This window comes from Cognatishimia sp. SS12 (genome assembly GCF_028369055.1).
In the GTDB taxonomy this organism is placed as follows: domain Bacteria; phylum Pseudomonadota; class Alphaproteobacteria; order Rhodobacterales; family Rhodobacteraceae; genus Cognatishimia.
This window is the reverse complement of the sequence record NZ_JAQNCZ010000005.1, coordinates 278,059-331,797: the sequence shown is the minus strand read 5'-3', so window position 1 is coordinate 331,797 and position 53,739 is coordinate 278,059. Positions and strand designations below refer to the sequence as shown.

Here is a 53,739-nt window from a genome sequence, read left to right as displayed (position 1 = left end):
CGGTGTCGGCTTTGATGGGGCACAGGGGTTTTTGGATCAAGCGGCGCAACTGGCGCAGGCCGCAGATCAGGACATCGAATTTGTGTGCAGCGATATCTACGATATCGCGCGCCACTATAACCGTGCATTTGATCTGCTGGTGATCACAATTGGCGTGCTGGGATGGATGCCGGATATCGCGGGTTTCTTTGACCGTATCGCCAAACTTCTGCGCCCCGGCAGCGCGATTTTTATTTACGAACATCACCCGGTTCTAATGATGCTGAAGCCCGATCGTGCCGGTGCGCCGGTGGAATGGGAATTGTCCTATTTCCGCACCGCGCCCTATGTGGATGACAGCGGGCTGGATTATTATGGCGGCGAACTTTATGAAGCGACGCCCAATCAATCGTTCAGCCACAAGATGTCAGATATCATCATGGCGGGTATCGCAGCGGGCACAGAGGTCGAGCATTTTGAAGAGCTGCCGCAGCATATTTCTAATGCATGGTGGAATGTTGAGAGCGCGGATATCGGCCTGCCGATGAGCTATACGTTGATCTTGCGCAAACGTGGCTAGCGTCGATTTCGCAATCGTGGGCTGATGCTGTACACTTTTGCCCATGCAGATCGAAAAGACATATCATTTGGCCTTTCCTCGGGCGCAGGTTTTTCAGGCCTGGGTGTCGTCTGACACCGTAATTGCCCCTGCGCAGCGGATGCATGTGGAGCCTTGGGTGGGCGGCGTCTACCAGCTGTTCATGGACGCTGGTGATACCCCCAGCAACGCGGGGCGGTTTCTGCAGGTTATCCCCGACGCATTTCTAAAATATTCGTGGGAATGGTACGGTGATGGCCATGTAACCGAGATTGACGTGCGCTTCACGGATGCCCCTGGCGGAACCACCGTCACCCTGTCCCATGGTCCGTTTTCAGACCCGGATAGCTACGCTGCACATGATACCGGCTGGGACAGTTACATCGCGGGCTTTGAACGCCACCTGCAGAGCGCATAGCCCAAACAAAAACGCCGCCCCAAGGGACGGCGTTTTGCGAAAACAGTGGCAGGTGCTTAGAAGCCCAGACCTTCGTATTTCTTTTTGAACTTGGAAACACGGCCGCCCGCGTCCATCAGGCGCGAGTTGCCGCCGGTCCATGCTGGGTGCACGGAGGGGTCGATGTCCAGCGCCATGGTGTCGCCTTCTTTGCCCCAGGTGGAGCGCATTTTGACGATGGTGCCATCGGTCATTTTGACGTCGATGAAGTGGTAATCTGGGTGGGTATCTTTTTTCATGAGACCACTCCTTACGCTTTGGACTTGTAGTTGGTGTCTTCTGCGATACGCGCGGATTTACCACGACGTGTGCGCAGGTAATACAGCTTGGAGCGACGCACGCGGCCACGGCGCACGACGGTGATGCTGTCGATGTTGGTGGAGTGCAGCGGGAATACACGCTCAACGCCTTCACCAAACGAAATCTTGCGAACAGTGAACGAGCCGGCAATGCCTTTGCCGTTCTTACGGCTGATGCAAACGCCTTCGTAGTTCTGCACACGGGTGCGCGAACCTTCGGTCACTTTAAAGCCGACGCGAACAGTGTCGCCAGCTTTGAAATCAGGGATGTCTTTCCCCAGAGCGGCGATTTGTTCCGCCTCGAGTTGTGCGATCAGATCCATCTGACCTTCTCCTATTTTTGCCCGTGGTTAATCCACGAAGTTAGCTGCCGTCCCAGAACTCTGTGTCTTCATCGGGTCCGCATATGCGCCCGCCAGAGGAAGTCCGCCGTTGCTTTGCTGTGCTGCGTCGCGTGGCCAGCCCGCCGAAGAAAAGGGGCATTGCCATAACGAAACAGGTCCGCACGACTCGAACGAGCCTCGGACAGGCGGGGTTTAGGCCATATTGGCTGGGTTGACAAGCCCGGGCAGGGGGAACGGCATGTTCTTTTTGGCAGGGGCTTGAAAGGTTAGGTTGTCTAACTTAATTAAGTGCCATGACATTGACCGCTGATCAAATACACCACATCCACCGCATGGCCCATCGGGAATGGACGATGGCGGCGCGGCCGCTTGGCCTGAGCTTTAGTGAATTTGAGTATCTTTCAGCAGTCTATGCCGAAGAAGAGCGCATGCGGATCGAGGATGAGCATGGTCAGCATTTGCAAGACATCGTGTCCGCGCTGGGCGTGTCCAAAGCGTCCGCAAGCACGATGATTGCCAAGTTGGAAACCCGCGGTTTGGTGCGGCGGTTTCAATGTCAGATGGATGACCGCGCCAAGCACATCGTTCTGACAGACGAGGGACGAGATCTGATGGCCAAAGGGCAGGCGGTCTATACCCGCGTGGCAAAAGCGCTGGCGGCTGACACCCGCTGACGATGCTGCGAGAGCCGATCAGTCCGCGCCTATCACGATAACTATGTAAGTTAGTCTAACTAAAGGAAATGACATGACGGATATTCTCAACTTCTCAACGCTGCTTCTCGGCGTGTCGCTGCACATGCTGTTTTGGGAGCATCTGCCCCATTGGGGCACGTGGTTTAACAAGGCTCTGGCGGCGCTGCCGCAGCCGCTTCAGACGCTGTATGAACAATGGCGCTGCCCCTATTGCGCCGGGTTCTGGATCGGGCTTGTGCTCCATGCTGTGACCGGGGCGTGGTTCGTGCCTGCCTTTGCGGATCTGCCATCTTTCTGGGGCGCGGCGGCTTTGCCGCTCGGCTGGGTTCTGGACGCGCTGGTGTTTGCCATGATGAACAAACTGGGTGTGCTGACGCTGACCGCCTTGGCCTATCCGGCGATGCGTGGACACGAAGCAAAGGCGGCCTTTATGGCCAAGATGCAGGCCGAAGAAGCGGGCCAATCGGCATAGGGCCTGCTATTCCAGCTTGCAACTTGCATGAATTTCCGCAGGTTGCACCTCGGGGGCATCAGCCTATGCCCCCTCTGGAGGGGTTATGGATTTCGGCATTTTGACGCAGCTTGATCCGGTCACTGTGCTGCTGGCATTGGCGGTGGCGCTGGTGGCCGGGGTGGTCAAAGGGGCGATCGGCTTTGCGATGCCTCTGATCCTGGTCTCTGGCATCAGTTCACTGACCGATCCTAAACTTGCCATCGCGGCAATGCTGTTGCCCACGGTTCTCAGCAATGTGTTCCAGACCTTTCGCAAAGGCATCGCCCCTGCCATCGCCGCCGCCCGCGAATACTGGCGCTATCTTCTGGTGGTATGCATTTTCATTGCAATCTCTGCCCAGCTTGTGCCGCTGGTTTCCACGCGGATCTTTTATTTTTTGCTGGGTGTGCCTGTTGTTGCGCTGTCTGTCTTGCAATTGGCGGGCGTACAAATGCAGGTCGCCCCGGAATATCGCCGCCGCGCGGAATGGGGGCTGGGGGTCATATCCGGGGTGCTCGGCGGGTTCGCCGGCACATGGGGGCCGACAACGGTGCTGTATTTGATGGCGATCAACACCCCCAAAGCTAAGCAGATGGTGGTGCAGGGTGTGGTCTATGGGCTGGGCTCGATCACATTGATCACGGCGCATGTGCAATCGGGCATCTTCAATCGCGACACCGCACCGCTGTCCGCAGCGCTGTTGCCGATGGCAATGCTGGGTCTGTGGATCGGCTTTCGCATTCAAGACCGCTTGGACCAGGCGCTGTTTCGCAAAGTCACCCTAGTGGTGTTGATCCTTGCAGGGGTAAACCTCTTGCGCAAAGGCTTGGCCGGATAGCGCAGCTTTTGCGCTCGGGCCCGGCTGCGCCGCGCGGCAGGGGTGTTAGCCGTCGCTGTTGCTGCCTGTGTTTTTGGAGCGGCTCTGGTATTTGTCCCACATATCGGGCCGCCGCGCTTTGGTGATGTTTTCGGCTTGCTGCTGGCGCCATTCTGCGATTTTGCCGTGGTGGCCTGACATCAGGACCTCGGGGATCTCCATCCCGCGCCATTCTGCCGGGCGTGTATATTGCGGGTGCTCAAGCAGCCCGTTGCTATGGCTTTCATCTTCGATGCTGTCAGCATTGCCCAGAACCGAGGGCAAAAGCCGCACCGTCGCATCAATCATCGCCTGCGCGGCGATTTCACCGCCGGTCAGAACAAAATCGCCCAGGCTGACCTCTTGAATGTCGTAGTGATCCAAGACCCGCTGATCGACGCCCTCAAAGCGGCCACATAGCAGCGTGACGCCATCACATTGTGCCCACTGCTGCGCCATCGCCTGATCAAAGCGTCGCCCGCGCGGTGACAGGTAAACCAACGGATTGCGGCCCCGCACATCGCGCAGGGTGTGATCGAGTGCCTTGCCCAAAACGTCAGGGCGCAACACCATGCCCGCGCCGCCCCCGGCGGGCGTGTCATCCACATTGCGGTGCTTGCCGTCACCAAAGGGGCGTAAATCTGTGGTTTCCAGCTGCCACTTGCCATCCTTCAGCGCCTTGCCGGTCAGGCTTTCGCCCAGCACGCCGGGAAAGGCCTGCGGAAAGAGCGTGATAATCCGCGCCGTCCAAGCGCGCGCAAGGCGTGGATTATGCGTCATCAGCTCACGTGGTTTCAGTGAAACCGAGATGGACTTGCGGCCGTGGGATTTGTTTTCTTTAGGAGTCACTCAAACAGCCCATCTGGCGGGTCGGCGACGATGCGGCCCGTGGCCAGATCGACGGTTGGAACAACTGATTTGGAAAACGTCAGCAGCACAGTGTTCTTCAACCCCGGACCATGCACTTCAAGCATATCTTCTGCGCCATTGTTCTGCACCGATTTGACGCGGCCGAGCACGGTGCCGCCGGTGTCGCGCACCTCAAGACCGATCAGGTCGGTGTGGTAAAATTCATCTTCCGGCAATTCTGGCAGGCGGTCGCGCGGGGCATAAAGCTGCACACCCTTCAGCGCATCGGCGTCCTCTTTGGTGATGACACCAGAGAGGCGCGCGGCGATGCCGTTTTTGATGGCGCGCGTCAGCACGATGTCAAACTCGCGGCTGCCATCTTCGGTGGTAAGCGGCGCGTAATCGGCAATCGCCTCCGCCTCGGCGGTGAAGCTTTTCAAGCGCACTTCGCCGCGCACCCCGAACGCGCCAGCGATGGCTCCGACACAGATCATTTCCGTCATGCTATGTCCTTTCGGGGCAGATAAACGTGGGTTGCTTTTGGCGGAATTCGCCTGCTTAGGCAAGGCTCAGCGGCGCTCGGTTGGCAAATGCGGGCGGCGGTCTTCCCAGCCGATTTGTTCAAGTTCGGGCGTTTTGGAGACGGTTTCCGGCCAGCCCACACAAAGATAGGCCACAAGTGACCAACCATCCGGCGCGCGCAGGTCTGCGTTTAACTTGACCGGATCAAGGATCGAGACCCAGCCAACCCCCAGCCCTTTGGCGCGGGCGGTCAGCCAAAAAAGGTTAATGGCCCCAACAACCGAATAGCGGCGCATTTCCGGCATGGTGCCAGCGCCCAGCCCGGCCCCTTTGGCCGTTTCGTCGTCGCAATAGATCGCAAGCTGCACAGGGCTTTCGGCCATGCCCGACAGTTTCAACCCGGCATAAAGCTTGGCCTTGTCACCATCATAGCCGGCCAAGGCGGCGCTGTTTGCGGTTTTGAAATTCTCATAGGCTGCTGTGCGGGCAGCGTCGCTTTCCACGCGGAGGACCCGCCAGGGTTCCGAGAGCCCCACCGACGGAGCGAGGAGGAAAGCATCGAGGCACTCTTGCAAGAGTGCCTCGTCCACGGGATCGGTGCGGAAGCGGCGGACATCCCGCCGCCACCGCATCAGCCGTGCAAGCTCGTCCTGGAAAGATTGGGCGAAGGCCTCCATTCCAGAAACGCGCCGCCTTATTCTGCGGCTGCGTCTTCTGCAGGCGCAGCAGCTGCTTCGGCAGCTTCCGCCGCTTTGGCTGCTTTTTCTTCTGCGCGCTCTTGGGCTTTTTTGCCTGGAACCGCTTTCTTAGGGTTGTTGCGCTCTTTTTTCTCAACGATGCCAGCGGCTTCCAGGAAGCGGGACACACGGTCAGTGACCTGTGCACCTTCACCGATCCAGTACTGAACGCGCTCGATGTCCATTTTCACGCGCTCTTCGCTGTCTTTTGGCAGCAGCGGGTTGTAGGTGCCCAGCTTTTCGATGAAGCGACCATCGCGTGGCATGCGGGAATCCGCAGCAACGATGCGATAGAAAGGACGCTTTTTAGAACCGCCGCGGGCGAGACGAATTTTCATGGCCATGGTGTTTTCTCCTATAATGGCTTGAGCAGGGAAGGCCCCTGTTATTCCTGGTGTTTCTTGTGATGTCGGATGACTTCCTGAATGATGAAATTCAGAAAAGCCTTGGCAAAATCGGGGTCCAGGTGGGCCCGGTTTGCCAGATCTTCTAGGCGTGCAATCTGTTTGGCCTCGCGGGCCGGGTCAGAGGGCGGCAAATCATGGTCTGCTTTCAGCCGGCCAACCGCCTGCGTGTGTTTGAAACGTTCCCCCAGCGTATAGACCAGGATGGCATCCAAACGATCGATGCTTTCGCGATGCTCTTTCAGCAGCTCGGCTGCGCGGTTGATGGCGTCGGTCATAATGTGGCCTCAGCTGGGTTGGTGTGGCGATAAACAAGGCAAGGGGCGTCTGGTTTGGGTTGGGCTGCATTGGGATCAACCACCGCACCCAGACGTTCCGCCAGCGCGATGGAACGCGCATTGCCATGGTCGATGTAACTCACGGCGGTGTCCCAATCGAGCACTTCAAAGGCGTGACGCAGGGCGGCCTGCGCGGCTTCAAAAGCATAGCCCTTGCCTTCGTGCCCGCCGAGCATGAACCAACCAATTTCAGTTTCCGGCCAATCGGCGGGTGTCCAAGGGCCAATCAGGCCGATAATGCTGTCATTGTCCTTGGTGGTCACGGCCCACATGCCGTAGCCCAGCAGATCCCAATGGCCGACTTCGGCCGCGAACTGACGCCATGCCTGCCCCAACGAGTAAGGCCCGCCAATGTATTCCGCGCGTTCAGACTGAAAGAACGCGACCACAGCCTCAAGGTCGCGCGCCGCAGGCATGCGCAGGATCAAGCGATCCGTCGTTATGATCGGCGCGTCGGTCACTTATTTTTTCTTTCCAAAGCCAGAAAGGCCGGGGGGCAGGCCACCGCCGCCAAGACCAGGCAATCCAGCCATACCTTTGCCGCCCAATTGCTTGGCGGCGGCTTCCAGCGCTTTGGGGTCCATTTGGCTTGGGTCCATGCCGGCGGGCATATCGGGCATGCCGCCCTTGCCGAACATGCCTTTCATGGCTTGTTTCAGCATGCCGCCTTTGCCCATTTTGCCCATCTTCTTCATCATGTCGGCCATCTGGCGCTGCATTTTCAGCAGCTTGTTCAGGTCAGACACTTCCATGCCTGCGCCTTTGGCAATCCGTTTTTTGCGACTGGCTTGCAGGATCTGTGGGTTGGCGCGTTCTTTCTTGGTCATCGACTGAATCAGCGCGATCTGCTGCTTCAGGACTTTGTCGTCCATGCCAGCGGCGGCGGCTTGGTTTTTCATCTTGGCCATGCCGGGCATCATGCCCATCACGCCTTCCATGCCGCCCATCTTGATCATTTGCTCAAGCTGCATTTTCAGGTCATTCATGTTGAAGCGGCCCTTTTGGAAGCGCTTCATCATGCGTTCGGCTTGCTCAGCCTCGATGGTTTCCTGTGCTTTTTCAACCAGCGCAACAATGTCGCCCATACCCAGAATACGGCCAGCAATCCGGTCGGGTTCAAAGGTTTCCAGCGCGTCCATCTTTTCGCCAAGACCGACGAATTTAATCGGTTTGCCGGTCACAGCCCGCATCGACAGGGCCGCACCGCCACGGCCATCACCGTCCATCCGGGTCAGCACAACGCCGGAAATGCCGATCTTGCCGTCAAACTCTTCGGCGACTTCGACGGCGACCTGACCGGTCAGACCATCAACCACAAGCAAGGTTTCGCGCGGGTTGACCGCGTCGCGCACATCCTCGACCTCTTGCATCAGAGTCTGGTCGATCTGCAGGCGGCCCGCCGTATCCAGCATGTAGACGTCATAGCCACCCAAAGTGGCTTGTTGTTTGGCGCGCTTGGCGATCTGCACCGCGGTTTCACCGGCCACGATGGGCAGGGTATCCACGCCGATCTGCGCGCCCAGAATTTCCAACTGCTGCATCGCGGCCGGGCGATAGATATCAAGCGAGGCCATCAGGACGCGCTTGCCGTCTTTCTCTTTCAGGCGCTTGGCCAGCTTACCGGTGGTGGTGGTCTTACCAGAGCCCTGCAAGCCGACCATCAGGATCGGGGCGGGCGCATTGTCGATTTTCAGCGCGCCGGGGGTGTCTTCGTCGCCGGCCAGCACATGCTGCAGCTCGTCATGCACGATCTTAACGACCTGCTGGCCCGGTGTGACCGATTTGGTGACGGATTGACCGGTCGCCTTGTCCTGAACGGCTTTGACGAAATCACGCGCAACCGGCAGCGAGACGTCCGCCTCAAGCAGGGCAACACGCACTTCGCGCAGCGCGGTTTTCACATCATCCTCAGACAGCGCACCCTGTTTGGTCAGCCGGTCAAAGACACCGGAAAGGCGTTCGCTCAGATTTTCAAACATCGCTTTCGGCTCCTACTTTGTCCGTTTCCATATGGACCATAGATAGGCATGATCCGCACAAGTGCGACCCAAACGCAGAACAGCCCCCGTGGGCGAAACTCGCTGACGGGGGGCGATCCCGGCCTGTGGCCAAGGGACCGGAAGCTATTGGACTCCCGGAATTGGGCAGCGGTTACAGCGCCTGAAGGCCAGAGTCAAGTTTGTCGCGTTGATTTTTGCGCCAAAGAAACCGCTGCGATCGCCTTTACAGAGGCACCCGCAGAGCGCTGCTGCACCCTAGTGAGTTCCCCGAAAGGTTGACAAACGCCCGTTTTGCGTGCGGTAAAAGTATAAAAAATGCATCGCGCGTGGTGCGACATCACCGCGCCAAGTTGGAAAGACTGAATGGGCAGCAGAAACCACAGGGTATTTTGGCTTGGAGTTTACGGGCTTTCTATTTTTGTGGCCTGCGCCCTGACGCTCGGTGTTTGGCTGTTTTACGAGAAAGAAAGCCTAGAGAACGAAGACGCTTTGGCCCGTGTGCGCTTGCAACAAGAGCTGGACCATCTGGTACGGGAATTGGAGGCCGGGATTGCGCATGGCGCTGACGTTGCGACCAGCATCGCTTCGCTCACTTCGCTGGAGCCGGATATGTCTGCGGAGCGGTTTGCGGATATTGCCGAAAAGTTCCTGAATGACCACAGCCATGAAGCAGGTGAACAAGAATTTCTGGCCGTGGCCATCGCGCCCGATCTTGTTGTGCGCCATGTTTTTCCTCTGAAAGGCAACGAGGCGGTTGTCGGCCTGAATTACCGCGACCTTCCCGCCCAGTATGAGGCCGCGCGCCGGGCGGCGGAAGCGGAAGATGTCATTGTCGCGGGGCCGGTGAACCTCATTCAAGGCGGCCGGGGTTTGATTGCGCGCAAAAGCGTACATATCGAAGACCCTGTGACAGGCGCAGAGGATGTCTGGGGTATTGTTTCGCTTGTTATCAACCTGGATTTCCTGTTGGAACATGCTGGGGTGTATGACGCGAATTTCCAGATTGCGATCCGGGGCAAAGATTCGCTTGGCGCGGTTGGCGATGTGGTTATTGGTGAGCCGCGCATTTTTGCCGGGGACCCGATTACCAGTCAGGTGAAGCTGCCCTATGGGTCCTGGTGGGCCGCGGCGGTACCAAATGGCGGATGGCAAACCACCCCCGGTTTCTTGTTGAAATTGCGATTGACCTTTTTTGGCGTTGCCATTGCGCTCAGCCTATTGGTGGCCGGGGCGATCCGCTTGATCCAACAGCGCGCCCGTGCGATTGCGATTTTGGAAAACGCGATCAACAGTATCGACGACGGCTTTGCGCTTTATGATGCGGATGATCGCCTGATCACCTGCAATGACAAATACAAAGAACTTTATACGCTTTCAGCGGATCTCATGGTGCCGGGTGCGCGCTTTGCCGACATCATCCGCGTTGGTATTGAGCGCGGCCAATACGCCGAGGCCATCGGGCGCGAGCAGGAGTTTTTGTCCCAACGCCTGCAAGACCACCAGCGCGCCAATCGCTCGATTGAGCAGCAGTTGGATGACGGGCGCTGGCTGAAAATTTCCGAGGCGCGCACGCCGGATGGGGGAATCGTAGGCTTTCGGGTGGATATCACCGAGTTGAAAAATGCCCGCGAAGAGGCCGAGCGCGCCAATCAGGCCAAGTCAGATTTCCTTGACGTCATGAGCCACGAATTGCGCACGCCTTTGACTGTTGTATTGGGCGGCACGCCGTTTCTGTGCAAACCAGAGTTGTTGCCCGCCTCCAAAAAGCTGTTTGGCACGTTGGAAGCGCGCGGCGAAGAGGTCGAAGATATCAAGGTTGAGGTCGACGCTTTGCTGCTGTCGCTCAAGACGCTGGCCGGCAAAGTCGAACGCTCCGCCAAACACCTGTTGACGTTGATCAACGACGTGCTTGATTTCTCCAAGATCGACGCTGGGCGGATGGATATGGATTTTTCCGCGATTGATGCGGCGGACCTGATCGAAGATCTGGTCGAGGATTTTGCGCAAAAGGCCGAAGGTAAATCGCTGGAGCTGACCTTTGATGCCGCGCCCGATTTGATCCGCGCCGACACGGTCCGCCTGCGCCAGGTTCTGATCAATATCGTGGGCAACGCTATTAAGTTCACTGATGAGGGCGGCATTCACATCTATACCGAAGAGGAAGGCGCGTTTCTGCGGATCAACGTCAAAGATACCGGCTGCGGTATTCCGCAACATCTGCTGGCCTCAGTGTTTGATAAATTCACGCAGGCCGATTCCAGTTCTGCGCGCCGCGCTGGCGGCACCGGGCTGGGCATGGCGATTTCCAAGAAAATCGTCGAACTTCACGGCGGTGAGATTTCGGTCAGCAGCGTCGAGGGGGAAGGCAGTGTCTTTTCCTTCACCATCCCTATGGCCACGGAAGCTCTCGCGCAGGAAGGTGGGGCAGCGGTCAAGGCCGCCAGCTGACGCCGGCGGCTTTGAATTTTGGATTAGGCCGCCTGTGCAAAAGAGGCCGCGGCTTCTGCATCCAGGATTGTCACATCGGTGATCCCCAGAAAGCCCAGTGCAAATGTCAAGTAGGGCGAGGCAAAATCTGCCTCAGAGCCGATGGGTACGCCGCCGCTGGCGATGACGATAATCACTTTCTTATCTGTCAACAGGCCTTTGGGGCCGTTTTCAGTATAGGCAAACGTCACGCCGGCGCGGGCGATCTGGTCAATCCATGCCTTCAGCACCGCAGGCAGCGAGAAATTGTAAAGCGGTGTGCCGATCACAATTGTGTCGGCCGCCTGGACCTCGCGCACCAACGCATCGGAGGTTTCCAGCGCCTTGGCCTGCGTCGCGGTGCGTTGCTCTGGCGCGACGAATGTCGCCGTCACCCAGGTTTCGTCCAGGAACGGCAGCGGCGTGGCCAGGTCGCGCCGCAGCACGTCGCTTGGCGCAAGGCTTTGCACGATCGCAGAGGAATGTACCCGCGAGACGGAGTCAACGCTGCGAGGGGAGGCATCAATATGCAGAACTGTATGGGTCATCGGTGTATCCTTTCATGTCTGTCTGCAATCTGGTCACTTGCAAATTCAAACGCAATATCGCAAAATGAACCGATAATGTTTGAAAATGCACAGTAAGGGGTGTGAGGTTGGCCATGAACAATTGGGACGAAGTGCGCACGGCCTTTCAGGTTGCGCGTCTTGGCACGGTCAGCGGGGCGGCTGAGGTTCTGGGGGTGCATCACGCCACGGTCATCCGTCACATTGACGCGCTTGAGGCGCGGCTTGGCGTCAAGCTGTTTCAGCGTCATGCGCGCGGCTATACTCCGACCGAGGCGGGTGAAGATATGATGCGGGTCGGGCAGGCGACGGACGATCAGTTCAGCCAGCTAGAGGGGCGCATCAAAGGGCGCGGCGCGGATGTCAGCGGCGAGCTGGTGATCACCTCTTTGGCCAATATGTCCCATCTGCTGACGCCGGTGTTGATCGAATTTCAGGCCCGCCATCCTGATTTGATCATCCGGTACCTGACCGACGACCGGGTGTTCCGCTTGGAATATGGCGAGGCGCATGTGGCGATCCGCGCCGGTGCCGCGCCGCAGGAACCTGACAATGTGGTGCAGCATCTGGTCACAATGGAAACCGGCCTATTCGCCTCGACCGATTATGTCGAGCGCCGCGGCGTGCCTGACAGTCTGCAAAGTTTTGACCAGCATCATTTTGTCGGCCCCGACAATGAAAACAGCCGCGCCCCATTCTTTCGCTGGCTCGCGGGTGTTGTGCCGCGCGAGAATATCACATTTCGCGCCACTGATACCGTTGCTCTTGAGCTGGCGGTGCGCGAAGGGGCAGGCATCGGCTTTCTGTCGCGCCGCATCGCGCAGGCCGCGCCGGACTTGCAAGAGGTTTGGCCACCTCAAGACGAGTGGCATGGCAATGTCTGGCTGGTCACACATGTGGATTTGCATCGCACGGTCAAAGTGCAGGCATTTTTGAGCTTCCTGAAAGAACGGGCTCAGGGTTGGTCGGCAGAGGAAGCGCTGTCCTGAGCGTCAGGCCGCATCGCCGTCTGCTGGCGGCGCACTGCCGGGCAGCTCACTTTCCAAGAACCGTTCAAAGGCATCCAGATTGACAGGTTCAAACTGTCCAAAACCTTGAATCCAGACCGTGGCGTCGCGCAGCGCATCCGGTTCCAGTTTGCACCATTTCACCCGTCCGCGCTTTTCCTGACTGATCAGCCCAGCACGGGTCAGGATCGCCAGATGTTTGGAAATCGCAGCCAATGACATGTCAAAGGGTTCGGCCACATCGGTGACGGCCATGTCATCCTCTAAGAGCAGCGAGAGGATCTGGCGGCGTGTCCCATCGGCCAGCGCGGCGAATTTGCTATCGAGATCGGTCATTGGCGCGATCCTATCGCCCTTCATGACATTGCGAAAGTGGCAAGCATGATGATGGGCATCATCAAATTGAATTGGACATGCCAGCGCGGGTCTGCATAGTCGCCCCTCTGATCACGAGTGAGGCTGGCAATGGCACTGCGGTATTGGCTTTGTATTTTTGTGCTCGCCATGGGCTGGGGGGCGTCGTTTTTCTTTAACGAAATCCTGCTTCGCGAACTTGGCCCCTTGTCGGTCGGCGCGGGGCGCGTTGGCATGGGGGCGCTCGGATGTTGGCTTTGGCTCTTTGCAACCGGGCGCGCCGGCTGGGTGGATCGCGCAAGCGTCAGCGTGCTGATCATTTTTGCGGCCTTTCAATACGCCATTCCGCTGACGGTCTACCCATTGACGCAGCAGTATATCACCTCGTCCGCCGCAGGGATTGTGAACGCTTTGACGCCGGTGATGGTGGTGCTGATCAGCCATTTCTGGCCCAAGGGAGAGAAGATGACCGTCATGCGCAGCATCGGTGTCCTCTGCGGGTTTCTGGGCATTGTGCTGCTCGCGCTGCCCTCCTTTGGCGGGCGCGCCGAGTCTGATCCGATTGCGTTGCTGCTGACCATATCAGCCCCGATCTGCTATGCTTTGGCGTTGAATGTACTGCGCAAGCTCGACGCCATGGGGCGGGTGCGCCTGACGGCTTGGTCGCTGACGTTCAGCGCCATCGTGCTGTGCCCCATGGCTGTTGTGCAAGAGGGCTGGCCCGTGATCACCCAGGCTGAAACCTGGATTGCGCTGGTGGTGATCGGTTTCGTGCTGACCTCGGCGGCCTTCATCCTGCTGTTCTGGCTGATCCCAATTGTCGGCGGCACCACCGCATCCACCATCACCTTCATTGCGCCGATCTCATCGGTGTTGCTTGGGGTGCTTGTTCTCAATGAAACCCTGTTGCCAATTCAATTGGGCGGCATGGCGGTGATTTTCGTGGGCTTGCTCTTTGTGGATGGGCGCCTTTTTCGGCGCATGCGGCGGCAGGGCGGGCTTGCCGAATGATATTCAACCGATGAGTTGAATACCAACTTTCCCCTGCGCCACGCCAATCCTGCCAGTGGCAGCGCGCGTTCTGTCACATTCCATTTTTGTTTTTCTATTTATTTTCAGCACCTTAATGGTGCGTCAAAGTCGCGCCAGACTCTGATTGACTCAGGGGGCCAACGCCCGTACCTATCCGCCCAGTTCAACCGGTGGAAATGCGCGTGACCGATCCTGATGACAAAGAGCGGCTAAGGCAGCTTGAGGCGCGGATCGAGGCGGCCAAAGGCGTCCAGGCACCCAAACCCCACATGGAAGAACACCACTCGCAGGCGCAGCTGGCCTGGCGCATGGTGATTGAGCTTGTGACCGGTCTTCTGATCGGGTTTGGCATCGGATTTGGGCTGGATAGCCTGTTCGGCACAACGCCGATCTTCATGGTGCTGTTTATATTGCTGGGTTTCGCGGCCGGGGTGAACGTCATGCTCCGGAGTGCCAAAGAGATCCAAGAAAAGAAAATGGCGGCCGAAAACGATCTCGGCGCTGACAAGGATGAGAGGGACTAGACGTGGCAAGCGAAGCACACGGCGCAGAAGAGGGTGGTCTGACCTTCCACCCGATGGACCAGTTTCAGTTGGAGTCCTTTTTCGGGGACGGTCCCATTGGCATGTTCACAATCACCAACGCCACCGTCTGGATGGCCCTGGCGATTGTATGTGTTGTTGCCATGATGGTGTTTGGCTCTTCGCGCCGCGCCATTGTCCCAAGCCGCGCCCAGTCTGTGGCTGAGTTGGCTTATGGCTTTATCTACAAGATGGTCGAAGATGTCGCCGGCAAGGATGCTGTAAAATTCTTCCCATATATCATGACGCTGTTCATGTTCATCGTGTTCGCCAACTTCCTTGGCCTGATCCCGATGTCGTTTACCACCACATCACATTTTGCTGTCACAGTTGTGCTGGCGCTGCTGGTGTTTGTCACCGTGACCGTGGTTGGTTTTGTGAAAAACGGCGCGTCGTTCCTGGCGCTCTTCTGGGTCTCCTCGGCACCGCTGGCGTTGCGCCCGGTTCTGGCCGTGATCGAGATCATTTCCTACTTCGTGCGTCCTGTCAGCCACTCCATCCGTCTTGCGGGTAACGTGATGGCCGGCCACGCCGTTATCAAAGTTTTCGCAGCCTTTGCCGCCGCGCTGGTTGTCAACGAGATCCCAACTGCTGTTGGGGCCATCGTGACGCCGCTGTCGATCCTGGGCATCACCGCACTTTACGCACTTGAGGTTCTGGTGGCCTTCATTCAGGCCTATGTCTTTGCGATCCTCACATGCGTGTATCTGCGCGATGCGCTGCACCCCTCACACTAAGGGCGCGCCGGGCGCAGGCCCGGCCTCCTAAAGTCAACCGTTTCACACTTATTCCAAACTTCCAACGTAAGGAGAATTCACCATGGAAGGTCAACTCGCACACATCGGCGCAGGTCTCGCAGGTCTGGGTACTGGTCTCGCAGCACTGGGCGTTGGCAACGTCGCCGCAAACTACCTGGCTGGCGCTCTGCGCAACCCATCCGCAGCCGCATCCCAAACCGCGACCCTGTTCATCGGTATCGCGTTTGCAGAAGCACTGGGCATCTTCTCGTTCCTGGTTGCTCTGCTGCTGATGTTCGCCGTCTAATCCAGCGGAACCATCCTTACGTGCGGGTGGGATTGCCCTTTGGCATCTCACCCGTAAGACTACGGAAGTTCCCAGGAGGACGTTATGGCGACTGATACATCCGCCGCAGGCCACGCAGCAGACGCTGCCGCGGCTCCAGGTATGCCACAGCTGGATTTTTCAAACTGGGGCAACCAGATTTTCTGGCTTCTGGTCACGCTCGTCGTGATCTATTTCGTCCTGTCGCGCATCGCGCTGCCGCGCATCGCCGCGGTTCTGGCCGAGCGTCAGGGGACCATTACAAATGACATCGCTGCAGCGGAACAGCTGAAAGCGAAAGCAGCAGAAGCCGAAGAGGCCTATAACCTCGCATTGGCAAACGCGCGCACCGAGGCGCAGCGCATTGTTGCTGAAACCAAGGCTGAAATTCAGGCCGATCTGGATGCAGCCACTGCGCAAGCAGATGCTGAGATCGCGGCCAAAACCGCCGAGTCTGAAAAGGCGATTGGCGAAATCCGCGCTGGCGCTCTTGAGAGCATCCGCGAGGTGGCAACCGATACGGCCCAAGAGATCGTGACAGCCCTGGGTGGCAAGGCAGATGCCGACGCCGTCAAGGCCGCGGTTCAAGCACGGATGAAAGGCTAAGAGATATGCGCACATTGACGACTCTCCTCGCCCTGACCCTGGCCACCCCGGCACTGGCCGCATCTGGTCCGTTCTTCTCTCTGAAGAACACCGACTTTGTGGTGCTGCTGGCGTTCATTCTGTTCATTCTGGTTTTGCTGAAGTTCAAAGTGCCGTCCATGTTGACCGGCATGCTGGACAAGCGCGCTGAGGGCATCCAGTCCGATCTGGACGAAGCCCGCGCGCTGCGCGAGGAAGCCCAGACCATTCTGGCCTCCTATGAGCGCAAGCAGAAAGAAGTGCAGGAACAAGCTGACCGTATTGTTGAGCAAGCCAAGGCGGACGCCTCCGCGGCTGCTGAGCAAGCCAAGGCTGATCTGAAATCCTCGATCGCGCGCCGCCTGGTCGCAGCGGAAGAGCAGATCAAATCCGCCGAAGCCTCTGCGGTGAAAGCCGTGCGCGACGAAGCGGTTGTTGTGGCGATTGGTGCTGCCAAAGAGGTGATTGCCAAAGGCATGACCGCAGCGGACGCCAACAAGCTGATCGACGCTTCCATCGCCGAGGTGGATGCAAAGCTGCACTAAGCCTTGCACAGATTATGAAAAAAGAAACCCGGCCAAGGCCGGGTTTTTTTCTGCCTTTTTCCTGCGCCGCTGCTGAAAACCTAAGTGACGTCGCGTGCCGACCAGCGAAAGTGGGAGATTGATTGACAAGAAATAGGTCTGAATTACTGTCTCATAAATTTGACGATCGATGAGGGATTCGATGGACTTTCAGTCATTCTTTGCCACCCGCGCTTCGCGTATGAAGGCCTCCGAAATTCGCGAGCTTCTCAAGCTGCTGGAGCAGCCTGGCATCATTTCCTTCGCGGGCGGTATTCCCGATCCTGCGCTGTTTCCTTCTGCGGGGTTTGCCGATGGCTATCAGGCGGCCCTCAGCACAGAGACCGCAGGCACCGCATTGCAGTATTCGGTCTCCGAAGGCTATCGCCCCCTGCGCGAATGGATCGCTGATCAGATGCAAAAGCTGGGTGTGCCCTGCACCCTGGATAACATCCTGATCACCTCTGGGTCACAGCAGGCGCTGGATTATCTGGGCAAGCTGATGTTGTCGCCCAACGATACCGCCTTGATCAATTGGCCCACCTATCTGGGCGCGCTTGGGGCGTTTAATGCCTATGAGCCACGCTATGACCAGATCAGCGTCAATGGCAACCGTTCGGCCGCTGACTATGCCGCTGCCGCCGAAGCGGCGGGCGGGCGCGTCAAATTTGCCTACCTTTCTGCGGATTTCGCCAACCCGACCGGCGAAACCGTGGACCGGCGCGGGCGCGAAAACCTTCTGGCTCTGGCGCAGGACCTCAACTGCGCCATCATCGAGGATGCTGCCTATCAGTCGCTGCGTTATGATGGCGAGGCGATCCCGCCGATCCTTGCGCTTGAAGCGGCGCAAACCGGCGACATCAACGCTTGCCGCACCATCTATTGCGGCAGCTTTTCCAAGACACTGTCGCCGGGTCTGCGCATCGGTTGGGTCTGCGCCGCTGCGCCGGTGATTTCCCAGATGGTGCTGATCAAACAGGCCGGCGATCTGCATTGCTCGACCATCAACCAGATGGCGCTGACACATGTGGCCGAGACCCAGTTTGAGGCCCATGTCGCAAAGTTGCATGCCGCCTATTCCGCTCGCCGCGATGCCATGCTGGACGCGCTGGACGAGGTCATGCCCGACGGCGTCAGTTGGACAAAACCCGAAGGCGGCATGTTTGTCTGGATGACCCTGCCGGGGCATATGGATGGGGCTGCGCTGCTTGAGCAGGCGTTGAAAACCGCCAAGGTGGCCTTTGTGCCTGGGCGGGCGTTCTTTGCGGATGGCTCCGGTGGCAATACGCTGCGCCTCAGCTTTTCCTGCGCAGATGAGGAAACGATCCGCGAGGGCATCCGCCGTCTGGGCGAGGTGATCCGCGCCGCGCTCTGATCTCGGCGCGCGAGATTTTAGCAGGCCGCGTTTGCATGCGCTTACGCGGCCTTAATCATTTTCGGGTCAGCTGGCGACATGTGGAGATATTTTGCCATGATAGCCGTACTGGCCGCCTGCGATACGCCCAGCCGCGCCTTTTGGGGGGCAGAGCCAACGCGGCTTACGGTTGGCAGCAGCAGCTTTGATGTGCGCCAGAACGGCACACAGGCCGAAGCGATCCGCCTCAACCCGACGCTGCGGCCAAACTATGCCGTGATTTCCCGCGAGGCCGAGGCTGCGATTGAGCAGGTGACAGGATGCGCCGTGGACCGGTTGGGCGGCGATGTTGCGGTGGTGCGCGCGACATTGATCTGCACGCCGGGTGTCGACGCAAGTTGGCCAGCGCAGTATGACCCCGGCCGCAGCAGCGCGCTGAGCTGCGTGGCGGACGCATTGGGGGGCGGAACCTTCAGCCTCTACTGCGATTGAACCAGCGACTTTTCCATAAAGACCGACGCCGGGCTGTCCTGATAGCTGCCAAAGGCGCCGCAGCGGCGAAACCCGCGCCGCTCATATAGCGCCAGCGCGGCGGGCAGCTCCTCGCCGGTTTCCAGCCGCAACTTGGGCAAACCCTGCGCCAGCGCGATATCTTCTAGGGCCTGCATCAGCGCCGCAGCCGCCCCTGTGCCGCGCGCCTCTGGCGCAACAAACAGGGATTTGATTTCGCCATAGCCATCGCGCAGCGCCAGTGCGGCGCACCCGATCATATGCCCCTGCGCAGTCGCCCCCAGGAATCTGATGTCCGGCGCGGTGAGCGCAGAAATATCAAGCGCATGATTATCCTCATCCGCATAAAGCGACGCCATCAGGCTGTGGCTCTGCGCCAGAAGCTGCCGCGCTTCGCGCGCACGCGGATCTGCGGGCTCGACCGCGATCTTAGACATCTGTGTCCCTTTCCAGTTCTGCGCAGGCTGCCAAAAATGCCGCGCAGGGTCCAGCCCCGGTCACACCGCGCTGCGCCGCAATATTTTGTGGATAACTCCGCCTATTCCACCATATTCGGGGCATGCCCATTGACTTTGCCCCCCTCAGGTCCGCAGGATTGCAGGACTTAGGAATCACAGGATACAGCCATTTGCGCTTTTCCAAGCTCAGATTGACGGGGTTCAAAAGTTTCGTGGACCCCACGGACCTGATCATCGCCGACGGGCTCACTGGCGTGGTCGGGCCAAACGGCTGCGGAAAATCCAACCTTCTGGAGGCGCTGCGCTGGGTCATGGGCGAAAACCGCCCCACTGCGATGCGTGGCGGCGGGATGGAAGATGTGATTTTCGCCGGGGCTGCCACCCGGCCAGCACGCAATTTTGCCGAGGTCGCCCTGCATATCGACAACTCTGACCGGCTTGCACCGGCGGGGTTCAATGACGACGATAGTCTGGAAATCACGCGCCGCATCACCCGCGACATCGGCTCTGCCTATAAGGTCAACGTCAGGGATGTGCGGGCGCGCGACGTGCAGATGCTGTTTGCCGATGCATCAACGGGCGCGCATTCGCCCGCATTGGTGCGGCAGGGCCAGATCTCTGAGTTGATCAATTCAAAACCCAAGGCACGCCGCCGCATTCTGGAAGAGGCGGCCGGGATTTCGGGGCTTTATCAGCGTCGCCATGAGGCCGAACTGAAGCTCAAAGGCGCTGAAGCAAATCTGACTCGTGTGGATGACACGGTCGAGCAATTGGCCGGTCAATTGGCGAGCCTGGCGCGGCAGGCCAAACAGGCGGCGCGTTATAAGGCGATTGGCGCAGAGTTGCGCCAATCCGAAGGCATGTTGCTCTATCGCCGCTGGCGCGACGCAGAAGAAACCCGCATCAAGGCAGATGAAGAATTGCGCAACTGCGTGGTGATCGCGGCGCAGGCCGAAACGGCCGCCCGCATGGCTGCGAAAGCCCGCGAAGAGCAGGATGCGCTTTTGCCGCCGCTGCGCGAAGAGGAAGCCATCGCCAGTGCCATCCTGCAACGTTTGCAGGTGCAGCGTGACAGCCTGAAGGATCAGGAAGAGCACGCGCGCCAGATCATCGTGACGCTAACCAACCGCATTGAACAGCTGGCCCGCGATATGGAGCGTGAAACCGGTCTAAATCGTGACGCCGGGGAAACTATTGAGCAGTTGGAATGGGAGCAACGCGAGCTTGCCAAAGCCTCTGAAGGCCATAGCGAACTGGTAGAGGAGGCCGAAGAGGCCGCCCGCGAAGCGGCTGCGCTGTTGCAGGAACGCGAAAGCGATCTGTCAGAGCTGACCGAAGATGTGGCACGTCTGTCCGCCCGGCACCAATCTGCACAGCGCCTGTTGTCCGACACCCTGCGTCAGCAACAGAAAAGCGAAGCTGAGGCCGAAAAAGCCCGCCAGGCGGCTCAAGACAGCAAGGCTGCGCTGGCACAGGCCGAAGAAGAATTTGAACTGGCGCAGGCTGCCGAAGAAGAAGCGGTTGAGCGCGCCTCGCTGGCCGAAGAAGCCTTGGCAGAAGCCGAAGAGGACCGCGCGGAAACACAAGCGCGCGAGGCGGATGCCCGCGCTGAGCGGTCCGAGGCCGAGGGCGAGTTGAACGCGCTGCGCGCTGAGGTGACGGCGCTGGCCAAATTGCTGGAACGCGACACCGCCGAGGGCGGGCAGATCCTGGATCGCCTTCAAGTCGAGCAGGGATTTGAAAAAGCGCTCGGTGCGGCGCTGGCCGATGATTTGCGCGCCCCCGAAGTCGACGAAGATGGCCCGTCCGGCTGGCATGTTCTGCCGGCCTATGATGATGCACAACCTCTGCCCGCTGGCGTGACCTCTCTGGCGCAACACGTTTCGGTGCCCGAGGTGTTGGAACGGCGGATGAGCCAGATTGGCCTTGCCTCCCCCGAAGACGCAAGCCGCCTGCAAAGGCTGCTGAAACCGGGTCAGCGCCTTGTGTCCCCAGAGGGCGACCTATGGCGTTGGGACGGCTTTCGCAGCTGGGCCGAAGATGGCCCAAGCGCAGCGGCGCTGCGGTTGCAGCAGCTCAACCGTCTGGAAGAGCTCAAGCAAGAAATGGCCCGGGCCAGCGCGCGCTCGGACGGCGCGGTTCAGGCGCATGAAACGCTGCAGTCGCGGCTTGTCGCGCTGGCGGACGCCGACAAACGTGCCCGCGAGGCGCGCCGCGATGCGGATCGCGCCGTGGCTGATGCCGCCCGCGCACTCAGCCGCGCTGAGGCCGAGGTGAACCTGTCAGGCGGCAAGCTGGAATCGCTGGGTCTTGCGGTGCGCCGCCACGAAGAAGCCGCGATGGAAGCGCGGGGCCAGCATCAGGAGGCTGAGCGCGGTCTTGCCGATCTTGGTGATCTGGATGCGGCACGCGGGGCGGTCGAAGATATCAAGATGACCGTTGAGGCGGCGCGCATCACCATGATGTCCAAACGCTCCGCCCATGATGAACTGCGCCGCGAAGGCGAGGCGCGTCTGGCGCGCAGTCAGCAGGTGAAGAAAGAGCTTTCCGGCTGGCGGCATCGCCTTGAAACTGCCGAAAAACGCAGCGGCGAACTGGCCGAGCGTAAGCGGGCTTCGGAAGAAGAGCTGCTGGATGCGCAGATGGTGCCCGAGGACATCGCAGAAAAACGCGAAGATCTGACCGTCGCAATCGAAGACGCAGAAGCGCGGCGGCGCGGGGCGGCGGATAAGTTGGCGGAAGCGGAAAGCGCGCTGCGCACTGCGGAACAGGCCGAACGGGATGCAGAGCGCGAAGCCTCCGAAGTGCGCGAGAAACGCGCCCGCGCCGAAGCGCTGGCCGATGCCGCCCGCGAAACGGTGGCAAGCGCCGCAGAGCGTATCCATGATGAGATGGAGCAAACACCAGAGGCGCTCTTGGAAAGCCTGGATGTGGTGCCCGAAGAGATGCCCGCCAGCCAAACCATTGAAAGTGACGTCAACCGTCTGAAGCGTCAGCGCGATGCGCTCGGCGCTGTGAACCTGCGCGCCGAAGAAGATGCGCGCGAGGTCCAGGAAGAGCACAGCACTCTGGTGACGGAAAAGCAGGATTTGGAAGAGGCGATCCGCACCCTGCGTTCGGGCATTGCTAGCCTCAATTCCGAAGGGCGCGAGCGACTGCTGACAGCCTTTGAACAGGTGAACAGCAATTTTTCGATGCTGTTCAAACATCTCTTTGGCGGCGGCGAGGCCAACCTTGTGCTGGTGGAAAGCGATGATCCGCTGGACGCGGGGCTTGAGATCATGTGCCAGCCGCCGGGCAAGAAACTGTCGACGCTCTCGCTCTTGTCAGGGGGGGAGCAGACACTGACCGCCATGGCGCTGATCTTTGCGGTCTTCCTGGCCAACCCGGCCCCGATCTGTGTGCTGGATGAGGTGGACGCCCCATTGGATGACGCCAATGTCACGCGCTTCTGCGATCTTTTGGATGAAATGTGCCGTCAGACTGACACGCGCTTTTTGATCATCACCCACCATGCGGTGACGATGGCCCGGATGGATCGTCTCTTTGGTGTCACCATGCAGGAACAGGGCGTCAGCCAGCTTGTCTCGGTCGATCTGAAGGCCGCCGAAACGCTGGTTGCGTGACCTGCCAACGATTAATCTGGCGGATTGTGACAAAACATCCATTGCGAAAGGGCGTCAGCTTGTGCTCTGCATAGGGCAGCGCGTGGGCCTTATGGGCGGGCGGCAGCGATACATATAGCAAAAGGCACAGGATCACAGATGACAGCGTCAGACGAAGAGAAGGTCAAAGGGCGCCTGCATGGCGAGCAATTTGAACCAGAGGCCGCAGATTCACTTCTGATGCGCGCGATCTATATGATCTTGATTGCGGTGATGATCTCGATGGCGCAGACCGTGCTGGGTGTGGTGGCCGTGCTGCAATTCGTGGTTCTGCTGATCAGCAAACAGCCCAATGAAAGATTGGCGGATTTTGGCACGGATCTTGGTATTTGGGTCGCCAAAGCGGCGCGCTATCAGACGGCGGCCAGCAACGTGAAGCCCTGGCCGTGGACCGAGCTGGACTAAGCATGCTCTGCGTCAATTGGGCAAGAGCGTGATATGACCTCTCTGGGTTTGCTTCATTTTGCCTTGATGATCGCAGTTCTCGGACTTGGCATGACTGTGTTCTTGCAGCCCAAGGGCACCCGCCAGCATCGGCTGAAGGGGCGGGCCTTTGTCGGAATGATGCTGATTTCTAACGTCGCGGTCTTTGGGATTTACCAAGACTCCCCCAATATGGGCGTCTTTCATTATTTGGCGATCATCAGCATCGTCTCATTGGTTCTGGCGGTGGCCCTCCTGCGCGTGCCGGGGCTTTCACAGGGCCGCAGGGTTGCGCATGGTCATGTGATGCTCTGGACATTTGGGGGTGTCGTGGCCGCGGGTTTGGGGCAGGGCGCTACCGCGCTGGGCTACTCCCCATGGCCCGCCATTGTGCTGGCACTACTTTGCATTGCGCTGATCGCGGCCAAATATGATTTTGCCAAGGCCGTGCGGCGCACCCCGCGCAATTAGAGACGGCGCAGCAGATCCGGTGTTGGCCAGGCATCAGCTGGCAGGCCGAGGCGCTGCTGTTCGGCTTGCACCGCGTCGCGGGTTTTGGCGCCCAGAATACCGTCCACCTTGCCCACGTCATATCCGCGCGCCTGCAGTTTGCGCTGCAGCTCTTTCATCTGGTTGCCATTCAGCCCCTGATCCGGGCTGCCCTGATTGTAGGGTGCGGCCCCCTCAAGTCGGGTGGCGAAATACGCGGCTGTCGTCACGTAGATGAAGCTTTGGTTCCATTCAAAATAGACATTGAAATTCGGATAGGCGAGAAAAGCCGGTCCCTTGCGGCCCTGCGGCAGGACCAAGGACGCAGGCAGGTTCGCCAGACGTCCCTGACGCGGGGCAACGCCGAGCTTGGCCCAGTCCGAGGTTGATTTCGTCGTGTTCAGCCCGGATTGCGACCAATCCATATCGGCCGGAACGGTGACTTCTTGCAGCCATGGCTCGCCACTGCGCCAGCCCAGATGCTGCAGCATCTTGCCCCCGGACATCAACGCATCCACCGCAGAGGTTTTAAGGCTGACCTTGCCGTCGCCATCACCATCCACGCCGTTTTCAATGATGTCGGCAGGCAACATCTGCACCATGCCAATTTCTCCGGCCCAGGCCCCGGTGGTTTTAGTCGGCGAAAAATCTCCGGTCTCAAACAATTTCAGCGCTGCAAAGACCTGCGGGCGGAACAGTTCGGGTCGGCGACAATCATGCGCCAGCGTCACCAGTGAATTCAGGGTGTTGAAATCGCCCTGAAAGCCACCAAAATCGGTTTCAAACGCCCAGAACGCCAGCAACACGCCGCGCGATACGCCATAGTCACGTTCTATCCGGTCAAACACCGCGTCATATTGCTGGGATTTGGCCTTGCCGGTGTTCAGGCGATTGGCGCTGATGAGGCGCTGGGAAAACTCCAGAAATGGTTTCTGAAACACGCCCTGCGCCCGGTCCGCCTTGAGCGTGCGCGCATCCTGCTGGGCAGACGCAAAGAAGCGATCCACCGTGCTCGCATCATGCCCCATGGCGCGCGCTTCCTGCTTGAGGCCTTGCACAAAGCCGGAAAAAGACCCGCCACAGGGGGTGTTGGCAAGGCTGGCGGTGGCAGACAGGCACAGGCCTGCAAGGGCAAGGGCGAAACGCATGGGAAAACCTCTTATAGTGTTAAGCGCACCCTAGCAGCTTGCGCCTGATGCGCAACGCTCACAGCAGCGCAAGCGCAGCCGTCACCGCAAGCGCCACGGCCCAGACCCGCCACAGGGCTGCCGCCGCCTGATCAATGGCGTTGGGGCCGATATCTTGCGCCCCTTCTGGGTTCACATAAGGAAAGTCGCGCATCTCGCCTTCATAGCTGCGTGGCCCGCTGAGGGCGACATTGAGGCTGATGGCCATCGCGGCCTCTGGCCAGCCAGCGTTGGGGGAGCGGTGCAGCCGCGCGTCATCGCTGATATGCGCCCAATCCTTCAGGCGGCTGTGGGTGGCAGCGATCAACAGCGCGGTCAACCGCGCCGGCAGCCAATTCAGCAGATCATCGAGCTTGGCCGCGGCCCAGCCAAAATCTTCGTGCCGGGGGGTGCGGTAGCCGATCATGGAGTCCGCCGTGTTGATCGCCTTATAGGCCAGAATGCCGGGCAGGCCGAAAATCAGGAACCAGAAGGCTGGGGCAATCACCCCGTCCGAAAGGTTTTCAGCGCCACTTTCGATCGCGGCGCGGCTGACGGCGGGGCCATCCATTTCTGCCGTGTCGCGTCCGACGATTTTGGCCACGGCGATGCGGCCCTCCGCCAGGCTATTGCGCAGCGCGCTTGCCACGTCTTTCACATGGTCAACCAGAGCGCGCTGGGCCAATAAAATGGCGACGACAAGCAGTTCGGCCAGCCAGCCGATCGCTTCGATCACGCCGCCGATCAACCAGGTGCCGACCAGCAGCGCCAGCACCAGAAGCACGCCGTTGCGTTTTGCGTCCCCGGTGTTGAAGGTGTCATCCGCCCAGCTGATCAGCTTCCCGATCAGGACCGCCGGATGGCTGACGCGGTCCCAGAGCCACTTCGGTTCCCCAAAGGCGGCATCCAGCAGTAGGGCGCAGAACAAAAGCGTGGCGGTATCCATATCAGCCTCCAAGCGCGGTGGTCAGTCGATCCCAGCCTGCGGCGCTGGGCAGGCCAAGACGCAGGTAGCGATCAGAATAGGGAAAAATGCGGCTCAGAATATATGCGCGCCCGAGCCGATCTTGCCAGGCCGCGGCATCGTCAACCTCGTAAAGCTGAAACAACCCGCATCCGCCGCGCGGCGCTGCACCGTTTTGGACCATCAGCGCATCCAATCGCGCGGCGTCCTGCGCCAGTCGATTGCGCGTCTCTGCGGCCCAAGCTGGATCCGAGAGCGCCAGCGCCCCGACGCGCAGCGCGGGGCCAGAGACGGCCCAAGGGCCGATGACATCGCGCAGCTTGGCGATAATCTCGGGGGCGGCAATGGCAAAGCCTAGCCGCAGGCCGGCAAGACCCCAGAATTTGCCAAAACTTTTCAGAACCAGGCAGCGGCCGCTGCGCGCCTCAGAGATGAGGCTGCGCTCTGGGGCGACGTCGCAAAAGCTTTCGTCGATAATGGTAAATTCGGCGCTCAGATCCGCAGCGGACCAATAGTGGCCGGTGGGGTTGTTTGGGTGCACGAGCACCCGCAGTGCCGCACCTTCCGCCTCTTGCCAGCCCTGCGCTGCAAAGGCGGCTGCGTGTTCATTATAGGTCGGTTTGGGGATATCCACGCTGCCGCGCGCAAAAAGCCCAGGCATCTGCGCGATCAGGCTAGAGGCCCCGGGGGCCGCCAGAATGTCCAACGTATCCGGCACATCCCAAAATCGGCGCGCGGCAGAGATTAATTCGGCTTCGGCAGCGCTGCCTGGCAGAGCGGCCCAATCATCCGGCGTAAAATCCGGCAGAGGGTAGGGCACCGGGTTGATGCCCGTGGACAGATCCAGCCAATCTTGGCGCGCACCGCCCCAGCGGCGCATTGCGGCATCGATGCCGCCCCCGTGGTCTCGTGTCGCTTGTGGCTGTGTCTGCACGGCGCGTGCCCCTCTTGCTGTCTCGCGCTTTGTGCGCGCAAACCGGCCAGTTTGGCAAGGGGCGCGCGGTCAGCCGCGACCGTGTGGCGCGAGATAGTCCAGCACCGGGTTGATCGGTAGAATGCGATGCGGGTTAATCGACTCGTGGCTGTAATGATAATGGCGCACGATGTGCGGCAGGTTCACGGTCTCTGCCACGTCAGCGTGTTGATAGAGATCGCGGGTATAGGCCCAAAGGTTTGGGTAATCTATGAGGCGCTTGCGATTGCATTTGAAATGCAAATGATAGACCGGATCAAAGCGGATCAGTGTTGTGAACAGCCGCCAATCTGCCTCGGTCAGTTGATCGCCCATCAGGTAACGGGTTTTGCTGAGCCGCTCTTCGAGCCAGTCCAGCGTATCAAACAGCGGCGTAACTGCGTCGTCATAAGCGCTCTGGCTGGTGGCAAAGCCGCATTTGTAGACGCCGTTGTTTACGGTGTCATAGACGCGGGCATTGACCTTTTCGATGGCGTCACGCTCCGCTTCTGGCCAGAAATCCAGCGTGTTGCCGGTGAGCGCATCAAACGCGCTGTTGAACATGCGAATGATTTCAGAACTTTCGTTGGACACGATGGTGCCCTGTTTCTTGTCCCACAGGATCGGCACGGTCACGCGGCCTGAATACTCTGGGTCCGCGCGGGTATAAATCTGATGGGCAAATTCAGAGCCAAAGAGCGTATCGCCCGTTGCGCCGAACGCATCTGTTTCAAACGTCCAGCCGTTTGAGAGCATGTCAGGATGCACGACCGACACCGAAATATGATCTTCAAGCCCTTTAAGCTTGCGGAAGATCAAGGTGCGATGCGCCCAGGGGCAGGCCATGGACACATAAAGATGATAGCGGCCGCTTTCGGCTGCAAACCCGCCCTTGCCAGAAGGTCCGGCGCTGCCATCCGCGGTGATCCAATTGCGAAACTGCGATTCAGACCGTTCAAATTTTCCGCCCGATTTTTTGGTATCATACCATTTGTCGTGCCATTTACCGTCTACGAGCAGGCCCATGTCATTCTCCTGTTAAGCTTACTTCATACCTAGGGGTGTGACGGAAAAGAGCAATCAAAGCAGATGCAGAGGTGTTGCGCATTTGCGCACATGGTGCTGGTACATGCGTGGGGCATTCTTGACGGAAAACCCATTTATTGCGACCCTTTAGCTCCGATGGAGGCGGACGATGACTGATTTTCTTCCCAAAGAGGTGCAAGCCGGGCTAGATGCGGCGCGCAAGGCTGACCTGCGCAAGACCAGCCGGTTGCGCGTTGAAGCGGGGGAGCAAAGCTTTCGCATCCTGCGGTTCCGCGATGACGGGTTCACGCTGGATGTCGACGCGGCCCCGCATTTGCGCGGCCTGGTCGATGTTTATGACGGCGCGCGCCATCTCTATCAATGTCTGGTCATTGCCTCGGTCGAAGAGGATGGCGAGATGTTTTATGAATTCAAGCGCGCCACCGCCGCGTCGGACAAACCGGCGCTTGATTATTATCGCGAGGAAAACGCGCCCGTTGCATTGGTGACGGATCAGTCTAAAAAGCACTGAGCAGCTTAGACGCCGAAGGCCGTTTTCAGACGTGCGGCGGCCTCTGCCACCAATGAGCTCCGGGTGCCGAGATTAAAGCGCAGGAAATTTTCGCCGCCTCGGCCCAGGCCGACTCCGGGTGTGGCTGCGATTTTGGCCTGTTTGTAGACCCGCGTGTTCACCTCATCCATGCCAAGCCCGGTGCCGGAAAAATCCACCCACGACAGATAGGTGGATTGCATCGGCATCACAGTTGCCCCCGGAATGTCGGCCAGTTCCGCTTTGAACACTTCAAAATTGCCTGCCAGATAAGCGGTGAGCTCATCCACCCAAGCGGCCCCCTCGGGGCTGTAGGCCGCGCATGTCAGCGCCACGCCAAGGCCGTTGGCGTTGATATCAAAGCAGCCATAATAGTCGGCAAAACGTTTGCGCAGCGCCGGGTCCGGAATAATCACGCAGCCTGTGCGCGCCCCGGCGATATTAAAGGTCTTGGAGGCCGCGCATGTCACCACAAGCCGATCCAGGATTTCTGGCATCGCAAGTGCGGCGGTCTTGTGTTGATGGCCTGGAAAAACCAAATCGTGGTGGATTTCGTCGGACACCAAGATGAGGTCGTGTTTCTGGCAGAATGCGGCAAGCTTGCTGAGCTCGTCCTGCGTCCAAACGCGCCCAGCCGGATTGTGCGGCGAGCTGATCAGCAGCAGCTTTTCCTTGCCGGTCATCAACGCCTCGTAGGCGTCAAAATCCATATAATAGAGGCCAGCATCGTCCACAGCCAGCGGCAGCTGGGTGTTGATGCGGCCTGCGGCTTCGATCTTGCGCTGAAATTCATGGTAGACCGGCGTAAAGGTGGCAATGTGATCGCCGCGCTCTGTCAACGCCATCAGCGTTGTCGCAATGCCGTGGCCCAGCCCAAAGGTGACAAAGGTCCACGCGCGCTCAATCTGCCAGCCATGGCGGGTCTTCATCCACCATGCGACGGCCTCGTGAAACTCGTCCATACCGGTGAAATAGCCGTAGTTGCCGGTATCGACATAGCGCTGGGCAGCCGCGCTCAGAAACGCCGGTGCCGCAAAATCCATATCGGCGATCCACATCGCGATGCCATCGCCGGGGGCGACGCCAAAGGCGCGCTCCATCCCATCCCATTTCGCAGATTTGGTGCCCACGCGGTTCACGACTTGATCGAAATTCATTTTGCGCCTCTTCGATAATTGCCGCGCACGCTACCTGATTGATCAGAGGGTGCAAGAGCCGTTGCAGGTTTTGCAGCCATGGCCTATGTGAAACACATGTTGAGACCGATCCTGATACACCCTGATCCCCGCCTGAAAAAGCAATGTGAGGCCGTCGCTGACCTGTCAGATGAGCTGCGCGCGCTTGCCTCTGATATGCTGGAAACCATGTATGATGCGCCCGGCATCGGGCTAGCTGCGCCGCAAATCGGCGTGTTGCAGCGACTGATCGTGCTGGATTGTGTCAAAGACGGGGATCCAGACCCCGTCGTCATGTTCAACCCGGAAATCTTGCAATCGTCCGATGACACCAATGTCTACGAAGAGGGCTGCCTGTCGATCCCGGATCAGTTCGCCGAAGTTACCCGCCCGGCTGACGTGCGCGTCGGCTGGATCGATGAAAACGGCAATCCGCAGGAAAAGGACTTTGACGGTCTCTGGGCGACCTGCGTGCAGCATGAGATCGACCACCTGAATGGCAAGCTCTTCATTGATTATCTCGGCCCGATGAAACGCCAAATGATGACACGCAAATCTGCCAAGCTGAAACGGGAGCTGGCGCGCGGATGACGGTGCGCGCCTGCCTGCCATGGCCCGACAAGCGCCTGCGCACCGTTGCCGCGCCGATTACGCAGCTGTCCGATGAGGATCACGCAACCTGGCGCGATCTGATTGACACGATGGAGGCCATGCCCGGCGTCGGTATGGGGGCCAATCAGATCGGTGTGTTGCGCCGCCTGATTGTGGTTGATGCGTCCAACGAACGGGGCAAGGCCGTGAAAATGGCCAATCCGGAAATTCTGCACAAATCCATTGAGCTGCGCGCCCATGACGAAGCCAGCCCAAACTTGCCCGGTGTCTCTGCCACCATCAAACGCCCGCGTGCTGTCACCGTGCGCTATATGGATGAAACCGGCGCGCTGGTCGAAAAGGATTTTGTTGGCCTCTGGGCAACATCCGTGCAGCACCAGATCGACCATATCAATGGCAAGATGTTCTTTGACCACCTCAGCCGCACCAAACGCGACATGTTGATTAAAAAGGCAGGGAAGCTGCGATGAAAGTTGTCTTCATGGGGACGCCCGATTTTTCGGTGCCTGTTCTGGATGCGCTGGTGTCCGCAGGGCATGAGATCGTCGCGGCTTATTGTCAGCCGCCGCGGCCTGCGGGGCGAGGCAAGAAAGAACGCCCTTCGCCCGTGCAAGCGCGCGCCGAAGCTTTGGGGCTGATGGTGCGGCACCCGGTGTCGTTGAAGGATGCGGCGGCGCAGGCGGATTTTGCCGCGCTCGGCGCTGATGTGGCTGTTGTTGTGGCCTATGGGCTGATCCTGCCGCAGGCTATTCTGGACGCGCCCAAATTTGGCTGTCTGAATATCCACGCCAGCCTGCTGCCGCGCTGGCGCGGCGCGGCCCCCATCCACCGCGCGATTATGGCCGGGGATGCGGAAACCGGCGTCTGCATCATGCAGATGGAAGCGGGGCTGGATACCGGACCTGTGCTGATGCGCCAGACCACCGCGATCGGGGCCGAGGAAACCACGCAGCAGCTGCATGATCACCTCAGCCAGATCGGCGCAAAAGCCATCGTGGATGCGCTGGCGCACCTGCCTGATCTGACCGCCACGCCGCAGCCAGAGGACGGCGTGACCTACGCCGCCAAGATCGACAAGGCCGAGGCACGCATTGACTGGAGCAAACCTGCCCAAGAGGTGGATCGCCTGATCCGCGGGCTTTCGCCCTTTCCGGGGGCCTGGTGCGAAATGGATGGTCAGCGCGTCAAAGTGCTCGCTTCGCGTTTGGCGGATGGGGCGGGGGCACCTGGCACGTTGCTTGACGATGCATTGACCGTGGCCTGCGGTGGCGGTGCGGTGCAGCTCTTGCGGCTGCAGCGCGCAGGCAAAAGTGCCCAAGAGGCCGAGGTTTTCTTGCGGGGCTTTGCGTTGCAGGCGGGGCAAAGCCTCCTTTAGCGCGATCTTGTATTTGTGATTTCAATTTTTGCGCGTTAATTTCAGGCATTGAATTCTGTTTGAGCTGTTTTGATGCCTGAAATTTCTGTTGGCGCGCAGACCAAAGCGCCTAAAATCACCGTGGTCACGTCAATGAAAGACGAAGGCCCCTACATTCTGGATTGGGTCTCGCATTATCTGGCGCTGGGCGTGTCTGATTTTGTGATCTTCACCAATGATTGCAGCGATCAGACCGACCATATTCTGAGGTGCCTCAATCGCATGGGTATTGTGCACCACCGCTTCAATCGCGTTATGCGGCGGGGGCCACAGAAAAGCGCGCTGATGTGGGCCGAATATGAACCAGCCGTGCGCAATGCCAATTGGCTCATGGTGATTGATGTCGATGAATATCTGCAGATCAATACCGGCGATAAGACCCTGCCGGGCCTCATCCGCCGCCACCCCGAGGCAGACGCGATTTCCTTTGTCTGGCGCATCTATGGCAATGCGGATGTCGCGCATCTGGATCAGGCGCCCGTGCCGCTTGGCTTTACCCTGACCGAACATGAGAACAGCACCGCAGAGGACAATCGGTTCTTCAAAACCCTGTTTCGCAATTCTAGCAAGTTTGTCCGCATGGGGGTGCATCGCCCGTTTCTCAGCGAAACAGCGCGTGATCTGCACTGGGTGCTGCCCGATGGTCAGCGACTGACAGAAGAGCAAATCCAAAGCGCCTTATTCGTTTCGGAGTCTTACGGGTATGGGGCGGCACAGCTGAACCATTATGCCCTGCGCTCGATGGATTCGATGTTGAACAAACGTTTGCGTGGGCGCGCCAATCATCATCAAAAAAGGCATCGAAGGTGCCTATTGGAAGCGCTTTAACAAGAATGAAACTCAGGACGCGCGGCTTGCGCTGAATTTCCATCGCGCCCTGGAAATCAAGGCGCAGCTGCTGTGCGATGCCCAGCTGCGCGGCTATCACGAAGAGGCCTTTGAGTGGCACAGATCACAAGCGGCCCGCCTGCGCGAGAAGAGCGGGTTCAAGAAATTCCTCGACAAGATTGACGAATTTGAAATGGCACAGGCCTAGCGGCCTGCGCTTTCACTGCTGTGGCGGGCGCGCCTTATAGACAGGTAGGCTCCAGCCAAACAGCAAAGACCCGGCGCGCAGCACCCAGGTGGTGCCTGCGCAGACAGACAGCGCCGGCAGGCCGCTGAGGCCAAAATATTGCGCCACCAGCGCGGCACTGGCCCCGGCGAAGGCGGCGGTCGCGTAGATTTCGCCCTGTTTCAGCAATAGGGGCACCTCGTTGCAGACTACATCGCGCATCAGCCCGCCGAGGCATCCGGTCGAGATCCCCATCAGCACCACGATCACCGGATTATGCCCAAGGTTGATGGCAACGCCCGATCCGGCGGCCACCGCAACCGAGAGCGCAACGCTATCGAGCCATAAAAGGGTGCGATAGCGGCTTTCCAGAAGATGCGCGGTGAAAAACACCACCAAAGCCGCAGCGCAAGCCACAAGGATATACCCCGGCTGCCCCACCCAGAACACCGGATCGCGCCCCAACAATAGATCGCGCAAGGTGCCGCCACCCACCGCCGTCAGGCAGGCGATAAAGGCAAAACCCACCAGATCGAGCTGCGCGCGGCTCGCCACCAATGCACCCGTGATGGCAAAAACCAGCACCGAAGCCCAATCAAGAAAGGCGACCACGGTCATGTGTCTTTTCCGGGTTTGAACGGGGCCATCCCCGCGCGGGCCAGTTCATCGGCCTTTTCATTTTCTGGATGGCCGGCATGCCCCTTGACCCATTCCCATGTCACCTGATGGCGCGCCTGTGCCGCATCCAGCCGCTGCCAGAGCTCGACATTTTTTACCGGCTTTTTCGCAGAGGTTTTCCAGCCGTTGCGCTTCCAGCCGTGAATCCAGCCTGTCACGCCATTTTTCACATAGGCGCTGTCGGTCACAATGGTCAGCGCGCTGGGTCGTTCCAGCGTTTCAAGCGCCATGATGGCGGCCATCAATTCCATGCGGTTGTTGGTGGTGTCCGCTTCGCCGCCAGAAAGCTCGCGTTCTTTGAGGATGCGCGCGCCCTCGGTGGCGCGCAGCAAGACACCCCAGCCGCCCGGGCCGGGATTACCGGAGCATGCTCCGTCGGTATATGCGTGTAGGTCTGCCATAAGGGGGCGATAGCGAACTTGACCGGGCCGCGTCCAGCTTAATTTGCGCGCGGAGGGCCTGCGCTTGCAAAGCGCGCATAGCGGTCACATATGGACGAGATGAATTTTATTAAAATTATCTCTTTTTCCACACTGTCGCTCATGGCCGCCGCACCCTCAGTTGCCGCGCAGAGCTGTCACACCAGTTACCAAGGGGCCTGCCTGCCGCCCAATGGCCCAGACGTTGATTGTGCATCGGGCTCGGGCAATGGGCCGCTCTATGTCCAAGGTCCCATCCGCGTGGTCGGGCCTGATCCTTACGGGCTTGATCGGGACGGGGATGGCGTCGCTTGCGAGCGTTAGAGCGCCGCGGCTTGTTCCACATCTCGCAGCACGCGCGGCACTTTGAAGTTCACGGTCTCAACGGCGGTTTCCACCACTTCGACCGTCACATCATAGCGATCGCGGAACGCATCAATAACTTCGTTCACCAGCACTTCGGGGGCTGAGGCACCGGCCGTGATGCCGACCGAGGTGATGCCGTCAAGCGCGCGCCAGTCGATATCTGTGCCGCGCTGAACCAGCTGCGAATAGCTGCAGCCCGCCTTTGCGCCGACCTCGACCAAGCGGCGCGAATTGGAGGAATTTGGCGCGCCCACGACCAGCATGGCATCGCATTTCTCGGCCATGGCTTTCACCGCCAGCTGTCGGTTCGTGGTGGCATAGCAGATGTCTTCTTTATGCGGGCCGACAATCTTGGGAAACCGTTTGTTAAGCGCGGCAACAATGCCGATGGTGTCATCGACAGACAGGGTCGTCTGGGTCACAAACGCCAGCTTTTCAGGATCACGTACCTCGATGGTGTCTACGTCAGCCTCGGTCTCAACCAGCAGCACCTCGCCGTCGGGCAACTGGCCCATGGTGCCGATGGTTTCCGGGTGGCCAGCGTGGCCAATCATGATGATTTGCAGCCCCGCTTCTGAATGGCGCTCAGCCTCGATATGGACTTTGGAGACCAGCGGGCAGGTTGCATCCACAAAGACCATCTCGCGGCGGCTCGCCTCGGCGGGGACGGATTTGGCAACGCCATGGGCAGAAAAGATCACCGGGCGGTCATCGGGGCAATCGCTCAACTCTTCTACAAAGACGGCGCCTTTTTCGCGCAGCCCGTCGACGACAAATTTATTGTGCACGATCTCATGGCGCACATAGACCGGCGCACCCCATTTTTGCAGCGCCATCTCGACAATCTTGATGGCCCGATCCACGCCCGCGCAAAAGCCGCGCGGTGCAGCGAGAAAGATGTTCAGCTTTGGTTTGCTCATGCCGAGGCCCTCTGATCTGTTGCCTCAGAGGTAATTCCTTCGCACGGCGAGGTAAAGGCCGTGTGGCAGGCAGGGTGCCTATCGAGGACTGAAAAACCGGGGCGCGGGGCCCCGGTCTGATCCTTAGGCAGAAGAATAGTCAGTTTCTTCTTCGCCCGGTGCCGGTTCGCGCGGCGGACGGCCAATGACATCCTTCAGACCTTCAAGTTCAATGAAGTTATCGGCCTGACGGCGCAGTTCGTCAGAGATCATCGGCGGTTGGCTGCGGATGGTGGATACCACCGATACGCGCACGCCCTGGCGCTGCAGGCTTTCGATCAGGGGGCGGAAATCGCCATCACCTGAGAAAAGCACAATGTGATCGACATGTGGCGCAAGCTCCATCGCGTTGACTGCAAGCTCGATGTCCATGTTGCCTTTGACCTTACGGCGGCCTTGGCTATCTGTGTATTCCTTGGCCGGTTTCGTGACCATGGTGAACCCATTATAATGCAGCCAGTCCACCAGCGGGCGGATCGGCGAGTACTCGTCATTTTCCAGAAGTGCCGTATAGTAAAAGGCGCGCAGCAGTTTGCCGCGTCTCATGAACTCTGCTCGAAGGAGTTTATAGTCGATGTCAAACCCCAGCGACTTTGCCGCCGCATATAGATTCGACCCGTCAATGAACAGCGCAAGCCGTTCGTCCTTGTAAAACATTAAATGTCCTTCCAGTAAAATACCGCGCGACTGAGTGAGTGAGAAAAAAAATATGCGCGCGTGGAATACTTAGGCTAAAGATTTTTGTTTGGCTCGCAAGAGGCGGTGGTTGGTTCTTCGGTATGGGGGCTAATTCTTTCGGATAGGTGTGAATAAAGATGAGTAATTACAGTATGTTGGCTTTTGGTGGGAATGCCGATTCCGACCATGGATCACCGCTGGAAACGATAAAGTTCGCGCTCCGGTCGCTGCCCGATCATGGCGTCTTCTCGCATAGGGTGAGCGATTGTTTTGCGACCCCGGCTTTTCCGGCCGGATCGGGGCCCGATTATGTCAATGCCGCTGCCGTTGTACGCAGCGATCTGGACCCAGCTGCGCTGCTTTCGGTGTTGCATCGGGTTGAGGCGGCCTGCGGCCGGGTGCGGCACAAACGCTGGGGCGCGCGCACGCTTGATATTGACCTCATCGGGCAGGGGGCTTTGGTGCGCCCGGACCGGGCCACATTCGAACATTGGCGCGATTTGCCATTGGCGCAGCAGACCACCCGCGCACCAGAGCAACTGATTCTCCCGCATCCGCGATTGCAGGACCGCGCTTTTGTGCTGGTGCCACTTGCCGAGGTCGCGCCAGACTGGATTCATCCGGTTTCCGGCCTATCTGTAACTCGGATGCTGGAAAAATTGCCGGAAAGTGACCGCAAAGCCGTTGTGCGCCTATGACAATCTGCTTGTAACCCGGTCTGATCCGTCCTAGATACACACTTTCTGATCCAGACCAGATAATGGAGTGCCCGATGGCCCGCGTTACCGTAGAAGATTGCGTCGACAAGGTTCCTAACCGTTTTGAACTTGTGATGCTTGCCGCACATCGTGCGCGCGAAATTTCTGCCGGTGCCGCCATCACCGTGGACCGCGACAACGACAAAAACCCTGTTGTGTCCCTGCGCGAGATTGCTGAAGAAACTCAGACCGCAGATGAATTGCGCGAGCGTCTGATCGAAAGCAACCAGCATCAGATCGAAGTGGATGAACCTGAAGAGGATTCCATGGCGCTGCTGATGGGTGCGGAAACTGCAGACAAGCCATCTGACGACGACATGTCCGAAGAAAAGCTGCTGCGCGCGCTGATGGAAGCACAAGGCCAAGGCTGACGCCGGGCCCGAACCTCAGGGGAAGACGAGGCACTATGATTCCGGCTGACGATCTGGTCGAACTCGTCCGGGCCTATAACCCCAAAACCAACGAAAAACTCATCCGCGAGGCCTATGACTTTGGCCTCCAGATGCATGAGGGGCAATTCCGGCATTCGGGAGAGCCCTATTTTACCCACCCCATCGAAGTCGCCGCGATCCTGACGGAACAGCAGCTTGATGATGCGACCATCATCACCGCGCTCCTGCATGACACGATCGAAGATACCAAAGCCTCATATGGCGAGGTGTCCGCACGCTTTGGCGAAGAGGTGGCCATGCTGGTGGATGGCGTCACCAAGCTGACCAACTTGCAGCTCGCCTCCAGCGAGACCAAACAGGCCGAAAACTTCCGCAAGCTTTTCATGGCGATGTCCAAGGACCTGCGGGTGATCCTGGTCAAACTGGCCGACCGGCTGCACAACATGCGCACGATCCGCGCCATGCGGCCACAAAAGCAGGTGGTGAAAGCGCGCGAAACCATGGATATCTATGCGCCGCTGGCCGGGCGGATGGGGATGCAATCCATGCGCGAGGAGCTCGAAGATCTCGCCTTCAAGGTGCTGAACCCCGAGGGGCGCGCCTCGATCATGCGCCGCTTTATCACGCTGCAAAAAGAAACCGGCGATGTGGTTGAGCGCATCACCAATGACGTCACCACGGAACTCGACAAGGCGGATATCACTGCCAGTGTCATTGGCCGCGCCAAAAAACCCTATTCGATCTGGCGCAAGATGCAGGAAAAGGATCAGGGGTTCTCGCGTCTGTCGGACATCTATGGGTTCCGCATTATCACCCAGACCGAAAATGACTGCTACCGCGTGCTAGGCGCGATCCACCAGCGGTGGCGAGCGGTGCCCGGACGGTTTAAGGATTACATCAGCCAGCCAAAATCAAACGGCTATCGTTCCATCCACACCACGGTATCAGGCCGCGACGGGCGCCGCGTCGAAGTGCAGATCCGCACGCGGCAAATGCATGATGTGGCCGAAACCGGCGTGGCGGCGCATTGGTCCTATCGCGATGGCGTGCGCGGCGAAAACCCTTTTGCGGTGGACCCGGCGCGCTGGATCCGCTCGTTGACCGAGCAGTTTGACAGCGAAGAGGATCACGCTGATTTCCTCGAAGCGGTCAAGCTTGAGATGTATCAGGACCAGGTGTTCTGTTTCTCGCCCAAGGGCGATGTGGTCAAACTGCCCCGCGGCGCGACGCCCATTGATTTTGCCTATGCGATCCACACCCGGATCGGCAATGCCTGCGTTGGGGCCAAGATCGATCATATTCGCGTGCCGCTGTGGACGCGGATCAAGAACGGTCAGTCGGTCGAAATCATCACCGCCCATGGGCAGATGCCGCAGGCCACCTGGCTGGATGTCGCAACCACCGGCAAAGCCAAATCCGCCATTCGCCGCGCCTTGCGCGCGCAGGATCATGAACGCTTTGTCAAACTGGGTTATGAGCTCGCCCGCGCGGCGTTTCACCATGTGGGCAAACGCCCGACGGAAAAAGTTCTGGATATGGCGGCGCGCCAATTGCGGCTGGATGACCGCGAAACCCTGCTGGCGCGACTTGGCAGCGCAGAGCTGAACGCCCATGAAGTCGTGGAGGCGGTCTATCCGGAACTGACCCCTGATGAGCGCGAAGAGGTCTCTGCAGATCGTGCGGTTATCGGCCTGTCACCCGACCAGAACCTGCAGCGCGCGCCCTGTTGTGACCCCCTCCCGGGGGAGCGCATCGTGGGCATCACCTACCGCGGCAAAGGCGTGGTGGCCCATGCGATAGATTGCGAAAACCTCTCGCATTTCGAAGATCAGCCCGAACGCTGGATGGATTTGCACTGGCAGACAGGCAAGCATAAGGCGGTCTATGGGGCCACGATTGACCTGACGATTGCCAATGATGCAGGCGTTCTGGGGCGCATCTGTTCGTTGATTGGCGAGCACAAGGCCAATATCGCTGATCTGGAATTCACCGACCGGAAGCCCGATTTCTTTCGGCTTTTGGTACATGTGGAGCTGCGCGACACAGAACATCTGCATTCACTGATGCTGGCCCTACAGGCCGAAAGCGAAGTGGCCGCGATTGAGCGTCACCGCGACCCAAGCCGCGCCACTCCGACCGTCCAACCAGAGTAGCCCCAACCCACAAGGAAACGCCATTGGTCTTTAAGCGCCGGGACAGACGACCAATCCTGCAGATGGTACAGGATTTCTTCTGGCCCCGTGGTGGCTGGACGCGGGCGTTTTACTATGTCCGGCATCGGCTGCGGCGCTTGCCCGGCTCTCCCGAACGGATCGCGCGCGGGCTTTGGGCCGGGGTGTTCACCACATTCACCCCCTTTTATGGGCTGCATTTCGTGGTGGCGGCCATGATGTCTCGGCTGGTGCAGGGCAACCTTTTGGCGGCTCTATTGGGCACATTTTTTGGCAATCCGCTCACTTATATTCCGATTGGGGTGATTTCGCTTAAGACCGGGCATTTCCTGCTGGGCACAGAGTTTCAGGAAGGCCAGGAAAGCAGCCTTGTCGGCAAGTTTGGCAATGCGGGCGGCGACCTTTTGCATAACTTCTGGGCGATGTTCACGGACGCCGACATGGATTGGCGCGGGCTGTCGATCTTTTGGGATGAGGTCTTCTATCCATATTTGATCGGCGGCATCCTGCCCGGTTTTGTAGCGGCCACTGTGGCCTATTATCTGTCGGTGCCGGTGATCCGGGCCTATCAGAAGCGGCGCGCCAAGCAGATTCAGGCCAAGTTTGAGAAACTGAAATCGAAAGCGGAACGCGCCAAGGCGCAGGTTTCAGATGGCGCAGCCAAGGCCAAAAAATAACGAAAATTCGGTTTTCTCTGCGCCCGGCTGCGTCTAGGGTCGGCGCAAAAGACGAAGGAGCGGACGCCATGCTGCGCTTGGGTGTAAATATTGATCACGTTGCCACAGTGCGCAATGCGCGCGGCGGGGCCTATCCTGATCCAGTGCGCGCGGCCAAATTGGCCGAGGCGGCGGGCGCGGATGGGATCACCGCGCATCTGCGCGAAGACCGCCGCCATATCATGGATGCGGATATCGACGCCTTGATGGAGGCACTGACAGTGCCGTTGAATTTTGAAATGGCGGCCACCGACGAGATGCAGCAAATCGCGCTGCGCCATAAACCCCACGCCGTCTGCATCGTGCCTGAAAAGCGCGAGGAAAAGACCACCGAGGGCGGGCTAGAGGTCGCCCGTGAGGAAAACCGCCTGGCGCATTACATCGCGCCTTTACGTGATGCAGGTTGTCGGGTCTCGATCTTTATTGCAGCGGACCGCCCGCAAATCGAAGCGGCGCATCGCATTGGCGCACAGGTGATCGAGCTGCACACTGGGGCCTATTGCGACTTTCACGCCGAAGGCAAATTTGCCGAGCGCGATGCCGAATTGGCGCGGCTGACCAAGATGGCCAGCTTTGCCCATGGGCTTGGCCTTGAGGTGCATGCCGGGCATGGGCTGACCTATGATACTGTCCAGCCTGTTGCCTCGCTGCCAGAGATCAAAGAATTGAACATTGGCCATTTTTTGATGGGCGAAGCACTGTTTGTTGGCATGGACGCCTCGATCAAGGAAATGCGTCGTTTGATGGATTTGGCGCGCGCCGACCAACAAAGCGCATGACAATAGAGCGGTGCCATCCCATCATATGACTAACACATTCGGAGATTTGACGTGCTGAAATCCGCTTTGATTGCATCCATGCTGCTGGCCACACCCGCCATGGCACAAGAGATTTCTGAATGCGACTGGCAGGCCCGTGCCGATGCGATCTATGAGCCATGGGAAGAGTTCTCACGCAGCTATGCCAATGGCGCTGTGCGACTTGCCCTGCTGGATACCATCGAGCCTGCGGCTGGCTCGTTCCATTTGCTGGTGTTGTCCCCGCCTTACGACGAAGTCGGTGGCCGCCAATGTCGCACCATCGGTGTCGCTGGCGGCATGGGGTTTAGCGGCATTGGCTTTGAAGAGCTGAATGCCCACTATGATCCAGACGTTGGTCTGATCTTTGACGTGCAGGTGATGTATTTTGACAGCGAGTTCGATGATTTCTCATCAGGAGACCTCTACTTCAATCTTAACCAAGACACTGGTGTGATTGAGGCGTTTTTGGAATGATCCTTGGGATCGGGACAGATCTTGCGAATATCGACCGTATTCAGGGCACGTTGGATCGGTTTGGCGACCGGTTCAAAAACCGCGTGTTCACAGAGCGGGAGCAGATGAAGGCCGAGCGCCGCAAAGATATCGCTGGCACCTATGCCAAGCGCTGGGCCGCCAAGGAAGCCTGTTCCAAGGCTTTGGGCACCGGGCTTGCCATGGGCATCGCCTGGAAGGACATGCACGTCAGCAACCTGCGCAGCGGCCAGCCAATCATGGAAGTCACCGGCTGGGCCAAGGAGCGACTTGAGACAATGACGCCGCCCGGACATCGGGCGGTGATCCATGTGACCCTGACCGATGATCACCCCTGGGCGCAGGCTTTTGTGGTGATCGAGGCCCTGCCGATCAGCGATGACGCAGGCACAGCGGGTTGACACTTGGCCTGCCGGGTCGCATGTAACCGCAAACCAAGCCGGAGAGACAGAATGGCATCTGAGGCCTCATCAAAGCCCAACAGCATTGTGGAAACCATCAAAACGGTGGTCTATGCGCTGCTGATCGCGGGTATTTTTCGCACGCTATTCTTTCAACCGTTCTGGATTCCGTCCGGCTCGATGAAAGACACACTGCTGATCGGCGATTTCCTCTTTGTGAACAAGATGGCTTATGGCTACTCCTATGCTTCCTGTCCGTCGTTGCCGTTCATTGGCGTGGATGCGCGCGATATCTGCGGCGTGTTTGATGGCGAGAATGAGCGCTTTCTTGGGTCTGAGCCAGAGCGCGGCGATGTTGTGGTGTTTCGCCATCCGGTCACGGGTTCTGATTTCATCAAACGTCTGGTGGGGCTGCCTGGTGACACAGTGCAGATGAAAAACGGTGTTTTGCATCTCAACGGTCAGGCCGTGTCCCTGGACCACGGCGGCGTCTTTGAAGAGGTGTCTGAACCGCAAGGGCCGCAGGGCAACTTGCCACGGTGCGAAAACGGCCCAGTGGGCACCGGCGGCACCTGTCAGAAAACCCGCCTGATCGAAACCTTGCCGGGCGGCACGCAACATGCGATCTTGAATATCGATAATTCCTTTGTCGACAACACAGGCGTCTTTACCGTGCCTGCGGGGCATTTCTTCTTCATGGGGGACAACCGCGACAACTCCACCGACAGCCGCGTGCCGCAAAGCCGTGGCGGGGTGGGCTTTGTCCCGTTCGAAAACTTGATCGGACGCGCCGATCGCATCATGTTCTCTTCTGCAGGTCGGTCGATGTTTGCCTTCTGGACCTGGCGGGGGGATCGTTTCTTTAAGGGCGTCAATTGAAGATTTCAGCGGAATTGAAAGCATTGGAAAAACGGCTGGGGCATCAATTTGGTGCCCCTGAGCTGTTGGTGCGGGCTGTCACCCATTCGTCGATGTCCTCGCCCACGCGATCTGACAACCAGCGGCTGGAGTTTCTGGGCGACCGCGTCTTGGGCCTTGTCATGGCCGAAGCGCTGCTGGACCATGACGCCAAAGCCAGCGAAGGCCAATTGGCCCCGCGTTTCAACGCGCTGGTGCGCAAGGAAACCTGCGCCGATGTCGCCCGCGAAATCGGTCTTGGCGATGCGCTGAAACTGGGGCGGTCCGAAATGCTGTCCGGGGGCCGGCGCAAGCAGGCCCTTTTGGGGGACGCCATGGAAGCGGTGATTGCCGCCGTGTACCGCGACGCCGGTTTTGAAGCCGCCAAAGCGCTTATCGTGCGGCTCTGGGGCAAACGCATCGCGTCGGTTGAGGCGGACGCCCGTGATGCCAAGACCAGCCTGCAAGAGTGGGCCCAGGCGCGCGGATTGCAGCCGCCGCGCTATGATCTCGTCAAACGCAGTGGGCCGGACCACGCCCCTGTTTTCACTATTGCGGTCAAGCTGGATAACGGCGAGACCGAGGCCGCAACTGCCGGATCGAAACGTCAGGCAGAACAGGCCGCCGCCAAAGCCCTTTTACAAAGATTGGAGAGCGCATGACCCGCGCCGGATTTGTAGCCCTGATCGGAGAGCCGAACGCCGGCAAATCCACCCTGACCAACCGCATGGTCGGGGCCAAAGTATCGATTGTCACCCATAAGGTGCAAACCACCCGCGCCCGCATTCGCGGCGTTGCGCTGGAAGGTGACGCGCAGATCGTGTTTGTTGACACGCCGGGGCTTTTTACGCCCCGCCGCCGTCTGGATCGCGCGATGGTCGCGGCCGCGTGGGGCGGTGCTGCTGATGCCGACATCATCGTGCTGATGGTCGAAGCCCACCGCGGGATCACCGAGGGTGTGGAACGTATCTTGGAAGGTCTGAAAGACATCGGCGAGGGCCGGACTGTCGCCTTGGCAATCAACAAGATCGACATGGTCAAATCCGAAGTCCTGCTGGCGCTGACACAGGATCTGAACGCCCGCTATGATTTTGCCGAAACCTTCATGATTTCCGCAGAAAAGGGCCATGGCGCAGATGATTTGAAAGCCTGGCTGGCAAAATCGCTGCCCGAAGGGCCATGGCTCTATCCCGAAGATCAAATTGCCGATCTGCCAATGCGGATGATTGCCGCAGAAATCACCCGCGAAAAACTGACCCTGCGCCTGCATCAGGAATTGCCCTACCAGCTGACTGTGGAAACCGAAAAATGGGAAGAGCGCAAAGATGGCTCAGCCCGTGTGGATCAGGTGATTTATGTGATGCGGGATGGCCATAAGGGGATCGTGCTGGGCAAACGCGGCGAAACGATCAAAGCGATTTCGACTGCCGCCCGACAGGAACTGACAGAGTTTCTGGGCCGCAAGGTGCATTTGTTCTTGCAGGTCAAAGTGCGGCCAAATTGGCTGGAGGAGTCCGAGCGCTATTCCGAAATGGGGCTGGATTTCAAAGACGGCAATCAATGACGCGACTGACCGCTGAATTTTGGGTGCAGGCCTATTTGGCGCGATTGCGGCTGGCAGACATTCCGGCCTTTGTCGTCAGCCACGGGGATAACACGGCAGGCGCTGTTCTGGTCAAACTGAACACTTTGGACGGTCAGGCCAAGGCCTATCAGAAAACCTTTGACCTCATGTCCGGCAACCGCGCCTGGATGGTGCTGAGTGAGGGGGCAGAGCCAGACGTGGATGCTGCCTTGCAGAAACAGCGCAGTTTTGATCCAGACCTCTGGGTCATTGAGGTTGAGGACCGCGCCGGCCGCCATTTGTTAGATGAGCCGGGGCTGACGGATTAATTCGCCAATTGCGCCTGCCCGGCCCCGCGCCCTAGGGTGGTCAGAGGGCAAGGGGGTGCTATGGACTGGCGCGATCAAGGTTTTGTCATTTCCACACGCAAACACGGCGAGAATGCCGTGATCCTTGAGGCATTCACCCCGTCCCATGGACGGCATGCCGGGGTTGTGCGGGGTGGCACCAGCCGTAAGATGATGCCGATCCTGCAACCCGGTGCGCAGGTTGATCTGCATTGGCGGGCGCGGCTTGAGGGCCATATCGGCACATTCACGGTGGAACCGGTGCGCAGCCGCGCGGCGGTTCTGTCAGATCGCTTTGCCCTGTCCGGGCTGAATGCCGTCACCAGCCTGCTGGGCTTTGCCCTGCCCGAACGTGAAGCCCACGCGGCGCTTTATGCACAGACTGTGCCTTTGCTGGATCTGCTCGGTCAGAATGATCTGTGGCCCTTGGCGTATCTGCAATGGGAAATGGCGCTGCTGACAACCCTCGGCTTTGGGCTTGATCTGTCCGACTGCGCAGTGACCGGGCGCAACGACATGTTGGCGTATATCTCGCCGAAATCCGGCCGCGCCGTATCAGCCACCGCAGCTGGCGAATGGGCACCGCGACTTTTGCCTTTGCCTCCGGTGATGGTCGGGCAGGGGGATGCCGCGGACGGCGATATCCTTGAGGCGCTGAGCGTCACTGGGCATTTTTTGGAAAACAAGCTTGCCCCAAGCCTTGGAAATCGGCCGCTCCCGGAGGCGCGCGCGCGGTTTCTGGATCAGCTTAGCCGTCGCGCAACAGGTTAAATTCCATCATCTCGCCGCTGTCATTGGACAGGATGAGCGTATCGCCTGAAACCTCGGCGAGGGTCATGGCGTTGAGCGCCCGAAAGAACTGCTGCTCCTTGGCCAATTGGGCGCAGGCGATTTGCGTGGATAGCATCTCGCGCAGCTCAAACCAGGGGTAGGGCGCGGTTTGCGTCGCCCCATAGCCATTGCAGGCCCCTTGGCCCGTCACCGCGCCATTGGTACCAAAGGCGATGGTGGCGCGCGCCGCATAAGGTTGGCCGTTTAGACGCTGCAATTGCCAAGTTCCCGCACCGCCATAGGCGGTTAGGCTTTCATCGGCGCGGCAGGACATCAGGGCAATGAAGCTGATTAGAAGAACAAGTGATCTCATTCTTCTTCATATAGGGCGAGGATCAGATCCACCAAGGTTGCCAGCGCGGGCGCATTTGCGGCCCCGTCGCGCAGAGACAGTTCCTGCATGCCGATCAGCGCACCATAGAGTATGCGCGAAAGCTCAGGGTTTGAGAGGCCAATATCGGCCAGCAGCGCGTTGAGATACTCCATGCGCTTTGCATCAACGCGCGCAACGCCTTCGGCCACTTGCGTGTTGTCACGCGCCCAAGCCCGGATCGCGGGCTCCGCCGCGCGGCCGCCGAATTCTTCGGACGTATCTTCGGCCGCCATGGCCCCGAGCGCGCGCAAGCGCTGAATCGGGTTGTCCTCACTTTCAAGGCTTCGCACCACATTTGCGAAGGCACGTTCTTCCCACAAGGTCAGCATGGCCGCGTGAAAGGCGGGGACATCGGCAAAATGCCAATAGAAAGAGCCCTTGGTTGTGCCAAGGCTGCGCGCCAGCGGTTCGGCCTTTAGTGCGGCTGGACCTTGGCTTGCTAGCGCACGGAATCCAGCGGCGACCCAGGCCTCGGGAGAGAGACGATTCTTTGCCATGCCCAAGGCGTAAGCGGCGCAGACTCAAATCACAACCTGAGATAAAACATACGCTGGGGAATGTGTTCTGAAATTGAAATTTCTGCCGCTGAGCGGCGCATTGAGAGGCGCGTTTGCCTCGTCGCGGGGACAGTGCCACATTTTTGCGCAATGGACAGAAAAAGGCCCGGTCACTGCCGGGCCATTTTCCTGTTGGGCGTTAATCCAGCAATCGCCGCGCGATGACCTGGGCCTGAATTTCGGCCGCGCCTTCAAAGATGCTGAGAATGCGTGCATCGCAAAGGATGCGGCTGATTTCATATTCCAGCGCAAAGCCGTTGCCGCCATGCACTTGCAGCCCGTTATCCGCCGCCGCCCAAGCAACGCGCGCGCCGAGCAATTTGGCCATGCCGGCCTCAAGATCACAGCGCTTGTCGTGATCTTTTTGCCAGGCTGAAAAATAGGTCAGCTGCCGCGCGATCATAATTTCGACCGCCATCATTGCCAGTTTACCTGACACGCGAGGGAATTCGATCAGCGATTTGCCGAATTGCTTGCGGTCAATGGCGTATTGCATCGACACATCCAGCGCCGCCTGGGCAACGCCCACCGCACGGGCGGCTGTCTGAATGCGCGCGCTTTCAAAGGTCTGCATCAGCTGCTTGAAGCCCTTGTTTTCCTCGCCGCCCAGCAGGTTTTCGGCCTTGACCTTGAAGGCATCAAAGCTCAGCTCGTATTCTTTCATGCCGCGATAGCCAAGCACCTCGATTTCCGTGCCAGTCATCCCTTCGGAGGGGAAGGGGTCGGCATCTGTGCCCGGGGTTTTTTCGGCGATGAACATCGAAAGACCCTTGTGGTTGTCGGTCGTCGGATCGGTGCGCGCCAGCAAGGTCATAATCTGGGTGCGGGCGGCGTGGGTGATCCAAGTCTTGTTGCCGGTGATTTCATAGCCGTCGTCGGTCTTGACCGCGCGGGTGCGCAGGCTGCCCAGATCCGAGCCGGTATTCGGTTCGGTGAAGACCGCGGTTGGCAGCACCTCGCCGCTGGCCAGCTTGGGCAGCCATTTTTGTTTTTGCTCTTCGGTACCCCCGCAGAGGATCAGCTCCGACGCGATTTCCGGCCGGGTGCCCAGCGAGCCAACGCCGATATAGCCACGCGACAGCTCTTCGGTCACGACCGCCATGGAAGCTTTGGAAAGGCCAAAGCCGCCGTATTCCTCAGGCAGGGTCAGGCCAAAGACGCCCATGTCCGCCAGCTCCTGAATGACCTCAAGCGGGATCAATTCATCTTTTAGGTGCCAGGCGTGGGCGTGGGGCAAAATCTTGTCCACGGCATAGCGGCGGAATTGCTCGCGGATCATCTCAAGCTCGTCATCGAGGCCGGATTTTCCGACCGTAATATTGGCAGCTTGCTCTTGCATCAACGCGACAAGCCGCTCGCGCGCGGCTTGGGTATTCCCGCCTTCGCTGAGCGTTTGGACCGTCCCTTGCATAAAGGTTTGCATCTCGGCGTGGCTGAGGCCCATATCCTGCGCGCGGATGATTTCGCCCTGGCTCATCGGGATGCCGCCATACATCTGGCTGAGGTATTCGCCAAAGGCGATCTGGAGCAGCAGCTGCTCAAGCTCGCCAAACGTGCCTTGGGAGTGTAGCCCTTCGGCCCAGTTCTGCATTTGGCGCAGGGATTGTTCGTACGTGGCCAGCCACGACAGGCCGTGCGCCATGCTCTGGTGGGCTTCAATCGCGGCACCGGATACACGACCGTCAATCGAGACACGCTGCCGCAAATTTTCAGTAGCAACCGACACAAGCCTTGCGACAGGCGGCAGCGCTTGGGCCGTCAGGGCGAGAAGGTCGGGCAGAATAGTCGCGTGCGTCATTGCAGGGTCGTGTCCGTCATGAGCCATGAATCATATCCTTATTATGCTGCACTGTGCATAATCACTTTGCAGTTGCAGCGCAATAAAAATACAAAATATGACGTTACGGCGTTTTATTTGTTGCGTCGACGTTTTGGGCTGGCGTTACCGAATGCCTGCGCGCCGCCCGTAACGAAACAACAACATCAAGAACAACATGAGGAAGAACAACCCAGCCACGTCACCAATGAAGAAGGCAAAGTAATCCAACACCGGGCTGCCAAAAGCGAGGTTGGTCAGGATCCCGCCCGCAACCGCTGCAATCACGCCCGCCCCCATCACGCAGGGCCAGCATGGGGTGCGATGTGCGGCTGGGTGCAGATCGCGCAGGACTTTCGCCAAGAGATAGAACACAATCGGTGCCGTCAGAACGGCAATGGAAATGCCCATCAGGCGGCTGGCCATAAATACTTTTTCCCCGGCCAGATAATAGTAGGTGAAAAACACGCCGGGCAGCAGCGCAATGATCGAGCGCCAGCCCAGCAGCCACGCCGTCAAAACACGGACACCATGCGGCAGAAACAGGAGGCTGGCGCTGCTGTAAAAATCAGGAAAGAAGCGGTTCTGCACCGGCATCAACGCTTCGAACGTCAGGAAAAATGCGAGGACGTAGCAAAGCGAGGCAATCACCGTTTCAACGGCGAGCGACTTGATTTCCAAAGGGGCACCCTCTCTGAGAGCGGATCAACCGCGTGGCGTGTTCACAACATAAACGCCACGGCGCGACGCATTGCTTTGAGACAAATAGCCTTTGCCGACGAGGGACTTCAATGCCCGAAAAAACGTTGGGCGCGAGACATCTTCCAGCAGCGCGTGGCTTAGCAGGCCAGTCGTGCGCACCCCAGGTGCCTCGGTGGAAAGTTCGCTTGCAGCATAGTAAATATCACGCTCGACTGCAGAAAGATCTTCAAGACCAAGCGCACGCTCCATCCCGAGCAATAGTTTGCGAAGTTCTGCGAGTTTGGAAATTTCCTGCATGCGACCTATACCATACTAATTTGCGCCTTCCTTTTAGGCAAAATTGACCAATGCGTCAATAATTCGAAAAAAGAGATATGTTGCTTGGGGGCCGGGTGCGTTTTGCGCGCCGCAGAACATTCATATTCTCGCCCAGCAAACGTTACATTGAGGTGCAAATTTACGCCCGACGAGGCCGTTGAACCGTCGGAATGAGAATTTCGACAGCAGCGCTTTTGCCTGCCAAGGCGGGCGTGTAAGGTTGCGGCACTATATTTTGCTTTGAGAGGGCATTTGATGCAAAGAAAAGTCACAAAAGCCATTTTTCCGGTTGCGGGTTTGGGCACGCGTTTTTTGCCGGCGACCAAATCTGTCCCAAAAGAAATTATGACATTGGTGGATCGCCCATTGATCCAATATGCCATTGATGAGGCGCGCGCCGCTGGCATCAAAGAATTCATTTTTGTGACCTCGCGCGGCAAGGGCGCGCTGGAGGATTACTTTGATCATGCTCCGCAATTGGAAACAGAGCTGGAGAAAAAGGGCAAAACAGAGCTTTTGAACGTCTTGCAAGATACCAATATGGAATCAGGCGCGGTGGCCTATGTGCGTCAGCACAAGGCCAAGGGTCTGGGCCATGCGGTTTGGTGTGCGCGCCGCCTGATCGGGGATGAGCCCGTTGCGGTTTTGCTGCCGGACGATGTGATTGACGCCGATACGCCCTGTCTTCAGCAGATGGTAGAGGCCTATGAGGAAACCGGCGGCAACGTGGTTGCCGCGATGGAAGTGCCGGACGAAAAGACATCGGCCTATGGTATTCTCGATGTGGCCAGCGACATGGGCAATATGGTGTCGGTCAAAGGCATGGTTGAAAAACCAGCGCCAGGGACATCGCCCTCCAACCTCGCCGTGATCGGGCGCTATATTCTGACACCGCAGGTGTTGGAAAACCTGAACGACATGGAAACCGGGGCCGGCGGTGAAATCCAACTGACAGATGCGATCGCCAAGGAAATCAGCGCAAGCGACAATGTCTATGGCTTCCGCTTCCGTGGTCAGCGCTTTGACTGCGGCTCCAAAGCCGGTTTTCTGCAAGCCACGGTCGCGTTCGGCCTGGCGCGTCCCGATCTGCGCGATGAACTCGGCCTTTATCTGCAAGAGCTGATGGCCAGCCGGCAGGCCGCTCAGTAAAGCAAAGCCTTGTCTCTGAAATGAGTCTCGCCCATCCGGTAGTGGATGGGCGAATTTTTTTCCGAAACGAACTTTCCCCCGCGCTGGGTGAAAAACTTGCCGCTTTTTTGTTTCTGTGTGTCGGAATTTCCGCTTTTGCCCGGGGTGTGATCCGCTAGTGATAAGCATCCGCGGGATGGCCTGCGATGAGTTGCAGAGCGCAGCTCGCACAAGTGGAGAAGAGACGATGAAATACGTACTGACCGTTGAATGCCAATCTCGCGTGGGCGTGGTCGCGGCGGTGTCGGGCTATCTGGCCTCAGCCAATTGCAATATTACAGATGCCACGCAGTTTGATGATCAGATCACTGGGAAATTCTTTGCGCGCCTGGCTTTTGAGGCCCCTGAAACCCTCGATCTGGACACGCTGGACGCAGAGTTCGCCCCAGTGGGCGCAGAATTTGACATGAACTTCAAATTCTTTGCCGACGGCGCGAAGATGAAAGTTCTGATCATGGTGTCGCGGTTCGGCCATTGCCTGAACGACCTGCTCTATCGCTCGCGTATTGGCGCGCTGCCGATCGAGATCGTCGGCGTCATCTCAAACCACATGGATTACCAGAAAGTCGTCGTGAATGCGGATATCCCGTTTCACTACATCAAGGTGACAAAAGAAAACAAAGCTGAGGCCGAATCCGCCCAAATGCGCATCATCGAAGACAACGGTGCCGAATTGGTTGTTCTGGCCCGCTACATGCAGGTTTTGTCCGACGAGATGTGCACCAAAATGTCTGGCCGCATCATCAATATTCACCATTCTTTCCTGCCATCCTTCAAAGGGGCCAACCCGTACAAACAGGCCTATGAACGCGGCGTGAAACTGATCGGGGCCACCTCGCACTATGTGACCGAGGATCTGGACGAAGGTCCAATTATTGAACAGGATATCGTGCGTATCACCCACGCACAGTCGGCCGCTGACTATGTGTCTTTGGGCCGCGACGTTGAAAGCCAGGTGCTGGCCCGCGCGATCCATGCGCATGCCCGCCATCGGTCCTTCATCAATGGCAACAAGACCGTGGTCTTCCCGGCCAGCCCGGGCAGCTTTGCCTCTGAGCGGATGGGCTAAGTCAGCCTTCGCTGCATTGCGAAAAGAAAACCCGCGGTGCGCCGCGGGTTTTTTTTATGTGATGTCCTTAAGGCCTTTGGCGTTGAAGTCTGCCTGCAGCTTCTCCGCATCATAGTGTTCGCGCACCCAGTCGGCGAAATTGATGCCCGTCTCTTCATAGCGCTGCGTGTAGCTCATCAAAAACCGGTCAAGCACACCCGTGCGGGTCGATTTGAGGTGCAGGTATTTGAACGATAGCATCGGGAAGGTATCGCGCGGTGCAACGCCTTTTTGAGTCATCAGGTAAATCGCACTGGCAAGGCCCGTGCGGTCGGCCCCAGATTTGCAATGCATCAGAAACGGATGCTCAATGGTGTCGAAAATCTCCAGCAGCTCCAAAATCACCTCGGCTTTCGGGGCCTCGCGGGACGCCATGGGCAGGGTGATGAGCGTGAGGCCCAGTTCTTCACACAGGGCCACTTCTTCGCGGTAGATCGGCGAATCCATTCCGCCGCGCACATTCAGCACCGTTTTGATGCCCATATCTGGCAATTTGCGGAAGCGCGCGGGCGTCGGGTTGTTGGAGCGCCAAGCACCGGGGGAAAATTCATCCAAATTGGTCCAATGGACGCGCAGAATGCCATGATCCAGCCAGCGATTATAGAATTGCGCACGGCGGATGTTTTCCGGGCTGTCTGCGGGCACGTTGTAGCGGCGCATGACGCTGCGCTCCCATTCCTTCAGGCGGGCTTGAATTCCGGGTTTTGCCATAGCAGATATCTCGTGACCTGATGTTGCGTGCTTGGCAGACCTAGGGGGTTTCCCATGGCAGTACAAGCACGCGAACCGCCACTTTCCTTTGCCGGAGCGTTCAGCGATAACAAGCCATGACCAAAACAGACACTATCACGCGCCCTGTGGCCTTTCGCGATCGGGTTGAATACGCCGCGATCCGCTCGATCCTCGGCGTGTTCCATGTGCTGCCCTATCGCGCGCGCGTCGGATTTCTGGGCTGGATAATGGAACGGGTGATCGGCCCATTGGCGGGCTATAACAAGCGCACGCGCGAAAACCTTGCGCTTGTGATGCCGGAGATGCCGCACGACGAACGCGAAACGCTGGTGCGTAAGGTCAGCAATAATGTCGGGCGGACCCTGGCTGAAATGTTCTCGCCGGACAAATTGGTGCCGCTGGCGCGCGAGTCCGAATTCGCGGGGCTGGGTCTTGCGACCGTGGATGCGGCGCGGGCTGCGGGGAAACCCTGCATTTTCATCTCGGGCCATTTTGGCAACTATGATGTGGGGCGCGCGGCCTTGATTGCGCGCGGCTTTGACGTGGGCGGCCTTTATCGCAAAATGAACAACCCGCTGTTTCACACCTATTATGTCGACAAAATCTCGACCATTGGCACGCCGCTGTTTGAACGCGGGCGCCCGGGGCTGGGGCAGATGCTGCGCCATATCCGGGGCGGGGGCAGTATTGCCGCCCTGATCGACCTGCGCGCGGGCAGCGGCGCGCCGCTGACGTTTTTTGGCAAGCGCGCCTGGACGGCATTGTCGATGGCAGAAATGGCGATCAAATATGATGCCCTTTTGGTGCCGACCTATTCGGTGCGCCAGCCGGATGGGATCTCATACAAGATTATCGTCGAAGAGCCGGTGCCGCACAGCGACCCGGAAACCATGACCCAGGCGCTGAACGATTCGCTCGAAGCGCGCGTGCGGGCGCATATGGATCAATGGTTCTGGGTCCACCGGCGGTGGAAAGACATCTAACGCGGTTATTGACGGCGGATCTTGAGGATCTGTGAAATCCGGAAGGTGCCGGGGGCCACACCGCGCGTGCGCGTGCGCAGAACAGGCGTATTGGCGGATGCGCCGCGTGTCTCCCGAAGGACGATGTACACGCCGCTTGCAATGATGATCACAGCGCCAACCAGCGTCAGCGTGTCCGGACGCTCGTTAAAGAGCAGCGCGCCAAAAATCGTGCCCCAGATGATCTGGCAATACTGCATCGGCGCAACAATGGCGGCTTCGCCCAACCGGTAGGCCCCCACAAGCAGCAGCCCGGAAACAAAGCCCATCACAGCAACCGCGGCCATCGCCCAAAAGTCCATAAGCGGAATGGGTTCATAGACAAATCCCATGCCTGTGCCCATGACCACCAGAATGGCAAGAAACGGGAAAACCATCATCACGATGGATCGTTCATCATTGCCGATGCGCCGCGCCACGACCGATTGTAGCGCCACGCAGATCGCGGCCGTAAAGGCCGCCGCATGGCCAGAAGAAAGCGGTTCTGCGCCCGGGCGCACCACAACAAGCACCCCGAGCAGGCCAACGATGATGGCCCCAGCGCGATGCACCCCCACTTTCTCGCCGAGAACAGGGATCGACAGCAACGTGATGATCAGCGGCACCGTGAAGAGAATGGAATAGACCTGCGCCAAGGGCAGCGTGGCGAAGGCGTAAAACCCCGAAGACGCCCCCACCACCATCGTAAGCGAGCGCAGGGCCATCCACCAGGGATGGACCGGGCGCAGATTGGATTCACTGCGGTCGCCGACCAGAATGAGGATCATCAATGGAAAAGATAGCAGGCTGGTGAAAAACAGAACCTGCAAAGGCGAA

General features: G+C 58.8%; 68 protein-coding genes (2 of these 68 cut by a window edge). 40 read left to right on the top strand and 28 right to left on the bottom strand.

Features of this window, described 5'->3' with window-relative positions:
- Window positions 1–559 carry the 3' portion of a class I SAM-dependent methyltransferase gene (locus tag N6L24_RS13365; RefSeq protein ID WP_271845182.1) on the top strand. It extends 263 nt beyond the left edge of the window, so the window shows 559 of its 822 coding nt (coding positions 264–822); its start codon lies off the left edge, out of view; the stop codon is at window positions 557–559.
- 67 nt (window positions 560–626) lie between these two features.
- Window positions 627–995: an SRPBCC family protein gene (locus tag N6L24_RS13360; protein WP_271845181.1), complete on the top strand. Its 369-nt coding sequence runs from the start codon at window positions 627–629 to the stop codon at window positions 993–995.
- A 56-nt stretch (window positions 996–1,051) separates the two neighbouring features.
- On the opposite strand, the gene rpmE is transcribed toward N6L24_RS13360, so the two are convergent.
- Window positions 1,052–1,273 (bottom strand): 50S ribosomal protein L31, encoded by a 222-nt coding sequence (rpmE, locus tag N6L24_RS13355; RefSeq protein WP_271845180.1) that lies wholly within the window; start codon window positions 1,271–1,273, stop codon window positions 1,052–1,054.
- Window positions 1,274–1,284: 11 nt separating this feature from the next.
- Entirely contained in the window at window positions 1,285–1,656 is a 372-nt protein-coding gene (gene rplS / locus N6L24_RS13350; protein WP_271845179.1) for a 50S ribosomal protein L19, read from the bottom strand.
- A 314-nt stretch (window positions 1,657–1,970) separates the two neighbouring features.
- Here rplS and N6L24_RS13345 point away from each other — a divergent pair, with 314 nt between their 5' ends.
- The 3 genes from N6L24_RS13345 (at window position 1,971) to N6L24_RS13335 (ending at window position 3,703) form a co-directional block, all read left to right on the top strand.
- A complete protein-coding gene (locus N6L24_RS13345; protein WP_271845178.1) occupies window positions 1,971–2,351 on the top strand; it encodes a MarR family winged helix-turn-helix transcriptional regulator in 381 nt (126 codons plus the stop codon).
- A 73-nt stretch (window positions 2,352–2,424) separates the two neighbouring features.
- The gene (locus N6L24_RS13340; protein ID WP_271845177.1) at window positions 2,425–2,844 is read left to right on the top strand and encodes a hypothetical protein; all 420 of its coding nucleotides are present in this window, start codon (window positions 2,425–2,427) and stop codon (window positions 2,842–2,844) included.
- A gap of 85 nt (window positions 2,845–2,929) precedes the next feature.
- Entirely contained in the window at window positions 2,930–3,703 is a 774-nt protein-coding gene (locus N6L24_RS13335) for a sulfite exporter TauE/SafE family protein (protein WP_271845176.1), read from the top strand.
- Between the two features lie 45 nt (window positions 3,704–3,748).
- Here N6L24_RS13335 and trmD read toward each other — a convergent pair whose 3' ends face one another.
- From trmD to ffh, 7 genes are all read right to left on the bottom strand, one after another.
- Window positions 3,749–4,570 (bottom strand): tRNA (guanosine(37)-N1)-methyltransferase TrmD, encoded by an 822-nt coding sequence (gene trmD / locus N6L24_RS13330; RefSeq protein ID WP_271845175.1) that lies wholly within the window; start codon window positions 4,568–4,570, stop codon window positions 3,749–3,751.
- Complete coding sequence (gene rimM, locus N6L24_RS13325; RefSeq protein WP_271845174.1) at window positions 4,567–5,073, bottom strand: ribosome maturation factor RimM; 507 nt, start codon at window positions 5,071–5,073, stop codon at window positions 4,567–4,569. The genes trmD and rimM overlap by 4 nt, the downstream gene beginning before the upstream one ends.
- A 66-nt stretch (window positions 5,074–5,139) precedes the next feature.
- Window positions 5,140–5,769, bottom strand: a complete 630-nt coding sequence (bluB, locus tag N6L24_RS13320; protein ID WP_271845173.1) for a 5,6-dimethylbenzimidazole synthase — start codon at window positions 5,767–5,769, stop codon at window positions 5,140–5,142.
- Window positions 5,770–5,786: 17 nt separating this feature from the next.
- A complete protein-coding gene (gene rpsP / locus N6L24_RS13315; protein WP_271845172.1) occupies window positions 5,787–6,173 on the bottom strand; it encodes a 30S ribosomal protein S16 in 387 nt (128 codons plus the stop codon).
- 41 nt (window positions 6,174–6,214) lie between these two features.
- Window positions 6,215–6,511, bottom strand: coding sequence for a chorismate mutase (locus N6L24_RS13310; RefSeq protein ID WP_271845171.1), 297 nt, complete (start codon window positions 6,509–6,511; stop codon window positions 6,215–6,217).
- Window positions 6,508–7,032 carry a GNAT family N-acetyltransferase gene (locus N6L24_RS13305; RefSeq protein ID WP_271845170.1) on the bottom strand — a complete coding sequence of 175 codons (525 nt, stop codon included), beginning with the start codon at window positions 7,030–7,032 and terminating at the stop codon, window positions 6,508–6,510. Before N6L24_RS13305 ends, N6L24_RS13310 begins: the two co-directional genes overlap by 4 nt.
- Entirely contained in the window at window positions 7,033–8,550 is a 1,518-nt protein-coding gene (gene ffh / locus N6L24_RS13300) for a signal recognition particle protein (protein ID WP_271845169.1), read from the bottom strand.
- A gap of 384 nt (window positions 8,551–8,934) precedes the next feature.
- Here ffh and N6L24_RS13295 point away from each other — a divergent pair, with 384 nt between their 5' ends.
- Entirely contained in the window at window positions 8,935–11,019 is a 2,085-nt protein-coding gene (locus tag N6L24_RS13295; protein ID WP_271845168.1) for an ATP-binding protein, read from the top strand.
- A gap of 23 nt (window positions 11,020–11,042) precedes the next feature.
- Here N6L24_RS13295 and N6L24_RS13290 read toward each other — a convergent pair whose 3' ends face one another.
- Complete coding sequence (locus N6L24_RS13290) at window positions 11,043–11,585, bottom strand: FMN-dependent NADH-azoreductase (RefSeq protein WP_271845167.1); 543 nt, start codon at window positions 11,583–11,585, stop codon at window positions 11,043–11,045.
- Window positions 11,586–11,698: 113 nt separating this feature from the next.
- Between N6L24_RS13290 and N6L24_RS13285 the strand changes: the two genes are divergently transcribed.
- Entirely contained in the window at window positions 11,699–12,592 is an 894-nt protein-coding gene (locus N6L24_RS13285) for a LysR family transcriptional regulator (protein ID WP_271845166.1), read from the top strand.
- Window positions 12,593–12,595: 3 nt separating this feature from the next.
- Here N6L24_RS13285 and N6L24_RS13280 read toward each other — a convergent pair whose 3' ends face one another.
- Window positions 12,596–12,946, bottom strand: coding sequence for an ArsR/SmtB family transcription factor (locus N6L24_RS13280; RefSeq protein ID WP_271845165.1), 351 nt, complete (start codon window positions 12,944–12,946; stop codon window positions 12,596–12,598).
- A gap of 129 nt (window positions 12,947–13,075) precedes the next feature.
- On the opposite strand from N6L24_RS13280, the gene N6L24_RS13275 reads away from it, so the two are divergent.
- The 8 genes from N6L24_RS13275 (at window position 13,076) to N6L24_RS13240 (ending at window position 18,672) form a co-directional block, all read left to right on the top strand.
- Entirely contained in the window at window positions 13,076–13,975 is a 900-nt protein-coding gene (locus N6L24_RS13275; RefSeq protein WP_271845164.1) for a DMT family transporter, read from the top strand.
- 203 nt (window positions 13,976–14,178) lie between these two features.
- Complete coding sequence (locus N6L24_RS13270) at window positions 14,179–14,520, top strand: AtpZ/AtpI family protein (protein WP_271845163.1); 342 nt, start codon at window positions 14,179–14,181, stop codon at window positions 14,518–14,520.
- Window positions 14,521–14,522: 2 nt separating this feature from the next.
- Window positions 14,523–15,314, top strand: a complete 792-nt coding sequence (locus N6L24_RS13265) for a F0F1 ATP synthase subunit A (protein WP_271845162.1) — start codon at window positions 14,523–14,525, stop codon at window positions 15,312–15,314.
- 82 nt (window positions 15,315–15,396) lie between these two features.
- Window positions 15,397–15,621 (top strand): F0F1 ATP synthase subunit C, encoded by a 225-nt coding sequence (locus N6L24_RS13260; RefSeq protein ID WP_271845161.1) that lies wholly within the window; start codon window positions 15,397–15,399, stop codon window positions 15,619–15,621.
- Window positions 15,622–15,705: 84 nt separating this feature from the next.
- On the top strand, window positions 15,706–16,245 hold the full coding sequence (locus tag N6L24_RS13255; RefSeq protein ID WP_271845160.1) for a F0F1 ATP synthase subunit B': 540 nt from the start codon (window positions 15,706–15,708) through the stop codon (window positions 16,243–16,245).
- Between the two features lie 5 nt (window positions 16,246–16,250).
- A complete protein-coding gene (locus N6L24_RS13250) occupies window positions 16,251–16,808 on the top strand; it encodes a F0F1 ATP synthase subunit B (protein ID WP_271845159.1) in 558 nt (185 codons plus the stop codon).
- A 181-nt stretch (window positions 16,809–16,989) separates the two neighbouring features.
- The gene (locus N6L24_RS13245; protein WP_271845158.1) at window positions 16,990–18,201 is read left to right on the top strand and encodes an aminotransferase-like domain-containing protein; all 1,212 of its coding nucleotides are present in this window, start codon (window positions 16,990–16,992) and stop codon (window positions 18,199–18,201) included.
- 96 nt (window positions 18,202–18,297) lie between these two features.
- Window positions 18,298–18,672: a hypothetical protein gene (locus N6L24_RS13240; protein WP_271845157.1), complete on the top strand. Its 375-nt coding sequence runs from the start codon at window positions 18,298–18,300 to the stop codon at window positions 18,670–18,672.
- Here the strand turns inward: N6L24_RS13240 and N6L24_RS13235 are convergent.
- Window positions 18,660–19,127 (bottom strand): GNAT family N-acetyltransferase, encoded by a 468-nt coding sequence (locus N6L24_RS13235; RefSeq protein WP_271845156.1) that lies wholly within the window; start codon window positions 19,125–19,127, stop codon window positions 18,660–18,662. The genes N6L24_RS13240 and N6L24_RS13235 overlap by 13 nt on opposite strands.
- Before the next feature lie 191 nt (window positions 19,128–19,318).
- On the opposite strand from N6L24_RS13235, the gene smc reads away from it, so the two are divergent.
- The 3 genes from smc (at window position 19,319) to N6L24_RS13220 (ending at window position 23,707) form a co-directional block, all read left to right on the top strand.
- Window positions 19,319–22,774 (top strand): chromosome segregation protein SMC, encoded by a 3,456-nt coding sequence (gene smc, locus N6L24_RS13230; RefSeq protein WP_271845155.1) that lies wholly within the window; start codon window positions 19,319–19,321, stop codon window positions 22,772–22,774.
- A gap of 138 nt (window positions 22,775–22,912) precedes the next feature.
- Entirely contained in the window at window positions 22,913–23,218 is a 306-nt protein-coding gene (locus N6L24_RS13225; RefSeq protein WP_271845154.1) for a DUF4389 domain-containing protein, read from the top strand.
- Between the two features lie 33 nt (window positions 23,219–23,251).
- Window positions 23,252–23,707: a hypothetical protein gene (locus N6L24_RS13220; protein ID WP_271845153.1), complete on the top strand. Its 456-nt coding sequence runs from the start codon at window positions 23,252–23,254 to the stop codon at window positions 23,705–23,707.
- Here N6L24_RS13220 and N6L24_RS13215 read toward each other — a convergent pair.
- From N6L24_RS13215 to N6L24_RS13200, 4 genes are all read right to left on the bottom strand, one after another.
- Complete coding sequence (locus tag N6L24_RS13215; protein WP_271845152.1) at window positions 23,704–24,873, bottom strand: lytic murein transglycosylase; 1,170 nt, start codon at window positions 24,871–24,873, stop codon at window positions 23,704–23,706. The genes N6L24_RS13220 and N6L24_RS13215 overlap by 4 nt on opposite strands.
- 58 nt (window positions 24,874–24,931) lie before the next feature.
- A complete protein-coding gene (gene cbiB / locus N6L24_RS13210; protein WP_271845151.1) occupies window positions 24,932–25,837 on the bottom strand; it encodes an adenosylcobinamide-phosphate synthase CbiB in 906 nt (301 codons plus the stop codon).
- A gap of 1 nt (window position 25,838) precedes the next feature.
- Window positions 25,839–26,735 (bottom strand): threonine-phosphate decarboxylase, encoded by an 897-nt coding sequence (locus N6L24_RS13205; RefSeq protein WP_271845209.1) that lies wholly within the window; start codon window positions 26,733–26,735, stop codon window positions 25,839–25,841.
- 123 nt (window positions 26,736–26,858) lie between these two features.
- Window positions 26,859–27,833, bottom strand: coding sequence for a glutathione S-transferase family protein (locus N6L24_RS13200; RefSeq protein WP_271845150.1), 975 nt, complete (start codon window positions 27,831–27,833; stop codon window positions 26,859–26,861).
- A 169-nt stretch (window positions 27,834–28,002) separates the two neighbouring features.
- Here N6L24_RS13200 and N6L24_RS13195 point away from each other — a divergent pair, with 169 nt between their 5' ends.
- Window positions 28,003–28,365 (top strand): hypothetical protein, encoded by a 363-nt coding sequence (locus tag N6L24_RS13195; RefSeq protein ID WP_271845149.1) that lies wholly within the window; start codon window positions 28,003–28,005, stop codon window positions 28,363–28,365.
- 5 nt (window positions 28,366–28,370) lie between these two features.
- On the opposite strand, the gene N6L24_RS13190 is transcribed toward N6L24_RS13195, so the two are convergent.
- A complete protein-coding gene (locus tag N6L24_RS13190; protein WP_271845148.1) occupies window positions 28,371–29,540 on the bottom strand; it encodes a MalY/PatB family protein in 1,170 nt (389 codons plus the stop codon).
- Window positions 29,541–29,636: 96 nt separating this feature from the next.
- Here N6L24_RS13190 and def (N6L24_RS13185) point away from each other — a divergent pair, with 96 nt between their 5' ends.
- The 5 genes from def (N6L24_RS13185) (at window position 29,637) to N6L24_RS13165 (ending at window position 32,620) form a co-directional block, all read left to right on the top strand.
- A complete protein-coding gene (def, locus tag N6L24_RS13185; protein WP_271845147.1) occupies window positions 29,637–30,149 on the top strand; it encodes a peptide deformylase in 513 nt (170 codons plus the stop codon).
- Window positions 30,146–30,640, top strand: coding sequence for a peptide deformylase (def, locus tag N6L24_RS13180; RefSeq protein ID WP_271845146.1), 495 nt, complete (start codon window positions 30,146–30,148; stop codon window positions 30,638–30,640). Before def (N6L24_RS13185) ends, def (N6L24_RS13180) begins: the two co-directional genes overlap by 4 nt.
- Window positions 30,637–31,545: a methionyl-tRNA formyltransferase gene (fmt, locus tag N6L24_RS13175; protein ID WP_271845145.1), complete on the top strand. Its 909-nt coding sequence runs from the start codon at window positions 30,637–30,639 to the stop codon at window positions 31,543–31,545. The genes def (N6L24_RS13180) and fmt overlap by 4 nt, the downstream gene beginning before the upstream one ends.
- 72 nt (window positions 31,546–31,617) lie before the next feature.
- Window positions 31,618–32,412: a glycosyltransferase family 2 protein gene (locus tag N6L24_RS13170; protein WP_271845144.1), complete on the top strand. Its 795-nt coding sequence runs from the start codon at window positions 31,618–31,620 to the stop codon at window positions 32,410–32,412.
- Window positions 32,354–32,620, top strand: coding sequence for a hypothetical protein (locus N6L24_RS13165; protein ID WP_271845143.1), 267 nt, complete (start codon window positions 32,354–32,356; stop codon window positions 32,618–32,620). Before N6L24_RS13170 ends, N6L24_RS13165 begins: the two co-directional genes overlap by 59 nt.
- A 12-nt stretch (window positions 32,621–32,632) precedes the next feature.
- Here the strand turns inward: N6L24_RS13165 and N6L24_RS13160 are convergent, their stop codons facing one another.
- The gene (locus tag N6L24_RS13160; protein WP_271845142.1) at window positions 32,633–33,256 is read right to left on the bottom strand and encodes a trimeric intracellular cation channel family protein; all 624 of its coding nucleotides are present in this window, start codon (window positions 33,254–33,256) and stop codon (window positions 32,633–32,635) included.
- Window positions 33,253–33,717: a ribonuclease HI gene (gene rnhA / locus N6L24_RS13155; RefSeq protein WP_271845141.1), complete on the bottom strand. Its 465-nt coding sequence runs from the start codon at window positions 33,715–33,717 to the stop codon at window positions 33,253–33,255. Before rnhA ends, N6L24_RS13160 begins: the two co-directional genes overlap by 4 nt.
- A 90-nt stretch (window positions 33,718–33,807) precedes the next feature.
- Here rnhA and N6L24_RS13150 point away from each other — a divergent pair, with 90 nt between their 5' ends.
- Entirely contained in the window at window positions 33,808–34,059 is a 252-nt protein-coding gene (locus N6L24_RS13150) for an excalibur calcium-binding domain-containing protein (RefSeq protein WP_334312325.1), read from the top strand.
- Here N6L24_RS13150 and ispH read toward each other — a convergent pair.
- Window positions 34,056–35,021 (bottom strand): 4-hydroxy-3-methylbut-2-enyl diphosphate reductase, encoded by a 966-nt coding sequence (gene ispH / locus N6L24_RS13145; protein ID WP_271845140.1) that lies wholly within the window; start codon window positions 35,019–35,021, stop codon window positions 34,056–34,058. The two genes, N6L24_RS13150 and ispH, sit on opposite strands and share 4 nt — an antisense overlap.
- Before the next feature lie 123 nt (window positions 35,022–35,144).
- Window positions 35,145–35,717, bottom strand: a complete 573-nt coding sequence (locus N6L24_RS13140) for a LabA-like NYN domain-containing protein (RefSeq protein WP_271845139.1) — start codon at window positions 35,715–35,717, stop codon at window positions 35,145–35,147.
- A 158-nt stretch (window positions 35,718–35,875) separates the two neighbouring features.
- On the opposite strand from N6L24_RS13140, the gene folK reads away from it, so the two are divergent.
- The 12 genes from folK (at window position 35,876) to recO (ending at window position 45,047) form a co-directional block, all read left to right on the top strand.
- On the top strand, window positions 35,876–36,436 hold the full coding sequence (folK, locus tag N6L24_RS13135; protein ID WP_271845138.1) for a 2-amino-4-hydroxy-6-hydroxymethyldihydropteridine diphosphokinase: 561 nt from the start codon (window positions 35,876–35,878) through the stop codon (window positions 36,434–36,436).
- A 74-nt stretch (window positions 36,437–36,510) separates the two neighbouring features.
- Window positions 36,511–36,867 carry a DNA-directed RNA polymerase subunit omega gene (gene rpoZ, locus N6L24_RS13130; RefSeq protein WP_271845137.1) on the top strand — a complete coding sequence of 119 codons (357 nt, stop codon included), beginning with the start codon at window positions 36,511–36,513 and terminating at the stop codon, window positions 36,865–36,867.
- A 35-nt stretch (window positions 36,868–36,902) separates the two neighbouring features.
- Window positions 36,903–39,041, top strand: coding sequence for a RelA/SpoT family protein (locus N6L24_RS13125; RefSeq protein ID WP_271845136.1), 2,139 nt, complete (start codon window positions 36,903–36,905; stop codon window positions 39,039–39,041).
- 23 nt (window positions 39,042–39,064) lie between these two features.
- Window positions 39,065–39,736: a DUF2062 domain-containing protein gene (locus N6L24_RS13120; protein ID WP_271845135.1), complete on the top strand. Its 672-nt coding sequence runs from the start codon at window positions 39,065–39,067 to the stop codon at window positions 39,734–39,736.
- A gap of 68 nt (window positions 39,737–39,804) precedes the next feature.
- Complete coding sequence (locus N6L24_RS13115) at window positions 39,805–40,554, top strand: pyridoxine 5'-phosphate synthase (RefSeq protein ID WP_271845134.1); 750 nt, start codon at window positions 39,805–39,807, stop codon at window positions 40,552–40,554.
- A gap of 51 nt (window positions 40,555–40,605) precedes the next feature.
- On the top strand, window positions 40,606–41,049 hold the full coding sequence (locus N6L24_RS13110; protein WP_271845133.1) for a hypothetical protein: 444 nt from the start codon (window positions 40,606–40,608) through the stop codon (window positions 41,047–41,049).
- Window positions 41,046–41,468, top strand: a complete 423-nt coding sequence (gene acpS / locus N6L24_RS13105; RefSeq protein ID WP_271845132.1) for a holo-ACP synthase — start codon at window positions 41,046–41,048, stop codon at window positions 41,466–41,468. Before N6L24_RS13110 ends, acpS begins: the two co-directional genes overlap by 4 nt.
- Window positions 41,469–41,519: 51 nt before the next feature.
- Window positions 41,520–42,347: a signal peptidase I gene (gene lepB / locus N6L24_RS13100; RefSeq protein WP_271845131.1), complete on the top strand. Its 828-nt coding sequence runs from the start codon at window positions 41,520–41,522 to the stop codon at window positions 42,345–42,347.
- Window positions 42,344–43,027, top strand: a complete 684-nt coding sequence (rnc, locus tag N6L24_RS13095; RefSeq protein ID WP_271845130.1) for a ribonuclease III — start codon at window positions 42,344–42,346, stop codon at window positions 43,025–43,027. The genes lepB and rnc overlap by 4 nt, the downstream gene beginning before the upstream one ends.
- Window positions 43,024–43,929, top strand: coding sequence for a GTPase Era (gene era / locus N6L24_RS13090; protein WP_271845129.1), 906 nt, complete (start codon window positions 43,024–43,026; stop codon window positions 43,927–43,929). Before rnc ends, era begins: the two co-directional genes overlap by 4 nt.
- The gene (locus N6L24_RS13085) at window positions 43,926–44,258 is read left to right on the top strand and encodes a DUF1491 family protein (protein WP_271845128.1); all 333 of its coding nucleotides are present in this window, start codon (window positions 43,926–43,928) and stop codon (window positions 44,256–44,258) included. Before era ends, N6L24_RS13085 begins: the two co-directional genes overlap by 4 nt.
- 60 nt (window positions 44,259–44,318) lie before the next feature.
- Window positions 44,319–45,047 (top strand): DNA repair protein RecO, encoded by a 729-nt coding sequence (recO, locus tag N6L24_RS13080; protein WP_271845127.1) that lies wholly within the window; start codon window positions 44,319–44,321, stop codon window positions 45,045–45,047.
- Here the strand turns inward: recO and N6L24_RS13075 are convergent.
- The 5 genes from N6L24_RS13075 to N6L24_RS13055 form a co-directional block, all read right to left on the bottom strand.
- Complete coding sequence (locus N6L24_RS13075) at window positions 45,025–45,420, bottom strand: META domain-containing protein (RefSeq protein ID WP_271845126.1); 396 nt, start codon at window positions 45,418–45,420, stop codon at window positions 45,025–45,027. The genes recO and N6L24_RS13075 overlap by 23 nt on opposite strands.
- A complete protein-coding gene (locus tag N6L24_RS13070) occupies window positions 45,417–45,977 on the bottom strand; it encodes a TetR/AcrR family transcriptional regulator (protein ID WP_271845125.1) in 561 nt (186 codons plus the stop codon). Before N6L24_RS13070 ends, N6L24_RS13075 begins: the two co-directional genes overlap by 4 nt.
- 199 nt (window positions 45,978–46,176) lie before the next feature.
- Window positions 46,177–47,862 carry an acyl-CoA dehydrogenase family protein gene (locus N6L24_RS13065; protein ID WP_271845124.1) on the bottom strand — a complete coding sequence of 562 codons (1,686 nt, stop codon included), beginning with the start codon at window positions 47,860–47,862 and terminating at the stop codon, window positions 46,177–46,179.
- 117 nt (window positions 47,863–47,979) lie between these two features.
- Window positions 47,980–48,534 carry a hypothetical protein gene (locus N6L24_RS13060; RefSeq protein WP_271845123.1) on the bottom strand — a complete coding sequence of 185 codons (555 nt, stop codon included), beginning with the start codon at window positions 48,532–48,534 and terminating at the stop codon, window positions 47,980–47,982.
- A 24-nt stretch (window positions 48,535–48,558) separates the two neighbouring features.
- A complete protein-coding gene (locus N6L24_RS13055; RefSeq protein WP_271845122.1) occupies window positions 48,559–48,852 on the bottom strand; it encodes a hypothetical protein in 294 nt (97 codons plus the stop codon).
- A 276-nt stretch (window positions 48,853–49,128) separates the two neighbouring features.
- Between N6L24_RS13055 and galU the strand changes: the two genes are divergently transcribed.
- Complete coding sequence (gene galU, locus N6L24_RS13050; RefSeq protein ID WP_271845121.1) at window positions 49,129–50,022, top strand: UTP--glucose-1-phosphate uridylyltransferase GalU; 894 nt, start codon at window positions 49,129–49,131, stop codon at window positions 50,020–50,022.
- Between the two features lie 226 nt (window positions 50,023–50,248).
- Window positions 50,249–51,130, top strand: a complete 882-nt coding sequence (gene purU / locus N6L24_RS13045; RefSeq protein ID WP_271845120.1) for a formyltetrahydrofolate deformylase — start codon at window positions 50,249–50,251, stop codon at window positions 51,128–51,130.
- Window positions 51,131–51,184: 54 nt separating this feature from the next.
- On the opposite strand, the gene N6L24_RS13040 is transcribed toward purU, so the two are convergent.
- Window positions 51,185–51,880 carry a phosphatase domain-containing putative toxin gene (locus tag N6L24_RS13040; RefSeq protein ID WP_271845119.1) on the bottom strand — a complete coding sequence of 232 codons (696 nt, stop codon included), beginning with the start codon at window positions 51,878–51,880 and terminating at the stop codon, window positions 51,185–51,187.
- A gap of 116 nt (window positions 51,881–51,996) precedes the next feature.
- Between N6L24_RS13040 and N6L24_RS13035 the strand changes: the two genes are divergently transcribed.
- Window positions 51,997–52,884, top strand: a complete 888-nt coding sequence (locus N6L24_RS13035; RefSeq protein WP_271845118.1) for a lysophospholipid acyltransferase family protein — start codon at window positions 51,997–51,999, stop codon at window positions 52,882–52,884.
- 5 nt (window positions 52,885–52,889) lie between these two features.
- Here N6L24_RS13035 and N6L24_RS13030 read toward each other — a convergent pair whose 3' ends face one another.
- Window positions 52,890–53,739 carry the 3' portion of a DMT family transporter gene (locus tag N6L24_RS13030; RefSeq protein ID WP_271845117.1) on the bottom strand. Its footprint extends 101 nt past the window's final position, so only the last 850 of its 951 coding nucleotides appear in the window; its start codon lies beyond the right edge, outside the window; its stop codon occupies window positions 52,890–52,892.

Coding starts and splice junctions, on each gene's coding strand:
- N6L24_RS13070 (WP_271845125.1), bottom strand. CDS start 45,977: ATGGCAAAGAATCGTCTCTCTCCCGAGGCCTGGGTCGCCGCTGGATTC.
- def (WP_271845147.1), top strand. CDS start 29,637: ATGTTGAGACCGATCCTGATACACCCTGATCCCCGCCTGAAAAAGCAA.
- N6L24_RS13255 (WP_271845160.1), top strand. CDS start 15,706: ATGGCGACTGATACATCCGCCGCAGGCCACGCAGCAGACGCTGCCGCG.
- N6L24_RS13085 (WP_271845128.1), top strand. CDS start 43,926: ATGACGCGACTGACCGCTGAATTTTGGGTGCAGGCCTATTTGGCGCGA.
- rnhA (WP_271845141.1), bottom strand. CDS start 33,717: ATGGCAGACCTACACGCATATACCGACGGAGCATGCTCCGGTAATCCC.
- N6L24_RS13040 (WP_271845119.1), bottom strand. CDS start 51,880: ATGGCAAAACCCGGAATTCAAGCCCGCCTGAAGGAATGGGAGCGCAGC.
- rpsP (WP_271845172.1), bottom strand. CDS start 6,173: ATGGCCATGAAAATTCGTCTCGCCCGCGGCGGTTCTAAAAAGCGTCCT.
- N6L24_RS13115 (WP_271845134.1), top strand. CDS start 39,805: ATGCTGCGCTTGGGTGTAAATATTGATCACGTTGCCACAGTGCGCAAT.
- rimM (WP_271845174.1), bottom strand. CDS start 5,073: ATGACGGAAATGATCTGTGTCGGAGCCATCGCTGGCGCGTTCGGGGTG.
- N6L24_RS13055 (WP_271845122.1), bottom strand. CDS start 48,852: ATGCAGGAAATTTCCAAACTCGCAGAACTTCGCAAACTATTGCTCGGG.
- folK (WP_271845138.1), top strand. CDS start 35,876: ATGAGTAATTACAGTATGTTGGCTTTTGGTGGGAATGCCGATTCCGAC.
- purU (WP_271845120.1), top strand. CDS start 50,249: ATGAAATACGTACTGACCGTTGAATGCCAATCTCGCGTGGGCGTGGTC.
- N6L24_RS13075 (WP_271845126.1), bottom strand. CDS start 45,420: ATGAGATCACTTGTTCTTCTAATCAGCTTCATTGCCCTGATGTCCTGC.
- N6L24_RS13190 (WP_271845148.1), bottom strand. CDS start 29,540: ATGAATTTCGATCAAGTCGTGAACCGCGTGGGCACCAAATCTGCGAAA.
- N6L24_RS13215 (WP_271845152.1), bottom strand. CDS start 24,873: ATGCGTTTCGCCCTTGCCCTTGCAGGCCTGTGCCTGTCTGCCACCGCC.
- N6L24_RS13220 (WP_271845153.1), top strand. CDS start 23,252: ATGACCTCTCTGGGTTTGCTTCATTTTGCCTTGATGATCGCAGTTCTC.
- rpoZ (WP_271845137.1), top strand. CDS start 36,511: ATGGCCCGCGTTACCGTAGAAGATTGCGTCGACAAGGTTCCTAACCGT.
- N6L24_RS13240 (WP_271845157.1), top strand. CDS start 18,298: ATGATAGCCGTACTGGCCGCCTGCGATACGCCCAGCCGCGCCTTTTGG.
- N6L24_RS13125 (WP_271845136.1), top strand. CDS start 36,903: ATGATTCCGGCTGACGATCTGGTCGAACTCGTCCGGGCCTATAACCCC.
- ispH (WP_271845140.1), bottom strand. CDS start 35,021: ATGAGCAAACCAAAGCTGAACATCTTTCTCGCTGCACCGCGCGGCTTT.
- N6L24_RS13285 (WP_271845166.1), top strand. CDS start 11,699: ATGAACAATTGGGACGAAGTGCGCACGGCCTTTCAGGTTGCGCGTCTT.
- N6L24_RS13260 (WP_271845161.1), top strand. CDS start 15,397: ATGGAAGGTCAACTCGCACACATCGGCGCAGGTCTCGCAGGTCTGGGT.
- N6L24_RS13235 (WP_271845156.1), bottom strand. CDS start 19,127: ATGTCTAAGATCGCGGTCGAGCCCGCAGATCCGCGTGCGCGCGAAGCG.
- N6L24_RS13195 (WP_271845149.1), top strand. CDS start 28,003: ATGACTGATTTTCTTCCCAAAGAGGTGCAAGCCGGGCTAGATGCGGCG.
- N6L24_RS13170 (WP_271845144.1), top strand. CDS start 31,618: ATGCCTGAAATTTCTGTTGGCGCGCAGACCAAAGCGCCTAAAATCACC.
- N6L24_RS13245 (WP_271845158.1), top strand. CDS start 16,990: ATGGACTTTCAGTCATTCTTTGCCACCCGCGCTTCGCGTATGAAGGCC.
- galU (WP_271845121.1), top strand. CDS start 49,129: ATGCAAAGAAAAGTCACAAAAGCCATTTTTCCGGTTGCGGGTTTGGGC.
- lepB (WP_271845131.1), top strand. CDS start 41,520: ATGGCATCTGAGGCCTCATCAAAGCCCAACAGCATTGTGGAAACCATC.
- bluB (WP_271845173.1), bottom strand. CDS start 5,769: ATGGAGGCCTTCGCCCAATCTTTCCAGGACGAGCTTGCACGGCTGATG.
- era (WP_271845129.1), top strand. CDS start 43,024: ATGACCCGCGCCGGATTTGTAGCCCTGATCGGAGAGCCGAACGCCGGC.
- N6L24_RS13225 (WP_271845154.1), top strand. CDS start 22,913: ATGACAGCGTCAGACGAAGAGAAGGTCAAAGGGCGCCTGCATGGCGAG.
- N6L24_RS13065 (WP_271845124.1), bottom strand. CDS start 47,862: ATGGCTCATGACGGACACGACCCTGCAATGACGCACGCGACTATTCTG.
- N6L24_RS13345 (WP_271845178.1), top strand. CDS start 1,971: ATGACATTGACCGCTGATCAAATACACCACATCCACCGCATGGCCCAT.
- N6L24_RS13250 (WP_271845159.1), top strand. CDS start 16,251: ATGCGCACATTGACGACTCTCCTCGCCCTGACCCTGGCCACCCCGGCA.
- N6L24_RS13310 (WP_271845171.1), bottom strand. CDS start 6,511: ATGACCGACGCCATCAACCGCGCAGCCGAGCTGCTGAAAGAGCATCGC.
- N6L24_RS13295 (WP_271845168.1), top strand. CDS start 8,935: ATGGGCAGCAGAAACCACAGGGTATTTTGGCTTGGAGTTTACGGGCTT.
- rpmE (WP_271845180.1), bottom strand. CDS start 1,273: ATGAAAAAAGATACCCACCCAGATTACCACTTCATCGACGTCAAAATG.
- fmt (WP_271845145.1), top strand. CDS start 30,637: ATGAAAGTTGTCTTCATGGGGACGCCCGATTTTTCGGTGCCTGTTCTG.
- N6L24_RS13290 (WP_271845167.1), bottom strand. CDS start 11,585: ATGACCCATACAGTTCTGCATATTGATGCCTCCCCTCGCAGCGTTGAC.
- N6L24_RS13150 (WP_334312325.1), top strand. CDS start 33,808: ATGGACGAGATGAATTTTATTAAAATTATCTCTTTTTCCACACTGTCG.
- N6L24_RS13160 (WP_271845142.1), bottom strand. CDS start 33,256: ATGACCGTGGTCGCCTTTCTTGATTGGGCTTCGGTGCTGGTTTTTGCC.
- N6L24_RS13205 (WP_271845209.1), bottom strand. CDS start 26,735: ATGCGCCGCTGGGGCGGTGCGCGCCAAGATTGGCTGGATCTGTCCACG.
- N6L24_RS13140 (WP_271845139.1), bottom strand. CDS start 35,717: ATGTTTTACAAGGACGAACGGCTTGCGCTGTTCATTGACGGGTCGAAT.
- recO (WP_271845127.1), top strand. CDS start 44,319: ATGGACTGGCGCGATCAAGGTTTTGTCATTTCCACACGCAAACACGGC.
- N6L24_RS13340 (WP_271845177.1), top strand. CDS start 2,425: ATGACGGATATTCTCAACTTCTCAACGCTGCTTCTCGGCGTGTCGCTG.
- ffh (WP_271845169.1), bottom strand. CDS start 8,550: ATGTTTGAAAATCTGAGCGAACGCCTTTCCGGTGTCTTTGACCGGCTG.
- N6L24_RS13200 (WP_271845150.1), bottom strand. CDS start 27,833: ATGGGCCTGCTCGTAGACGGTAAATGGCACGACAAATGGTATGATACC.
- def (WP_271845146.1), top strand. CDS start 30,146: ATGACGGTGCGCGCCTGCCTGCCATGGCCCGACAAGCGCCTGCGCACC.
- N6L24_RS13275 (WP_271845164.1), top strand. CDS start 13,076: ATGGCACTGCGGTATTGGCTTTGTATTTTTGTGCTCGCCATGGGCTGG.
- N6L24_RS13335 (WP_271845176.1), top strand. CDS start 2,930: ATGGATTTCGGCATTTTGACGCAGCTTGATCCGGTCACTGTGCTGCTG.
- rplS (WP_271845179.1), bottom strand. CDS start 1,656: ATGGATCTGATCGCACAACTCGAGGCGGAACAAATCGCCGCTCTGGGG.
- N6L24_RS13035 (WP_271845118.1), top strand. CDS start 51,997: ATGACCAAAACAGACACTATCACGCGCCCTGTGGCCTTTCGCGATCGG.
- acpS (WP_271845132.1), top strand. CDS start 41,046: ATGATCCTTGGGATCGGGACAGATCTTGCGAATATCGACCGTATTCAG.
- N6L24_RS13280 (WP_271845165.1), bottom strand. CDS start 12,946: ATGACCGATCTCGATAGCAAATTCGCCGCGCTGGCCGATGGGACACGC.
- cbiB (WP_271845151.1), bottom strand. CDS start 25,837: ATGGATACCGCCACGCTTTTGTTCTGCGCCCTACTGCTGGATGCCGCC.